The sequence below is a fragment of the Streptomyces sp. 4N124 genome (assembly GCF_052245395.1).
Classification (GTDB): domain Bacteria; phylum Actinomycetota; class Actinomycetes; order Streptomycetales; family Streptomycetaceae; genus Streptomyces.
This window is the reverse complement of sequence record NZ_JBQQBS010000047.1, coordinates 1-54,762: the sequence shown is the minus strand read 5'-3', so window position 1 is coordinate 54,762 and position 54,762 is coordinate 1. Positions and strand designations below refer to the sequence as shown.

57 protein-coding genes (1 of these 57 only partly in view) are annotated in these 54,762 nt (G+C 70.6%); 25 read left to right on the top strand and 32 right to left on the bottom strand.

Annotated features, from left to right (window positions below):
* The 4 genes in view from nadC to ACTWQO_RS35335 are tightly spaced (at most 5 nt apart) and all read right to left on the bottom strand, a layout consistent with a single transcriptional unit that may run on beyond the window.
* Nucleotides 1-953 carry the 5' portion of a carboxylating nicotinate-nucleotide diphosphorylase gene (nadC, locus tag ACTWQO_RS35350; protein ID WP_443241484.1) on the bottom strand. 25 nt of this gene lie to the left of the window's left edge, so the window shows 953 of its 978 coding nt (coding positions 1-953); it begins with the start codon at nt 951-953; its stop codon lies beyond the left edge, outside the window.
* A 5-nt stretch (nt 954-958) separates the two neighbouring features.
* Nucleotides 959-2,689, bottom strand: a complete 1,731-nt coding sequence (locus tag ACTWQO_RS35345; protein ID WP_443241465.1) for an L-aspartate oxidase — start codon at nt 2,687-2,689, stop codon at nt 959-961.
* Nucleotides 2,686-3,687 carry a pantoate--beta-alanine ligase gene (gene panC, locus ACTWQO_RS35340; RefSeq protein WP_443241464.1) on the bottom strand — a complete coding sequence of 334 codons (1,002 nt, stop codon included), beginning with the start codon at nt 3,685-3,687 and terminating at the stop codon, nt 2,686-2,688. Before panC ends, ACTWQO_RS35345 begins: the two co-directional genes overlap by 4 nt.
* A complete protein-coding gene (locus tag ACTWQO_RS35335; protein ID WP_443241463.1) occupies nt 3,684-4,613 on the bottom strand; it encodes a Rossmann-like and DUF2520 domain-containing protein in 930 nt (309 codons plus the stop codon). The genes panC and ACTWQO_RS35335 overlap by 4 nt, the downstream gene beginning before the upstream one ends.
* A 137-nt stretch (nt 4,614-4,750) precedes the next feature.
* Between ACTWQO_RS35335 and ACTWQO_RS35330 the strand changes: the two genes are divergently transcribed.
* Nucleotides 4,751-5,947 (top strand): threonine aldolase family protein, encoded by a 1,197-nt coding sequence (locus ACTWQO_RS35330; RefSeq protein ID WP_443241462.1) that lies wholly within the window; start codon nt 4,751-4,753, stop codon nt 5,945-5,947.
* Here the strand turns inward: ACTWQO_RS35330 and ACTWQO_RS35325 are convergent.
* Nucleotides 5,937-6,152, bottom strand: a complete 216-nt coding sequence (locus tag ACTWQO_RS35325) for a hypothetical protein (RefSeq protein ID WP_443241461.1) — start codon at nt 6,150-6,152, stop codon at nt 5,937-5,939. The two genes, ACTWQO_RS35330 and ACTWQO_RS35325, sit on opposite strands and share 11 nt — an antisense overlap.
* Before the next feature lie 157 nt (nt 6,153-6,309).
* Here ACTWQO_RS35325 and ACTWQO_RS35320 point away from each other — a divergent pair, with 157 nt between their 5' ends.
* Nucleotides 6,310-7,416, top strand: a complete 1,107-nt coding sequence (locus ACTWQO_RS35320; RefSeq protein WP_443241460.1) for a DUF5937 family protein — start codon at nt 6,310-6,312, stop codon at nt 7,414-7,416.
* 12 nt (nt 7,417-7,428) lie between these two features.
* Here the strand turns inward: ACTWQO_RS35320 and ACTWQO_RS35315 are convergent, their stop codons facing one another.
* The 3 genes from ACTWQO_RS35315 to ACTWQO_RS35305 form a co-directional block, all read right to left on the bottom strand.
* Nucleotides 7,429-8,061, bottom strand: coding sequence for an ATP-binding protein (locus tag ACTWQO_RS35315; RefSeq protein ID WP_443241459.1), 633 nt, complete (start codon nt 8,059-8,061; stop codon nt 7,429-7,431).
* A gap of 33 nt (nt 8,062-8,094) precedes the next feature.
* Complete coding sequence (locus ACTWQO_RS35310) at nt 8,095-8,766, bottom strand: response regulator (protein ID WP_443241458.1); 672 nt, start codon at nt 8,764-8,766, stop codon at nt 8,095-8,097.
* A 96-nt stretch (nt 8,767-8,862) separates the two neighbouring features.
* Nucleotides 8,863-10,077 carry a sensor histidine kinase gene (locus ACTWQO_RS35305; RefSeq protein WP_443241457.1) on the bottom strand — a complete coding sequence of 405 codons (1,215 nt, stop codon included), beginning with the start codon at nt 10,075-10,077 and terminating at the stop codon, nt 8,863-8,865.
* 118 nt (nt 10,078-10,195) lie between these two features.
* Between ACTWQO_RS35305 and ACTWQO_RS35300 the strand changes: the two genes are divergently transcribed.
* Nucleotides 10,196-11,221, top strand: coding sequence for an SAM-dependent methyltransferase (locus ACTWQO_RS35300; protein WP_443241456.1), 1,026 nt, complete (start codon nt 10,196-10,198; stop codon nt 11,219-11,221).
* A 40-nt stretch (nt 11,222-11,261) separates the two neighbouring features.
* Here the strand turns inward: ACTWQO_RS35300 and ACTWQO_RS35295 are convergent, their stop codons facing one another.
* Entirely contained in the window at nt 11,262-12,413 is a 1,152-nt protein-coding gene (locus ACTWQO_RS35295; protein ID WP_443241455.1) for an NADH-quinone oxidoreductase subunit D, read from the bottom strand.
* A gap of 31 nt (nt 12,414-12,444) precedes the next feature.
* On the opposite strand from ACTWQO_RS35295, the gene ACTWQO_RS35290 reads away from it, so the two are divergent.
* Both ACTWQO_RS35290 and ACTWQO_RS35285 read left to right on the top strand, forming a co-directional pair.
* Nucleotides 12,445-12,948 carry a PH domain-containing protein gene (locus tag ACTWQO_RS35290; RefSeq protein WP_443241454.1) on the top strand — a complete coding sequence of 168 codons (504 nt, stop codon included), beginning with the start codon at nt 12,445-12,447 and terminating at the stop codon, nt 12,946-12,948.
* On the top strand, nt 12,945-14,273 hold the full coding sequence (locus tag ACTWQO_RS35285) for a PH domain-containing protein (protein ID WP_443241453.1): 1,329 nt from the start codon (nt 12,945-12,947) through the stop codon (nt 14,271-14,273). Before ACTWQO_RS35290 ends, ACTWQO_RS35285 begins: the two co-directional genes overlap by 4 nt.
* Nucleotides 14,274-14,294: 21 nt before the next feature.
* On the opposite strand, the gene ACTWQO_RS35280 is transcribed toward ACTWQO_RS35285, so the two are convergent.
* On the bottom strand, nt 14,295-15,602 hold the full coding sequence (locus tag ACTWQO_RS35280; RefSeq protein WP_443241452.1) for a hypothetical protein: 1,308 nt from the start codon (nt 15,600-15,602) through the stop codon (nt 14,295-14,297).
* 97 nt (nt 15,603-15,699) lie between these two features.
* Nucleotides 15,700-16,827, bottom strand: coding sequence for an alpha/beta hydrolase (locus ACTWQO_RS35275; RefSeq protein ID WP_443241451.1), 1,128 nt, complete (start codon nt 16,825-16,827; stop codon nt 15,700-15,702).
* A 223-nt stretch (nt 16,828-17,050) separates the two neighbouring features.
* Here ACTWQO_RS35275 and ACTWQO_RS35270 point away from each other — a divergent pair, with 223 nt between their 5' ends.
* From ACTWQO_RS35270 to ACTWQO_RS35245, 6 genes are all read left to right on the top strand, one after another.
* Complete coding sequence (locus ACTWQO_RS35270; protein WP_443241450.1) at nt 17,051-18,868, top strand: phosphatidylglycerol lysyltransferase domain-containing protein; 1,818 nt, start codon at nt 17,051-17,053, stop codon at nt 18,866-18,868.
* A 92-nt stretch (nt 18,869-18,960) separates the two neighbouring features.
* Nucleotides 18,961-19,863, top strand: a complete 903-nt coding sequence (gene folP / locus ACTWQO_RS35265; RefSeq protein WP_443241449.1) for a dihydropteroate synthase — start codon at nt 18,961-18,963, stop codon at nt 19,861-19,863.
* A complete protein-coding gene (locus ACTWQO_RS35260) occupies nt 19,860-20,363 on the top strand; it encodes a nuclear transport factor 2 family protein (protein WP_443241448.1) in 504 nt (167 codons plus the stop codon). The genes folP and ACTWQO_RS35260 overlap by 4 nt, the downstream gene beginning before the upstream one ends.
* A gap of 259 nt (nt 20,364-20,622) precedes the next feature.
* On the top strand, nt 20,623-20,982 hold the full coding sequence (gene folB / locus ACTWQO_RS35255) for a dihydroneopterin aldolase (RefSeq protein ID WP_443241447.1): 360 nt from the start codon (nt 20,623-20,625) through the stop codon (nt 20,980-20,982).
* Nucleotides 20,979-21,590 (top strand): 2-amino-4-hydroxy-6-hydroxymethyldihydropteridine diphosphokinase, encoded by a 612-nt coding sequence (folK, locus tag ACTWQO_RS35250; protein ID WP_443241446.1) that lies wholly within the window; start codon nt 20,979-20,981, stop codon nt 21,588-21,590. The genes folB and folK overlap by 4 nt, the downstream gene beginning before the upstream one ends.
* Nucleotides 21,591-21,679: 89 nt before the next feature.
* Complete coding sequence (locus ACTWQO_RS35245) at nt 21,680-22,168, top strand: DUF3180 domain-containing protein (RefSeq protein WP_443241445.1); 489 nt, start codon at nt 21,680-21,682, stop codon at nt 22,166-22,168.
* Nucleotides 22,169-22,171: 3 nt separating this feature from the next.
* On the opposite strand, the gene folE is transcribed toward ACTWQO_RS35245, so the two are convergent.
* The 6 genes from folE to dacB form a co-directional block, all read right to left on the bottom strand.
* Nucleotides 22,172-22,777: a GTP cyclohydrolase I FolE gene (gene folE, locus ACTWQO_RS35240; RefSeq protein ID WP_362946678.1), complete on the bottom strand. Its 606-nt coding sequence runs from the start codon at nt 22,775-22,777 to the stop codon at nt 22,172-22,174.
* A gap of 119 nt (nt 22,778-22,896) precedes the next feature.
* On the bottom strand, nt 22,897-24,933 hold the full coding sequence (ftsH, locus tag ACTWQO_RS35235) for an ATP-dependent zinc metalloprotease FtsH (RefSeq protein WP_443241483.1): 2,037 nt from the start codon (nt 24,931-24,933) through the stop codon (nt 22,897-22,899).
* 184 nt (nt 24,934-25,117) lie between these two features.
* Nucleotides 25,118-25,678 (bottom strand): hypoxanthine phosphoribosyltransferase, encoded by a 561-nt coding sequence (gene hpt, locus ACTWQO_RS35230; protein WP_443241482.1) that lies wholly within the window; start codon nt 25,676-25,678, stop codon nt 25,118-25,120.
* Between the two features lie 51 nt (nt 25,679-25,729).
* Complete coding sequence (gene tilS / locus ACTWQO_RS35225; protein ID WP_443241444.1) at nt 25,730-26,755, bottom strand: tRNA lysidine(34) synthetase TilS; 1,026 nt, start codon at nt 26,753-26,755, stop codon at nt 25,730-25,732.
* A 211-nt stretch (nt 26,756-26,966) separates the two neighbouring features.
* Complete coding sequence (locus ACTWQO_RS35220) at nt 26,967-28,091, bottom strand: zinc-dependent metalloprotease (RefSeq protein WP_443241443.1); 1,125 nt, start codon at nt 28,089-28,091, stop codon at nt 26,967-26,969.
* 64 nt (nt 28,092-28,155) lie between these two features.
* Nucleotides 28,156-29,775 carry a D-alanyl-D-alanine carboxypeptidase/D-alanyl-D-alanine endopeptidase gene (gene dacB / locus ACTWQO_RS35215; RefSeq protein WP_443241442.1) on the bottom strand — a complete coding sequence of 540 codons (1,620 nt, stop codon included), beginning with the start codon at nt 29,773-29,775 and terminating at the stop codon, nt 28,156-28,158.
* A 79-nt stretch (nt 29,776-29,854) separates the two neighbouring features.
* Here dacB and ACTWQO_RS35210 point away from each other — a divergent pair, with 79 nt between their 5' ends.
* Together ACTWQO_RS35210 and ACTWQO_RS35205 are read left to right on the top strand one after the other, a co-directional pair.
* Complete coding sequence (locus ACTWQO_RS35210; RefSeq protein ID WP_030599677.1) at nt 29,855-30,346, top strand: inorganic diphosphatase; 492 nt, start codon at nt 29,855-29,857, stop codon at nt 30,344-30,346.
* A 100-nt stretch (nt 30,347-30,446) separates the two neighbouring features.
* On the top strand, nt 30,447-32,114 hold the full coding sequence (locus tag ACTWQO_RS35205; RefSeq protein ID WP_443241441.1) for a threonine/serine ThrE exporter family protein: 1,668 nt from the start codon (nt 30,447-30,449) through the stop codon (nt 32,112-32,114).
* Between the two features lie 106 nt (nt 32,115-32,220).
* Here the strand turns inward: ACTWQO_RS35205 and ACTWQO_RS35200 are convergent, their stop codons facing one another.
* Nucleotides 32,221-33,069: a DedA family protein gene (locus ACTWQO_RS35200; RefSeq protein ID WP_443241440.1), complete on the bottom strand. Its 849-nt coding sequence runs from the start codon at nt 33,067-33,069 to the stop codon at nt 32,221-32,223.
* 137 nt (nt 33,070-33,206) lie between these two features.
* Between ACTWQO_RS35200 and ACTWQO_RS35195 the strand changes: the two genes are divergently transcribed.
* Entirely contained in the window at nt 33,207-33,572 is a 366-nt protein-coding gene (locus tag ACTWQO_RS35195) for a YbjQ family protein (RefSeq protein ID WP_210577957.1), read from the top strand.
* Nucleotides 33,573-33,593: 21 nt separating this feature from the next.
* On the opposite strand, the gene ACTWQO_RS35190 is transcribed toward ACTWQO_RS35195, so the two are convergent.
* The 7 genes from ACTWQO_RS35190 to ACTWQO_RS35160 all read right to left on the bottom strand — a co-directional run bounded on the left by ACTWQO_RS35190 (nt 33,594) and on the right by ACTWQO_RS35160 (nt 40,089).
* Nucleotides 33,594-34,355 carry a MerR family transcriptional regulator gene (locus ACTWQO_RS35190; RefSeq protein WP_443241439.1) on the bottom strand — a complete coding sequence of 254 codons (762 nt, stop codon included), beginning with the start codon at nt 34,353-34,355 and terminating at the stop codon, nt 33,594-33,596.
* Nucleotides 34,356-34,607: 252 nt separating this feature from the next.
* On the bottom strand, nt 34,608-35,369 hold the full coding sequence (locus ACTWQO_RS35185) for an ABC transporter permease (RefSeq protein ID WP_443241438.1): 762 nt from the start codon (nt 35,367-35,369) through the stop codon (nt 34,608-34,610).
* Nucleotides 35,366-36,316, bottom strand: a complete 951-nt coding sequence (locus tag ACTWQO_RS35180; protein WP_443241437.1) for an ATP-binding cassette domain-containing protein — start codon at nt 36,314-36,316, stop codon at nt 35,366-35,368. The genes ACTWQO_RS35185 and ACTWQO_RS35180 overlap by 4 nt, the downstream gene beginning before the upstream one ends.
* Nucleotides 36,317-36,389: 73 nt before the next feature.
* A complete protein-coding gene (locus ACTWQO_RS35175) occupies nt 36,390-37,031 on the bottom strand; it encodes a PadR family transcriptional regulator (protein ID WP_443241436.1) in 642 nt (213 codons plus the stop codon).
* 25 nt (nt 37,032-37,056) lie between these two features.
* Nucleotides 37,057-37,605 carry a DinB family protein gene (locus ACTWQO_RS35170; protein ID WP_443241435.1) on the bottom strand — a complete coding sequence of 183 codons (549 nt, stop codon included), beginning with the start codon at nt 37,603-37,605 and terminating at the stop codon, nt 37,057-37,059.
* 109 nt (nt 37,606-37,714) lie between these two features.
* The gene (locus ACTWQO_RS35165; RefSeq protein ID WP_443241434.1) at nt 37,715-39,175 is read right to left on the bottom strand and encodes an aldehyde dehydrogenase family protein; all 1,461 of its coding nucleotides are present in this window, start codon (nt 39,173-39,175) and stop codon (nt 37,715-37,717) included.
* An 89-nt stretch (nt 39,176-39,264) separates the two neighbouring features.
* Entirely contained in the window at nt 39,265-40,089 is an 825-nt protein-coding gene (locus tag ACTWQO_RS35160; protein ID WP_210578028.1) for a helix-turn-helix domain-containing protein, read from the bottom strand.
* 358 nt (nt 40,090-40,447) lie between these two features.
* Between ACTWQO_RS35160 and ACTWQO_RS35155 the strand changes: the two genes are divergently transcribed.
* Nucleotides 40,448-40,930: an ATP-binding protein gene (locus tag ACTWQO_RS35155; RefSeq protein ID WP_443241433.1), complete on the top strand. Its 483-nt coding sequence runs from the start codon at nt 40,448-40,450 to the stop codon at nt 40,928-40,930.
* Between the two features lie 116 nt (nt 40,931-41,046).
* Here the strand turns inward: ACTWQO_RS35155 and ACTWQO_RS35150 are convergent, their stop codons facing one another.
* From ACTWQO_RS35150 to rpmG, 5 genes are all read right to left on the bottom strand, one after another.
* A complete protein-coding gene (locus ACTWQO_RS35150; protein WP_351059142.1) occupies nt 41,047-41,316 on the bottom strand; it encodes a DUF397 domain-containing protein in 270 nt (89 codons plus the stop codon).
* A 457-nt stretch (nt 41,317-41,773) separates the two neighbouring features.
* On the bottom strand, nt 41,774-42,007 hold the full coding sequence (gene rpsR / locus ACTWQO_RS35145) for a 30S ribosomal protein S18 (protein WP_443241432.1): 234 nt from the start codon (nt 42,005-42,007) through the stop codon (nt 41,774-41,776).
* Nucleotides 42,008-42,013: 6 nt separating this feature from the next.
* Entirely contained in the window at nt 42,014-43,222 is a 1,209-nt protein-coding gene (locus ACTWQO_RS35140) for a CobW family GTP-binding protein (protein WP_443241431.1), read from the bottom strand.
* Entirely contained in the window at nt 43,222-43,470 is a 249-nt protein-coding gene (locus tag ACTWQO_RS35135) for a type B 50S ribosomal protein L31 (protein ID WP_301982997.1), read from the bottom strand. The genes ACTWQO_RS35140 and ACTWQO_RS35135 overlap by 1 nt, the downstream gene beginning before the upstream one ends.
* A 9-nt stretch (nt 43,471-43,479) precedes the next feature.
* A complete protein-coding gene (gene rpmG, locus ACTWQO_RS35130; RefSeq protein WP_003999141.1) occupies nt 43,480-43,644 on the bottom strand; it encodes a 50S ribosomal protein L33 in 165 nt (54 codons plus the stop codon).
* Between the two features lie 62 nt (nt 43,645-43,706).
* Between rpmG and rpmB the strand changes: the two genes are divergently transcribed.
* From rpmB to ACTWQO_RS35110, 4 genes are all read left to right on the top strand, one after another.
* A complete protein-coding gene (rpmB, locus tag ACTWQO_RS35125; RefSeq protein WP_210577944.1) occupies nt 43,707-43,943 on the top strand; it encodes a 50S ribosomal protein L28 in 237 nt (78 codons plus the stop codon).
* Nucleotides 43,943-44,248 (top strand): 30S ribosomal protein S14, encoded by a 306-nt coding sequence (rpsN, locus tag ACTWQO_RS35120; RefSeq protein WP_443241430.1) that lies wholly within the window; start codon nt 43,943-43,945, stop codon nt 44,246-44,248. The genes rpmB and rpsN overlap by 1 nt, the downstream gene beginning before the upstream one ends.
* A 64-nt stretch (nt 44,249-44,312) precedes the next feature.
* Nucleotides 44,313-44,801 carry a hypothetical protein gene (locus ACTWQO_RS35115; protein WP_443241429.1) on the top strand — a complete coding sequence of 163 codons (489 nt, stop codon included), beginning with the start codon at nt 44,313-44,315 and terminating at the stop codon, nt 44,799-44,801.
* Between the two features lie 98 nt (nt 44,802-44,899).
* Nucleotides 44,900-45,439 (top strand): DUF4232 domain-containing protein, encoded by a 540-nt coding sequence (locus ACTWQO_RS35110; RefSeq protein WP_443241428.1) that lies wholly within the window; start codon nt 44,900-44,902, stop codon nt 45,437-45,439.
* 6 nt (nt 45,440-45,445) lie between these two features.
* On the opposite strand, the gene ACTWQO_RS35105 is transcribed toward ACTWQO_RS35110, so the two are convergent.
* On the bottom strand, nt 45,446-46,546 hold the full coding sequence (locus ACTWQO_RS35105; RefSeq protein WP_443241427.1) for a DUF2786 domain-containing protein: 1,101 nt from the start codon (nt 46,544-46,546) through the stop codon (nt 45,446-45,448).
* 94 nt (nt 46,547-46,640) lie between these two features.
* Here ACTWQO_RS35105 and ACTWQO_RS35100 point away from each other — a divergent pair, with 94 nt between their 5' ends.
* Both ACTWQO_RS35100 and ACTWQO_RS35095 read left to right on the top strand, forming a co-directional pair.
* A complete protein-coding gene (locus tag ACTWQO_RS35100) occupies nt 46,641-47,411 on the top strand; it encodes a Clp protease N-terminal domain-containing protein (RefSeq protein WP_443241426.1) in 771 nt (256 codons plus the stop codon).
* Nucleotides 47,412-47,499: 88 nt separating this feature from the next.
* The gene (locus tag ACTWQO_RS35095; RefSeq protein WP_443241425.1) at nt 47,500-49,194 is read left to right on the top strand and encodes a bifunctional 3'-5' exonuclease/DNA polymerase; all 1,695 of its coding nucleotides are present in this window, start codon (nt 47,500-47,502) and stop codon (nt 49,192-49,194) included.
* 20 nt (nt 49,195-49,214) lie between these two features.
* On the opposite strand, the gene ACTWQO_RS35090 is transcribed toward ACTWQO_RS35095, so the two are convergent.
* Entirely contained in the window at nt 49,215-49,631 is a 417-nt protein-coding gene (locus ACTWQO_RS35090; protein ID WP_443241424.1) for a DUF3052 domain-containing protein, read from the bottom strand.
* A gap of 70 nt (nt 49,632-49,701) precedes the next feature.
* Between ACTWQO_RS35090 and ACTWQO_RS35085 the strand changes: the two genes are divergently transcribed.
* The 4 genes from ACTWQO_RS35085 (at nt 49,702) to ACTWQO_RS35070 (ending at nt 54,526) form a co-directional block, all read left to right on the top strand.
* On the top strand, nt 49,702-51,270 hold the full coding sequence (locus ACTWQO_RS35085; RefSeq protein WP_443241423.1) for an alpha/beta hydrolase: 1,569 nt from the start codon (nt 49,702-49,704) through the stop codon (nt 51,268-51,270).
* Nucleotides 51,271-51,376: 106 nt separating this feature from the next.
* Complete coding sequence (locus ACTWQO_RS35080) at nt 51,377-53,083, top strand: sensor histidine kinase (RefSeq protein ID WP_443241481.1); 1,707 nt, start codon at nt 51,377-51,379, stop codon at nt 53,081-53,083.
* A 76-nt stretch (nt 53,084-53,159) separates the two neighbouring features.
* Nucleotides 53,160-53,819, top strand: coding sequence for a response regulator transcription factor (locus ACTWQO_RS35075; RefSeq protein ID WP_443241422.1), 660 nt, complete (start codon nt 53,160-53,162; stop codon nt 53,817-53,819).
* Between the two features lie 83 nt (nt 53,820-53,902).
* Nucleotides 53,903-54,526: a TetR/AcrR family transcriptional regulator gene (locus tag ACTWQO_RS35070; protein WP_443241421.1), complete on the top strand. Its 624-nt coding sequence runs from the start codon at nt 53,903-53,905 to the stop codon at nt 54,524-54,526.
* Nucleotides 54,527-54,762: the final 236 nt, after the last annotated feature.

The window sequence follows — 54,762 nt, the reverse complement described above, 5'->3', positions numbered from 1 at the left end:
CCGATGTCCAGGATCGGCGAGGAGTGGGTGAGGGCTCCGACTGCTAGGTAGTCCACGCCGGTGTCCGCGTAGGCCTTCGCGTTCTCCAGGGTGAGCCGCCCGGAGGCCTCCAGGGCGGCCCGGCCGTGCACGAGGGCCACCGCCTCCTCGCACTCACCCGGCGTGAAGTTGTCCAGGAGGATCAGATCGGCGCCCGCGTCCACGACGTCGCGCAGCTGGTGCAGGGTGTCGACCTCGACCTCGATCGGTACGTCGGGGAAGGCCTCCCGTACGGCCTTGAAGGCCTGCGCGACACCGCCCGCGGCGACCACGTGGTTGTCCTTGACCAGGGCCGCGTCGGACAGCGACATCCGGTGGTTCACGCCGCCGCCGCAGCGCACCGCGTACTTCTCCAGCGACCGGAGCCCCGGCGTCGTCTTCCGGGTGTCGCGGACCTTCGCCTTCGTGCCCTCCAGAACGTCCGCCCACGCGCGCGTGGCGGTCGCGATGCCCGACAGGCGGCACAGGAGGTTGAGCGCGCTGCGCTCGGCCGTCAGCAGGTCACGTGTGCGCGTGGTGACCGACAGGAGCTTCTGCCCGGCCTCCACCCGGTCGCCGTCGTCCACATGCCGCTCGACGGCGAACTCGTCCTCGCAGACCACGGAGAGCACCGCTTCGGCGACCCGGAGGCCCGCCACGACGCCCGCCTCGCGCGCGGTGAAGTCGGCGGTGGCGACGGCGTCCTCGGGGATGGTCGCGACCGTCGTCACGTCCACCCCGTGGTCGAGGTCCTCCTGGATGGCCACGTTCGCGATGTCCTCGACCTCCACGGGGTCGAGTCCGGCCTCGGCCAGCAGCTCGGCGAGCGCGGGATCGAGCCCGCACTCCAGGTACTCGTCGCCGGTGTCCGCACCGCAGGCGCAGCCGTCGCCGCAGCCGTCGTCCTGTGCGAGGGGAAGGTCGGGGGTATCCACTGCTGTCACTGCTCCTGGGGACGCTGCGCCGGATGGTGCTGCCGGGTCGGGGGGAAGTCTGCGGTATCGGTGGGGTGTACGGCGAGTGTGCGGTCCGGATTCAGCCGTACGACGATGTGGCGCCGCCATGCGGTGTCGTCGCGCTCGGCGTAGTCCTCGCGCCAGTGGCAGCCACGGGTCTCCTCGCGCTGCCGGGCGGCGGCGACCAGAACGCGGGCCACGCACAGGAGGTTGGTGGCCTCCCAGGTGTCGACGCCGGGCTCGGCCGTCTTGCCGTTCTCGTGGAGGGCGTCGCGGGCGTCGGCGTGCAGTTGCTGGAGCTGTTCGGCGGCCTTGGCGAGGGAGTCGGCGGAGCGCAGGACGCCCGCGCCCTCGGTCATGATCCGCTGGATCGCGAACCGGGTCTCGGGCTCCAGCAGGGGGTGTTCGGGTACCTCGGGGGACGGCACCGGGTGGGGCTCGCGCGCGTGGAGGCCGTTTTCGGCGTGGCTCGCCGCGATGTCCTCGGCGATGCGCTCGGCGTAGACCAGGCCCTCCAGGAGGGAGTTGGACGCGAGCCGGTTCGCGCCGTGCACGCCGGTGCAGGCGACCTCGCCGCACGCGTACAGCCCGGGGACGGTCGTACGGCCGTGGGAGTCCGTGCGGACGCCGCCGGAGGCGTAGTGGGCGGCCGGGGCGATCGGGATGGGCTGGTGGACGGGGTCGATGCCGTGGGCGCGGCAGGCGGCGAGGATCGTCGGGAAGCGGTGCTCCCACATGTCGGCGCCGAAGTGCCGGGCGTCGAGGAACATGTGCTCGGCGTCCTGCTCCTGCATGCGGCGCGTGATGCCCTTGGCGACGATGTCCCGGGGCGCCAGTTCGGCCAGCTCGTGCTGTCCGGTCATGAAGCGCACGCCGCCGGCGTCGACCAGGTGGGCGCCCTCACCGCGTACCGCCTCGGAGACGAGGGGCTGCTGGCCCTCCGCGTCCGGGCCGAGGAACAGCACGGTGGGGTGGAACTGCACGAATTCGAGGTCGGAGACCTCCGCGCCGGCGCGCAGGGCGAGCGCCACGCCGTCGCCGGTCGACACGGACGGGTTCGTCGTCGCCGAGAAGACCTGCCCCATGCCGCCGGTCGCGAGGACGACCGCGGGGGCGTGCACGGCTCCCACGCCGTCGTGCTGACCCTCGCCCATGACGTGCAGCGAGACGCCGGCGGTACGGCCGTCCGCGTCCGTCAGCAGGTCGAGCACGAGCGCGTTCTCGATCGTACGAAGCCCACGCGCGCGTACCGCCTCGACCAGCGCCCGGGAGATCTCCGCGCCGGTCGCGTCGCCCCCGGCGTGCGCGATACGGCGGCGGTGGTGGCCGCCCTCGCGGGTGAGCTCCAGCTCTCCCGCGGAGGACTCGTCGAAATGGGCGCCCGTCTCGATGAGCCGCCGCACGGCGTCCGGGCCCTCGGTGACGAGGATCCGGACGGCCTGCTCGTCGCACAGGCCCGCGCCCGCGACGAGCGTGTCGTCCTCGTGCTGTTCGGGGGTGTCGCCCTCGCCCAGGGCCGCGGCGATACCGCCCTGCGCCCAGCGGGTGGAGCCGTCGTCGAGGCGGGCCTTGGTGACGACGACCGTCGTGAGGCCGGCGGCCTCGCAGCGCAGGGCCGCGGTGAGGCCGGCGACGCCGGATCCGACGACCACCACGTCCGCGGAGATGGACCAGCCTGGGGCCGGGGCGTGCAGTCGTATGCCGGTGCTGGTCACGAGGCGGCTCCGAAGGTTCCGAACGTGAGGGGGATGTTGTCGATCAGCCGGGTCGTCCCGACCCGGGCGGCGACGGCGAGGACGGCCTCTCCGGTGAAGCCGTCCTCGATGTCGGTGAAGTCGGACGGGTCGACCAGGGCCAGATAGTCCAGTTGGAGCGGCGGGTTGAGGCGGGCCGCCTCGTCGAGGACCAGGCGGGCGGCGGCGCGAACGGCCGACGGGCCACCCGGCACCGCCTTGGCGACCGCGTGCGCGTCGGCCGCCGCGCGGGACTCCCCTATGGCGCTGAGCGCCTCGGCACGCGCGCGCGTGGCGGGCACTTCGCGAGCCCGCGCGCGTAGCGCCTCCTGCGCCGCGTGCCGGTCGAGACCCGCGAACAGCGCCTGGGACAGGGCGAGGGCCGTGCGCCGTTCCTGGGGGGACAGATAGCGGTTGCGGCTGGACAGGGCCAGGCCGTCGTCCTCGCGCACGGTCGGTACGCCGACGATCTCGACGCCGAAGTTCAGGTCCCGCACCATCCGGCGGATCAGGGCGAGTTGCTGGGCGTCCTTCTGGCCGTACAGGGCGATGTCGGGGCGGGTGAGGTGCAGCAGCTTGGCGACGACGGTGAGCATGCCGTCGAAGTGGCCGGGGCGGGAGGCGCCCTCCAGGCGTTCGCCCATGGGGCCCGCGCTGATGCGGACCTGGGGTTCGCCGCCCGGGTAGACCTCGTCCACGGACGGGGCGAACACGGCGTCCGCGCCCGACTGTTCGGCGAGCTTGAGGTCGGCGTCCAGGGTGCGCGGGTAGCGGTCGAGGTCCTCGCCCTTGCCGAACTGCAGCGGGTTGACGAAGATGGTGACGACGACCTCGCCGTCCGGGCCGGCGATCTCGCGCGCGGTGCGGATCAGGGTGGCGTGGCCCTCGTGCAGGGCGCCCATGGTCATCACGACGGCGCGACGGCCTTCACGCGCGCGTGCGTGCAGCTCACCGGAGGTGCGCAGCAGGGCGGTGGTCATCGGGCGTCCCCTTCGGTCCCGTTGGTCCCGTCGGCGAGTACCCCCAGCAGGTCCTCGGCCAGCTCCGGCTTCAGCAGACCGTGGGCAAGAGCCCGGTCGGCGGTCGCGCGGGCCATCGCCAGATAACCGGCGACGGCCTGGGGGGCGTGCCTGCGCAACTCGTTGACGTGCGCGGCGACCGTACCGGCGTCCCCGCGCGCGACGGGCCCGGTGAGGGCGGCGTCGCCGGAGCGCAGGGCGTTGTCGAGCGCAGCGCCGAGCAGCGGTCCGAGCATCCGGTCCGGGGCACCGACGCCGGCCGCGCGCAGCAGCTCCATGGACTGGGCCACCAGCGTGACCAGGTGGTTGGCGCCCAGCGCGAGGGCCGCGTGGTAGAGCGGCCGGTTCTCCTCGGCGATCCACTCGGGCTCGCCGCCCATCTCGATGACGAGGGCCTCGGCGGCCAGCCGCAGTTCGTCGGGCGCGGTCACGCCGAAGGAGCATCCGGCGAGGCGCTGGACGTCCACAGGAGTGCCGGTGAACGTCATCGCGGGGTGCAGGGCCAGCGGCAGCGCTCCGGCGCGCAGGGCGGGGTCCAGGACCTTCGCGCCATACCGTCCGGAGGTGTGCACGAGCAGCTGCCCCGGCCGTACGGCGCCGGTCTCGGCGAGGCCCTCCACCAGCGCGGGCAGGGCGTCGTCCGGAACGGTGAGCAGGACCAGGTCGGCGCGCTCGAGGACGTCGGCCGGCGGTACGAGCGGCACGTCGGGCAGCAGCAGCGCGGCCCGCTTCCTGGAGGCGTCGGAGACTCCGGAGACGGCTACCGGGCGGTGTCCGGCGAGTTGGAGGGACGCGGCCAGCGCGGGTCCCACGCGACCGGCGCCGACGACGCCGACGGTGAGCCGCGCGGGGCGGTCCTTGGGGTCTGGCTGTTGGACTGTACTCACGCGACGGAGGCCTTCCCGTTCCAGTCCGCTCTGGGTACCGGACGATTTCTCGTCATGTTAACGCGATCGGTTGCCGGGGCGTCCGGTTGTCCACAGGCTGTGGGCAGCCACACGCGCCGACCGGCATGATCCGTCGCATGAGCGATACGTCGGAACAGGGCACGAGGCAAGCCAAACCGGAGTCGGACGACGAGCGGCGCAAGCGACGCCGTGAGCGGCGCATCAGCGCGTACCGGGGCGCGGAGCGCGTGTTCGCGCGCACCAGCGTGCTCGGCACGCTCCGGGAGCGCCTGGCGGTCCTGGAGGCCGCCGAAGAGGTGTACGACCTGGATCAGACGGCGGACATGTACGGCAACGGCGTCGTCGTGGCCCTGGAGGAGAAGGTCGCCGGTCTGCTCGGCATGGAGGCCGCCGCGTTCTTCCCGACGGGCACGATGGCGCAACAGGTCGCCCTGCGCTGCTGGGCGGGCCGCACCGGCAGCCCTGTGGTCGCCCTGCACGCGCTCGCCCACCCAGAGGTCCATGAGCGCAATGCGTTCCGCGAGGTCAGCGGCCTGCGCCCGGTCCGGTTGACGAGCGAGCCCCGGCTGCCGACCGCCGCCGAGGTACGCGACTTCGAGGAACCCTTCGGGGCGCTGATGCTCGAACTCCCCCTCCGGGACGCCGGTTTCGTGCTGCCCTCCTGGGAGGAGCTCACCGAGATCGTCGAGGCGGCGCGGGAGCGCGACGCGGTGGTGCACTTCGACGGCGCGCGCCTGTGGGAAACCACCCTCCATTTCGGCCGCCCCCTGGACGAGATCGCGGACCTGGCGGACAGCGTCTACGTGTCGTTCTACAAGTCCCTGGACGCCTTCGGCGGGGCCGCCCTCGCCGGCCCCAGGACGCTGGTGGACGAGGCCAAGGCCTGGCGGCACCGGTACGGCGGCACCGTCTTCCAGCAGTTCCCGACCGTGCTGTCGGCCCTCGCCGGGCTGGAGCGCGAACTGCCCCGGCTCCCCGATTACGTACGGCACGCGCGCGTGGTCGCCGCAGCGCTGCGCGAGGGCTTCGCGGCGGCCGGGGTGCCCTGGACGCGCGTCCACCCCGAGGAGCCGCACACCAACGAGTTCCAGGTCTGGCTGCCGTACGACGCCGATGTCGTCGCCGACGTCGCGGTCCGGCAGGCCGAGGAGACCAGGACCCTGCTCTTCGCCCGGCCCTGGGAAGCCTCCGGCCCGGGGCTCGCCGTCACGGAGATCGACGTACGGGCCGCGGGCCTGGAGTGGACGGCCGAGGACGTGAAGGCGGCGGTCGCCGACTTCGCCGCCCGGCTGATCGCGCAGGTCAGCAGGTAGAGCGCGGGCGCAGACGCAGCCACCGGCTCAGGGCCTGCCGTACCCGGCCGTGGGCCGGGCGGCCCGCGAGGACCGCGCGGAAGCGCCGGTGGTCGCGCAGTTCGCGGATGACCTGCCAGTCGTGCGCGCCGGGCGCGGGCGGGTCGGGCTCGCCGAGTTGCCGGGCGCGGTAGGTGTCGAGGACGTGGTACTGGGTGATGCTCATGGCGGATCGCCTTCTCGGGTTCTCGGGACGTAGGAATCGGGCTCCGCGGCTGCCCCGGATGTCCCAGGTTGCGTCGCCGCCACCGTGACGTCGCGTCGTTTGACGGCCGCCGTCAATCGGAGACCGCGTTGTCAGTGGCGGGGTGCACCATGAGGGCATGAGCGTGAGCATCGACATCGCGGGGCTGCGGCCGGAGAGGGTCGCCGTCGTCCCCTCACCCCTGGCCGAGCTCGGCATGGCGCTGCACGCGCTGTCCGAGCCGGGGCACCATCCGGGCCTGCAGGGCTGGGTGACGAGCGTGACCGCCCGGCTCGACTCGTATCTGGCCGACCGGATGTGCGAGGCCGACTTCCTGTGGCGGACGACGTTCGCAGACCTGTTCCTGCCGTATGCGGGTATCCCGGGCGGCGCCACGCTCCCCGGCGCGACGCTCGCCGAGGAACTGGATCTGCTGGACAAGCTGACGGACGAGCAGTTCGTGGACGCGGCGCTGGAGTTCACCTGTGCGCTGCCGTACGAGGTTCCGGGCCCGCCCGTGCTCGCCGACGCCGAGTTGCGCCGCCGGGCCCTGGAGCTGGCCGCCGCGCGCGGGCCGCAGCAGTTGCAGTTCGGCCGACGGCTGTTGGACGATCCGCCGCGGATCCGGGCCTGGTTGCGGCAGTTTCTGCAGGACTGCGACGAGGCGTTCTTCGCGGACACCTGGTCGCGGCTGCGGCACCAGCTCACGGCCGACGCCCGCCACAAGACCGATCTGCTGCGGCACAAGGGGCTGGGTCAGGCGCTGGCCGCGGTGTCCCCGGCGGTGGTGCTCGACGAGGCCGCCGGACGCATCACCATCGACAAGCTCCGCCAGGGCCACAGCGTCATCTGCGACCGGAGCCTGCTGCTCGTGCCGACGAGCCTGGGCTGGCCGCATCTCCAAGTGCTGCACCGGCACGGCTGGCAGCCGGTCCTGCACTACCCGGTCGGCTCCCCGGAGCTCGCCGCGCCACCCTCGGTCGAGCAGCTGACCCTGCGAATGACCGCGCTCTCCCACCCGGTGCGCATGCAGCTGTGCCGGAATCTGGCCCGCACCACGTACACCACGAGCGAACTCGTGCAGATCCACGGCATGACGGCCCCCGAGATATCCCGGCACCTCAGCGTGCTGAAGAAGGCGGGCCTGATCACCACCCGGCGGCGTGGGCGGTATGTCCTGTACCAGCTGGACGTCACGGTGATGGCCCGGCTGGGAAGCGACTTCCTGGAGGCGCTGCTCAGGTAGCCGTCGGCCCTGTCAGTCGAACCGGATGTGCCTGATGCCGATCCGCGCCTGCCTCAGCCGCGTCCGCACCGAGCCCTCGGTGTTCGGCCTGAGCGTCAGACCAGCGAGCACGGCGATACGGTCCGCGGTCTTGGGCACGGTCGAGTGGTCCGTCCACAGATGCTCGGCGAACTCCGGCTGGTGCAGCCGCTCCAGGCAGTGGTCGAGCTGCCGTACCGCCCAACTCTCCCGGCGCAGGGGGACGTTCTTTCCGCCGACGTACGTGAGGAGGTGTCCGAAGTTGCGCTCCCGCAGCCGCTTCAGGACGGTCTCGCGCTGCGCGAGGAGGGTGAAGTGGTGTACGTCGTGGCCGAGTTCACCCAGCCGGCCGACGGTCTCCCCGAAGTAGCCGGAGTCGGTGACCGTCATGGGCGCGATCACCACGCCGTCGTGCTTGGTGAGGGCGAGATCGAGGGTCTCGACGACGCCCTGCCGCCAGGACACCAAGTCCTGGAAGTCCCCGCGCAGTTGGGGCGGCAGTGTGCGATTCAGGCCGAAGCCGACGTGCTCGGGATCGCAGACGACACTGCCGGGCAGGCGCCGCTGGATCTCGTACGCGGTCTGTGTCTTTCCGCCCCCGAAGGGGCCGTTGATCCACAGGAGCATGCGCCGACCCTACCGAGGCCCGCGCATCCGCGGTCAGCCGTGTCCGCCGGCCCGCACCAGCCCCGTCTCGTACGCCAGGACCACCACCTGGACCCGGTCCCGCAGCCCCAGCTTGGTCAGGATGCGGCCCACATGCGTCTTGACGGTGGCCTCGGACAGCACCAGCCGGGCCGCGATCTCGCCGTTGGACAGCCCTTGCGCGACCAGCACCATGACCTCCCGCTCGCGGCCGGTGAGCCGCTCCAGCGCCTTGTGCTGCGGCTCCTTGCCCGCGCTGGGCAGCATCGGCGCGAACCGGTCGAGCAGGCGCCGGGTCGTCGAGGGGGCCACGACGGCGTCGCCGCTGTGCACGGACCGGATGGCGGTCAGCAGCTCCCCGGGCGGCACGTCCTTGAGCATGAAGCCGGACGCGCCCGCCTTCAGGCCCGAGAAGGCGTACTCGTCGAGGTCGAAGGTGGTCAGGATCAGCACCTTCGGCGGATCGTCCTCGGCGCAGATGCGGCGCGTGGCCTCGACGCCGTCGAGCTTCGGCATGCGTACGTCCATCAGCACCACGTCGACGGGGGTCGAGCGCACCACCTGAAGTGCCTCGACACCGTCGCCCGCCTCCGCGACGACCTCCATGTCCGGCTGGGCGGCCAGCACCATCCGGAACCCGGTGCGCAGCAGCACCTGGTCGTCGACGAGCATCACGCGGATCGTCATCGGGGCCTCTTCCGTTCTCGTCTGTCTCGTCTGATGTCTCGTCGGGCCTGCGTCCGCCGGGGCGTGACAGGTGTCAACCCGGGGCGCGCGTCGATGTCAGTGCGCTGGTTTGAGCGGGAGCAGCACACTGATGCGGAAGCCGCCACCCGGGCGCGGGCCCGCGTCCAGGGTGCCGCCGACCATACCGACCCGCTCGCGCATCCCGATCAGGCCGTGCCCCTGGCCGTCGGCGCCGCCCTCTTCGTACAGCTCGTGCGGGGCGCCCTTGCCGTCGTCCTCGACCAGCAGGCCGAGGCCGTCGTCGAAGTAGACCAGGCGCACGCTGGCGCCCGCGTTGGGCCCGCCGTGCTTGCGCGTGTTGGTGAGCGCCTCCTGCACGATGCGGTACGCGGTGAGCTCGACGCCGCTGGGCAGTGGCCGGGGGGTGCCCTCGACCTTGAAGTCGACGGGCAGGCCGGAGGTGCGGCACTGCTCGATCAGCTCGTCGATCTGCTCGACGTCGGGCTGCGGGACGTACTCACCGCTCTCCTGGTGCTCGCCGGTGCGCAGCACGCCCAGCAGACGGCGCATCTCGGCGAGGGCCTGGCGGCCGGTGGAGGAGATCGTCTCCAGGGCCTTCTTGGCCTGGTCGGGTGCGGAGTCGAGGACGTAGGCGGCGCCGTCGGCCTGGACCACCATCACCGACACGTTGTGCGCCACGACGTCATGCAGCTCGCGCGCGATCCGGGCGCGTTCGGCGGCGACCGCGACCTTGGCCTGCGCCTCGCGCTCCTTCTCGAGCCGGGTGGCGCGCTCCTCCAGCTGCTCGTAGTAGGCGCGGCGCGTGCGGATCGAGTCGCCGAGCACCCAGGCGAGGGCGAAGGGCACCGTCATGAAGATCATCAGGGCGATACTGCCCAGGACGCTCGATTCCTTCTCCGGCCAGCGCACCTGCGCCAGCGGCGCAGCGGTCAGGCCCACGGCCAGCGCGAGCCGGGAGGCCCAGCGGGCGCCGGTCGCGGCCACTGTGTAGGTGATCACCAGGAAGGCGAAGTTGGCGGGTGTCGTCGCCACGTTCAGCGCCAGCTGCGCCACTCCCACGCCGATGGCGAGCAGCAGCATCTTCTCCGGCATACGCCGGCGCAACGCGATGACCAGGCACAACAGGAGCAGGACCGGGAGGATGGCCGCCTCGGAGTCGGTGCCCGGAGCCGACTGCCCGCCCTCCTGCCGGACGGCCTCGCTCACCACAGAGATCCCGAAGAGGAGGACGGCCCAGAAGCTGTCGACCCATGTCGGGTGCCTGCGGAGGAAGTCATAGAGGCGCTGCACGTAACCCAGCGTAGGGAAGCAAGATGCGTGCAGGGGTCAACCGGAGGGCCGATCCGCATCGGGCGCGCATACTCCGCAAGGTGGAGGCTCCGTTCCTCTGTGCGCTTAACCTGACGGCGTGACGGACGAGACAGCGGGGCACTGGCGCGGTTGGCGGGCGGCGGCCGAGGCCGCCCTGTACGGGCCGGACGGCTTCTACCGCAGGCCCGAGGGCCCGGTCGGCCACTTCCGTACGTCCGTGCACGCGTCGCCGCTCTTCGCCGGGGCCGTGGCGCGGCTGCTGTGCCTGGTCGACGAGGCGCTGGGCGGGCCCGAGGCGCTCGACTTCGTCGACATGGGGGCGGGGCGCGGGGAGCTGGTCACCGGCGTGCTGGCCGCGCTGCCCGCCGGCGTGGCCGCCCGCACGCGCGCGTACGCCGTCGAGGTCGCCGACCGCCCCGCGGGCCTCGACCACCGCATCGAGTGGCTCAGCGCACCCCCGCAGGGCGCGACCGGGCTGCTGTTCGCCAACGAGTGGCTGGACAACGTGCCCGTGGAGGTGGCCGAGGTCGACTCCTCGGGCACACCGCGGCTGGTGCTCGTCCGGGAGGACGGGACCGAGCTGCTCGGTGAGCGCGTCGTTGGTGCGGAGGCGGAGTGGCTCCGCCGGTGGTGGCCACTGTCGGCCGAGACGGGACTGCGCGCCGAGATCGGGCTGCCCCGGGACGAGGCCTGGGCGGCGGCGGTCGCGACGCTCGACCGAGGGCTCGCGGTCGCCGTGGACTACGTGCACACGGCGGACGCCCGCCCACCGTTCGGCACGCTCACCGGCTTCCGGGAAGGACGCGAGACGCGGCCCGTGCCGGACGGGTCCTGCGACATAACGGCCCACGTCGCGCTGGACGCGTGCGCGCCCCTCGACGCGCTTTCCGGCGCATCCCCGAGCACACACCCCGGCGCACTCCTCGTGCGCCAGCGCGAAGCGCTGCGCGCCCTGGGCATCGCAGGCGCACGCCCCCCACTCGCCCTGGCGACCACACACCCCACCGCCTACGTGCGCGCCCTCGCGAACGCGGGAGAGGGCGCCGAACTCACAGCGGTCGGCGGCCTCGGCGACTTCGGATGGCTGGTGCAGCCGGTTGGAATTGAGAACCCGCTCACCTAGGGACTCCTGCTTCCTAGGCGCTCCTGCTTCCTAGGGACTCCTACTTGTCGATGTCCCCGACCACGAAGAACAGCGACCCCAGGATCGCCACCATGTCCGCCACCAGCGTCCCCGGCAGCAGCTCCACCAGCGCCTGGATGTTGTTGTACGACGCCGACCGCAGCTTCATCCGGTACGGCGTCTTCTCGCCCTTGCTGACGAGGTAGTAGCCGTTGATACCGAGCGGGTTCTCGGTCCAGGCGTACGTGTGGCCCTCGGGCGCCTTGAGGACCTTGGGGAGCCGCTGGTTGATCGGGCCGGGCGGCAGCTCGGCGAGCCGGTCCAGGCAGGCGTCGGCGAGGTCCAGGGAGTTGTGGGTCTGCGCCAGGAGGCACTCGAAGCGGGCGAGGCAGTCGCCTTCCTGCCGGGTGACGACCTGGAGGGTGTCCTGGAGCTCGCCGTACGCGAGGTACGGCTCGTCGCGCCGCAGATCGAAGTCGACGCCGGAGGCGCGCGCGACCGGCCCGCTCACGCCGTAGGCGTGGACGGTCTCCGGCGCGAGGGTGCCCACCCCGCGCGTGCGCCCGCGGAAGATCTCGTTGCCGAGGACCAGGTCGTCGAAGCGGTCCATACGGGAGCGCAGGGCCGCGACGGAGGCACGCGCGCGCGTGGTCCATCCCGCGGGCAGGTCCTCCTTGAGGCCGCCGACACGGTTGAACATGTAGTGCATACGCCCGCCGGAGACCTCCTCCATGACGTGCTGGAGCTCCTCGCGCTCGGTGAAGGCGTAGAAGATCGGAGTGATCCCGCCCAGCTCCAGCGGATACGAGCCGAGGAACATCAGGTGGTTGAGCACCCGGTTCAGCTCCGCGAGCAGGGTGCGTGTCCACACCGCGCGCGGGGGGACCTCCATGCCGAGCATGCGCTCCACGGCGAGGACCACGCCCAGCTCGTTCGAGAAGGCCGACAGCCAGTCGTGGCGGTTGGCGAGCATGATGATCTGGCGGTAGTCGCGCGCCTCGAAGAGCTTCTCCGCGCCGCGGTGCATATAGCCGATCACGGGCTCCGCGCTCGTGATGCGCTCGCCGTCGAGGGTGAGCCGCAGCCGCAGCACGCCGTGCGTGGACGGGTGCTGGGGCCCGATGTTGAGCACCATGTCGGTGCTCTCCGCGGCACCGCCGATACCGACCGTGGTCTCCGTCGTGGGAGTCATGGCCCCAGTCTCCCCTACGTACGCTTGCCGTATGGAGACGGGGAGCCGGGAGAACCCGGAGGCGGCGGGGGTCGAGCCGGCATGGATCGGGCTGCCGCCCGGGCTGCTGCGGATGCGCAGGCTGTTGCTGGTGGTGTGGCTGGGGCTGCTGACGGCGGCCACGGGTCTGCTGCCCGGTCTGTTCGCGGGTCCCGCGTGGGCCGCGTTCGCGCTGCTGCCGCTGGCCCTGCTGATATGGGGCTGGGTGATGGTCGAGCGCAACTGGCGCTCCTGGCGGTACGCCGAGCGCGCCGACGACCTGCTGATCAGCAGGGGTGTGCTGTGGCGTGAGCTGACCGTCGTCCCGTACGGGCGGATGCAGCTGGTCGAGGTCACCTCCGGGCCCGTCGAACGGCACTTCGGGCTGGCCAGCGTGCAGCTGCGCACCGCGGCCGCCGCGACCGACGCGACGATTCCGGGACTCGATCCGGTCGAGGCGGAACGGCTGCGCGACCGGCTCACCGAGCTGGGCGAGGCACGATCGGCGGGGCTGTGACGGCGCCGGGCGTCGACGGCGCCGTACGCGAGAAGCAACCCGTCACCGAGCGGCGGCTGCATCCCGTGACACCGCTCCGGCGGGCGTGGGCGCCGGTCGCCGTGATCATCGGGTGGGCGTTGCACGACCCCGACCAGACGCAGCGCCAGCTGACCAGGCTGACGACGACCACACTGCTGATCGCGCTCGCCGTGATCGTCCCGGCCGCCGCCCTGTACGGCTTTCTGACCTGGTGGTTCACGCACTTCGCGGTGACCGACACCGAACTGCGCATCCGTACCGGCCTGTTGTTCCGGCGCGCCGCGCACATCCGGCTCGAACGCATCCAGGCCGTCGACGTCACCCAGCCGCTGCTCGCGCGCGTCGCCGGCGTCGCCAAGCTCAAACTCGACGTCGTCGGCACGGACAAGAAGGACGAGCTGGCCTTCCTGGGTGCGGACGAGGCGCGCACGCTGCGCGCCGAACTGCTCGCGCGCGCGGCGGGTTTCGCGCCCGAGACAGCGCACGAAGTCGGAGAAGCACCGGCGCAGGAGCTGCTGCGCACACCCCCCGGCGTACTCGCCGTCTCCCTCGTCCTGACCGGCGCGACCTGGGGCACCCTCGCCGCCGCGCTCGTCGTACCGCCGCTGATATGGCTCGCCACCCACAGCGTGTGGACGGTCCTCGCGGTCGCCCTGCCGCTGCTGGGCGGGGCGGGCGCGAGCAGCGTGGGACGGTTCGTCGCGGAGTACGACTGGACGGTCGCCGAGTCCCCGGACGGGCTGCGCATCGACCGCGGCCTGCTGGACCGCGTCCACGAGACAGTGCCGCCGGGGCGGGTGCAGACCGTACGGATCGTGGAGCCGCTGCTGTGGCGGAGGCGCGGCTGGGTGCGGGTCGAGCTGGATGTCGCCGGCTCCTCGAACTCCCTGCTGCTGCCGGTCGCGCCGCGCGAGATCGCCGAGGCCGTCATCGCGCGCGTGCTGCCCGGGGTGACGGTGCCGCCGTCCCTGTCCCGGCCGCCGCGCCGGGCCGGCCGGTGCCTGCCCCTGTGGTGGCGCGGCTACGGCATCGCGGTCACCGACACCGTGTTCGCCTCCCGGCACGGCCTGCTGCGCCGGAGCCTGGCCCTCGTACCGCACGCGAAGGTGCAGAGCGTACGGCTGGCTCAGGGGCCCTGGAAGCGCGCCTGGCGGCTTGCGGACGTGCACGTGGACACGGGGGCCAACAAGACCGTCACAGCGCGGCTGCGGGACGCCGAGGAGGCGGCGGAGCTGCTGCGCGGGCAGGCTGAGCGGTCACGGACGGGACGCAGGGACGCGCGGCCGGACCGGTGGATGGCATGAGCCGCCCGGCTGCGGGCGGCTTCAGGAAACCGCGCTCCGCAGCCCCTGCACGTCGATCTGCTCCGTCTCGTCGTGCGCCGTCAGGTCGATGACCTGCCCGACACCGCGCGACTCCGCGTCCGCCGGCTTGAACTCCGCCTCGGCCTCCGCCTTGTGGAGCGCGAGCGCCTCTTGGCCCACGACGTCGGCGAGATCCTCGTTCTGCACGGCTTCCAGCGCGGCCGACTCGGACTCCGACTCCGTCTTCGTACCGAAGAAGTCGAAACCGCCCTCAATCGACGGACGCCGCACGGGCGACGCCGGTACGACGGCCACCGCGGTCGGCACGGTGTAGTGCCCGGAGGGCTGTTGCGCGGACGGGGCCGACTTGCCCATGGAGGTGGCGGCCGCGCGCTCGTGCCCGTCGACCGCCTCGGGCTTCCCCTGCGCTTCGTCCTCCTGCGCGGCCTCCCCGGCCCCGGCCTTCACCGGTTCCTGCCCGCCCGGAGCGCCGCCCTTGGGCGAACCGTCGTCGTCGGGGGAACCCTTGGGAGCATCGTCGCCGCCCTTGGGGGCACTGTCGGCGTCACCCTTCGACGCGGCCTCGGCGCCCCCCTTGGGCGCGCTGTCCGCGTCATCCTTGGGCGCACTGTCCGCGTCGAACTTCGCCAACGCCACCTTGGCGCGCAGGAAGAGCTTGGACCCCTCGGGAGAGAACACCGCGGGAGCCGCAGGCTCGACCTGCTCTGCTTCCTCTGCCTCCTCTGCCTGTCCCACCTGTTCGTCCTCGGCCGCCTCCACCGGCTCGGCGGATTCACCCGAGGCAGCCACCGCGTCGGTCTCCTCCTCGGGAGCGGACGCCTGCGACGGCACGGGCGGAAGCGCACGGGCCGGCGCGGCCTCTATCTCCAGCAGGCGGCGGCCCTCCAGGGCGGTCGCGCGCTCGGTCTCCGCGGTGGCGTACCGGCGCAGGAGCGCGGCGTGCTCGTTGCGCAGTCCGGCCAGCTCCGCACGCTTCGCGCGCAGCCGCTGCTCCAGCTTGACGCGCAGTTCGCGGGACTCCTCGAGATCCGTCTCGAGTTCGGCGACGCGCTCCTCGTGCCGCCACTCGTCGCTCGCACGCGCGCGCGTGAGGTCGGCGACCTGCTTGCCGGCCTGTGTGTCCCAACGACGCAGCACGACCGCGCCGATGACCGCCGTCGCCGCGGCGGCCGCGGCAAGACCGCGGAGCACCGTCGTTTCCGAGAACACCCAGGGGCCCAGCGCGCAGACGACCGAGACGCCTGCGATCGCCGACGGAGGCAGGATCCTGTGCAAGGGCGGGGAATGGCGGTGACGTCCACGTGGCATGGCCAGAAACTTACCGCGCGTAGGGGAATCTTGGTGGCCCGCCCCGCAAAAACACAGCCATCCCGTGTCATTCATACGGCTCAAGAGGGTTTCGGGTTCACCGGTCGCCCAATCGCCCGCTGATCCACTCCAGTGTCGCCGGAATCTCCCGCCGCCAGGTGTTGAAGTTGTGCCCGCCGCTTTCCAGGATGATCGACGAGATCCGCGTCCGATTCGTCGCCTTGACACCCTCTATGAACTTCAGCGTGTCCTTGTAGTTGGATTCACCGACCTTGCTGCTGCTGACGAGCAGTGAAGTGTCGGGCGCGGGCATGTTCTTGAGGTACCAGAACAGGTCGGCGCGGCTGTGCAGCGTCTTGTCGCCGTGGAAGAGATCGCCCGTGGTGGGGTCGATCGGCGCCCTGTAGTACGCGGACAGGCCCGCCCCGGCGGCGTAGACCCGGGGGTGGTGCATGGCGAGCTTGAGTGCGCAGTAACCGCCCGTCGAGTCGCCGATGATGCCCCAACTCCCCGCTTTTCCACCCACCCTGTAGTGCCCGCCCACGGCGTCCGGCAGATCTTTGGCGAAAAACGACTCCGTCTGCGGTCCTCCGGGGATGTCCACGCACTCGGTGTCCCGCGGCGGTGCGACGGTCGGCCGCAGCATCACCAGGATCATCGGCTGCATACGGCCTTCCTTGGCGAGTCCACGGGCGGTGTGCGGATAGTCGAGCTTGTCCACGAGCGCCTTGGCGGTGCCCGGATAGCCGGTGAGGACGACGGCCGCGGGGAATGTGCGCGTGCGGTATCGCGCCTGGAAGTACTCCGGCGGCAAGTACACGTACGCGCGCGTGGCGATGTGTGTCGTACGACCGAGGATCTCGACCTCGTGGATCCGGCCCCCGGCGCGCGCGCCGGGGCTGCCCGCCCCCGGAACGCTCCCCGTGTCGACGACTCGCAGCGGGTCGCCCTCGGGGCCGCCGGGCGTGTGGTCGACGACCACACCCTCGTCGGTCTCCTGTCCCAGCAGGTCCGCCCAGCTGGCGTAGAACCCGAAGGCCTGGTTGGCGGCGAGGCCGACCGAGGCGAAGAGCGTCAGCTGGACGGCGAGGAGCAGGGCGACCCGGCCGCTGACGGCCCGCCAGGTCCGCCGGGCCAGCCGCGGCCACAGCCACACCGTGCCGGCGAACAGCAGGACGGCGGTGCAGACCGCCAGCGCCAGCACCTTGTTGCTCGTGAGACCCATGAACCGTTCCCTGCCTGCGCTCTCCAGTTCGCCCCGCACGTCTTCGCAAGGGCTTGTCCGGGGCTTTCCCCGGCCTTTTCAACAGCTTTGAGGAGACGAGTGAACCTCTCCCTCCGAGACACCGTCCTAGAGGGCGCAATGTCGCCGGATGCCCGAATCGGTACCGGATCCAAGGTCTCTCGCAGAACTACGGGATGCGATGTCTGTCAGGACAGATGTGGAAATGTCGGGTGGAGTTCCGCAGCGAACACACCGGGTACGGCACGTGCTGCGCGGCCCGCGCCCCGAAGCCGTTCCCGTCCTCGTCGCCAGAGCGTGCGCCCTCGTGGGCCTGCTGGACATCGCCGCGGGCGTCTTCCCACGGTTCAGGCACAGCCGTATGCACACGCTCGCCGAGGTGCTGCCCGGCTCGTTCGGCCCGTTCGCGGCAGCGCTCTCGCTCAGCGCCGGCGTGCTGTTGCTGCTGCTCGCCCACGGTCTGAGGCGTTGCAAGCGCCGGGCCTGGCGGGCCGCCGTCGCTCTGCTGCCGTTCGGCGCGCTGGCGCAGTTCACGTACCGCCACTCCGTGGTCGGCGTGGTGATCTCGCTGGCGCTACTGGCGCCGCTGGTGCGCCACCGCGACCAGTTCAGGGCCCTGCCCGACCCGCGCAGCCGATGGCGCGCGCTCGCCAACTTCGTCCTCATGGGCGCCGGTTCGCTCCTCCTCGGGCTGCTCATCGTCAACGCCCACCCCAAGACCCTGGTCGGCGACCCGAGCCTGGCCGACCGCCTCACGCACGTCCTCTACGGCCTGTTCGGCTTCGAAGGCCCGGTCGACTACCGGGGCACCACGTCGTGGACCGTCGCCATGTGCCTGGGCGCCCTCGGCCTGCTGACCGCCGTCACGACCATCTACCTCGCCTTCCGCCCCGAACACCCGGCCGCACGCCTCACCGACGAGGACGAGGCCCGTCTGCGCGCCCTCCTGGAGAAGCACGGCGGCCGCGACTCCCTCGGCCACTTCGCCCTGCGCCGCGACAAGGCGGTGGTGTTCTCCCCCAGCGGCAAGGCGGCGGTGACGTACCGCGTGGTGTCCGGGGTGATGCTGGCCAGCGGCGATCCGATCGGCGACGTGGAGGCCTGGCCGGGCGCCATCGAACGGTTCATGGACGAGGCCAAGGCGCACTCCTGGACGCCCGCCGTCATGGGCTGCTCCGAGACCGGCGGCGAGGTCTGGACCCGCGAGACCGGCCTCGACGCCCTCGAACTGGGCGACGAGGCGGTGGTGGACGTCCCGGATTTCTCCCTCACCGGCCGCGCGATGCGCAATGTGCGTCAGATGGTCAAGCGCATCGAGCGCGCCGGTTACGAGACCCGGGTACGACGCGTGCGTGACCTCGGCGAGACCGAGCTGGACCGCATCCGCCGCGCCGCCGACGACTGGCGCGGCACCGACACCGAACGCGGCTTCTCCATGGCCCTCGGCCGCATCGGCGACGCGGCCGACGGCGACTGCCTCATCGCCACCGCCCACAAGGCGGACGACGAGCCCGGTGAGTACGGCGACCTGAAGGCGATCCTGCACTTCGTGCCCTGGGGCACCGACGGGGTGTCCCTGGACCTGATGCGGCGCGACCGCTCCGCCGACCCCGGCATGAACGAACTGCTGATCGTGGCGGCCCTCCAGGCGGCCCCGAAGTTCGGCATCGCGCGCGTGTCGCTCAACTTCGCCATGTTCCGCTCGGCGCTGGCACGCGGCGAGAAGATCGGCGCGGGACCGGTGCTGCGCGCCTGGCGCGGCCTGCTGGTCTTCCTCTCCCGCTGGTTCCAGATCGAGTCCCTGTACAAGTTCAACGCGAAGTTCCGGCCCCGCTGGGAGCCCCGCTTCGTGGTCTACCGCGCCTCCGCCGACCTCCCGCGCATCGGCTTCGCCGCCATGCAGGCGGAAGGTTTCGTCAACCTGGCCCTCCCCCTCCCCCTCCCCCGCTTCCTGCGCCGCCGCACGATCACCGCGCGCCCGTGCGCCCACGCGGTCGGGGAGGGAGACGTCCGCGCGGCATAGACGGGCCCGAGCGGAAGCCCCGCCCGCCAAGCCCGGGGCTTCCGCTCGGGCCGCCGGACCTCGGCGGCCCCACCGGGGCCTACGCTGAACGTATGAGCAAGCAGAGCGGACGCGGGCACGTCGCCGGTCTTCCCGAGTGGGACCGCTGCGCGGTCATGGGAGTCGTGAACGTCACCCCCGATTCCTTCTCCGACGGCGGCCGCTGGTTCGACACGACGGCCGCCGTGAAGCACGGCCTCGCCCTGGTCACCGAGGGAGCGGACCTCATCGACGTCGGCGGCGAGTCCACCCGCCCCGGCGCGACCCGTGTCGACGAGGCGGAGGAACTCAGGCGGGTCATCCCCGTCGTACGCGAGCTCGCCTCCGAGGGCGTCACCGTCTCCGTGGACACCATGCGCGCCTCCGTCGCCCAGCAGTCCCTCGCGGCCGGCGCCGCCCTCGTCAACGACGTCAGCGGCGGCCTCGCCGACCCCGCGATGATCCCCGTCGTCGCGGAAGCGGGCGCCCCCTTCATCGTCATGCACTGGCGCGGCTTCCTGGAGGGCAGCACCGTCAAGGGCGTCTACGCCGACGTCGTCACCGAAGTCATCGACGAACTCCACGCGCGCGTGGACGCCGTCCTGGCGGGCGGCATCGCCCCCGACCGCATCGTCGTCGACCCCGGCCTCGGCTTCTCCAAGGAGGCCGAACACGATCTGGTCCTCCTCGCCCACCTCGACCGCCTGCACGCCCTCGGCCATCCCCTCCTCGTCGCCGCCTCCCGCAAGCGCTTCCTCGGCCGCGTCCTGGCCGGCCCGGAGGGCGCACCCCCGCCCGCACGCGAGCGTGACGCCGCCACGGCAGCCGTCTCCGCACTCGCGGCGCACGCCGGCGCATGGGCGGTCCGCGTACACGAGGTGCGCGCCACGGCGGACGCCGTACGAGTCGCGCGCGCCGTGGAGGGAGCGCGCACCCCCGGCGCAGAAGGAGCGCGCGGCACCGAAGGAGCCCGGTGAGCGCCCCCCACACCGACGTCGAGCAGGTCGAGCTCGCCAACACCGCCTTCTACGAAGCGATGGAACGCGGCGATTTCGAAGTGCTGTCCTCGCTCTGGCTCACCCCGTCCGACCTCGGCGTCGACGAGACCTACCACGACCCGGCGGACTCCGGCGTGATCGCCTGCGTGCACCCCGGCTGGCCGGTACTGACCGGCCGCGGCGAGGTCCTGCGCTCGTACGCGCTGATCATGGCGAACACCGACTACATCCAGTTCTTCCTGACCGATGTGCATGTCTCCGTCACCGGCGACACCGCCCTGGTGACCTGCACCGAGAACATCCTCAGCGGCGGCCCCGCCCCCGAGGGGGACGAGGAACTCGGCCCCCTGGTCGGACAGCTCGTCGTCGCCACGAACGTGTTCCGCCGCACCCCCGCCGGCTGGAAGCTCTGGTCGCACCACGCCTCCCCGGTTCTGGCCGAAACCGACGAGGAGGAAGGCGACGACACACCCGCCTGAGTGGGTAGGCGCACCTTTGGGGACCAAGGGGATGCGAGAAGTGGTTGGAATCACTGAGCCCCGGGTATGGGCGGCTACCAACCCGTGAGCCGCCGGGTTCCCCCGGGGAAACACGCGATGAAAGCTGCGAGGCCCGACTCGGGCACGGACCCCCATGGCCCGGCCCTGTCAGTGTCCGCAGGTAGATTCGTTTGAGGCCGGTGCGCCGCCCGCACCCGGTGCACATCGGCCGTTACCGACGATTGCAGGAGTGATTCGCGTGGATCGTGTCGCGCTGCGCGGCCTCAAGGCCCGCGGGCACCACGGTGTGTTCCCCAGGGAGCGCGAAGAGGGCCAGACGTTCATCGTGGACCTCGTCCTGGGCCTGGACACCCGGCCGGCCGCCGCCGACGACGACCTGGCGAAGACCGTGCACTACGGCATCGTGGCGGAGGAGGTCGTGGCCGTCGTCGAGGGCGAGCCCGTCGACCTCATCGAAACCCTCGCCGAGCGCATCGCCCAGGTCTGTCTGAAGCACGAAGGGGTCCAGGAGATCGAGGTCTGCGTCCACAAACCGGACGCGCCGATCACGGTCCCCTTCGACGACGTGACCGTCACCATCACCCGGAGCCGAGTATGACCGCATCGTTCACCGAGGGTCACAGCGACCCGACCGTACAGCCGGTACCCGCCTCCGTCGTCGAGAAGGTCGACGCCGCCGACACCACCCTGCAGAATCCCAAACGGGCCGTGATCTCCCTCGGCGCCAACCTCGGCAACCGCCTGGAGACCCTCCAGGGCGCCATCGACGCCCTCGAGGACACCCCCGGCGTCCGCATCAAGGCGGTCTCGCCGGTGTACGAGACGGAGCCATGGGGCGTGGAGCCCGGCAGCCAGCCCTCGTACTTCAACGCGGTCGTGGTCCTGAAGACCACCCTCCCCCCGTCCTCCCTTCTGGAGCGGGCGCACGCGGTCGAGGAGGCCTTCCACCGCGTCCGGGACGAGCACTGGGGCGCACGCACTCTCGACGTCGACATCGTCGCGTACGCCGAAGTCGTCTCCGACGACCCCCAGCTCACCCTCCCCCACCCCCGCGCCCATGAACGCGCCTTCGTCCTGGCCCCCTGGTACGACCTGGAGCCGGGCGCCCAGCTCCCCGGCCGCGGCGCGGTCGCCGACCTCCTCGACAACGTCACCCGAGAAGGCGTCGCCGCCCGCAAGGACCTGGAACTCCGGCTGCCTGAATAGTCGTTAAGGTCGACACGACTACAAGCGCGGACCGGCCGGGTCACCTCAACCGCGGGACCGGCACCGATCCGGGGAGCTGAAGGGACACCGTGAGAGAGCTGCGCATCAGGGTGCTGGCCGGCGTTTTCGTCGTCGCCGGCATCCTGTCCTGGGCGGGCGCCCGCCTCTGGAACTCGATCGGGACGCTCCCCAGCGTCCCGCTGGCCGCGCCCATCGTGCTGGCCGTGATCGCCGCGGTCCTCCTCGCCACGGCGCTCTCGCTGCGCGCCCGCCTCAAGGCCCAGCGCGAGCGCCGCCCCGAGGCCAAGGGCGTCGACCCCCTCATGGCGGCCCGAGCGGTCGTCTTCGGCCAGGCCAGCGCCCTGGTCGCCGCCCTCGTCGCCGGCATGTACGGCGGCACCGGCGTCTTCCTCCTCGAATCCCTCGACATCCCCGCCCGCCGCGACCAGGCGATCTACGCCGGCTTCTCCGTCGTGGCCGGAATCGCCGTCATAGCGGCAGCCATCTTCCTGGAGCGGGTCTGCAAACTCCCGGAGGACGACGACGACCACACCCCAGGGGCAGCCTCGGCTGCGTGACGGTCAGCGCGCCAGTATCAGGCTCATTGCCTCGGCACGGGTCGTGGCATCCCGAAGCTGCCCACGCACCGCCGATGTGGTCGTCTTGGCACCCGGCTTGCGAATGCCGCGCACCGACATGCACATGTGCTCGGCCTCGATGACGACGATCGCACCCCGCGCCTCAAGAATCCGCATGAGCGAGTCGGCGATCTGCGTGGTGAGTCGTTCCTGCACCTGAGGCCGGCGGGCGAACACCTCAACGAGGCGCGCGAGCTTCGACAGGCCGGTGATCTTGCCCGTTTCGGCCGGAATGTAGCCGACGTGAGCTACGCCGTGGAAGGGCAGCAAATGATGTTCGCAGAGGCTGACGATCTCAATGTCCTTCACCAGGACCATCTCATCGTGGCCCAGATCGAACGTCGTCGTCAGAACATCCTCGGGCTCCTGCCGCAGCCCGGCCAGAAGCTCGTGATACGCCCGAGCCACCCGCCCCGGCGTCTCCCTGAGCCCTTCCCGGTCCGGGTCCTCGCCGACCGCGATCAGCAGTTCGCGCACCGCGTTCTCGGCGCGCTTCTCGTCGAACTCGCCGATGGAGCCCTCGCCGTCCAGCGTCACGGGGTCGGTCATGTCGTGCCTCGTTCCTAGATGTCGTGCATAGGCATACGAAGATGCCGCGCCCCCCAGGCTAAAACCAGGGGGGCGCGGCAATCATTCCGGGCCTGGTGAGACCACCGAGGCCGGGAGGGTCAGCCTTCCGGACGCTCCTCGGGGGCCGGTTCCGGGACGGGCTCCGCCGAGGTGGTGGCCTTGGCGGTGGTGATCGCCGGGGTCGCGCCGTTGGCTCCGTTCGTCAGTGCCAGCTCCTTGGGGGAGAGCACCGGCGGGCGGGTGGACGGGGTGCGACGGGACGAGCCGGTCCAGGCTGGGCGCGGCGGACGCTTGACGATGGGGGCGAAGATCTCGGCGATCTGCTCCTTGTTCAGCGTCTCCTTCTCGAGCAGCGCGAGGACCAGGTTGTCCAGGACGTCGCGGTTCTCGACCAGGATCTCCCAGGCCTCGTTGTGCGCGGTCTCGATGAGCTTCTTGACCTCTTCGTCGACCAGCGCGGCGACCTCTTCCGAGTAGTCGCGCTGGTGAGCCATCTCACGTCCGAGGAACGGCTCGGTGTTGTCGCCGCCGAACTTGATGGCGCCGAGACGCTCGGTCATGCCGTACTGCGTGACCATCGCGCGGGCCGTTGCGGTGGCCTTCTCGATGTCGTTCGCAGCGCCCGTCGTCGGGTCGTGGAAGACCAGTTCCTCCGCCGCCCGGCCGCCCAGCATGTAGGCCAGCTGGTCCAGCATCTCGTTGCGGGTGGTGGAGTACTTGTCCTCGTCCGGCAGGACCATCGTGTAGCCGAGGGCGCGGCCTCTCGACAGGATCGTGATCTTGTGGACCGGATCGGAGTTCGGGGAAGCCGCCGCGACCAGGGCGTGGCCGCCCTCGTGGTACGCGGTGATCTTCTTTTCCTTGTCCGACATGATCCGGGTCCGCTTCTGCGGGCCCGCCACGACGCGGTCGATGGCCTCGTCCAGGAAGTGGTTGTCGATCAGCTTCTTGTCGCTGCGCGCGGTGAGGAGCGCGGCTTCGTTCAGCACGTTCGACAGATCCGCACCCGTGAAGCCCGGCGTACGGCGCGCGACCGCCGACAGGTCCACGTCCGGAGCGACCGGCTTGCCCTTCTGGTGAACCTTGAGGATCTCCAGACGGCCCTGCATGTCCGGGCGGTCGACCGCGATCTGGCGGTCGAAGCGGCCGGGGCGCAGAAGGGCCGGGTCGAGGATGTCGGGCCGGTTCGTCGCGGCGATGAGGATCACGCCGCCCTTGACGTCGAAGCCGTCCATCTCGACGAGCAGCTGGTTCAGCGTCTGCTCACGCTCGTCGTGACCGCCGCCGAGGCCGGCGCCGCGATGGCGGCCGACCGCGTCGATCTCGTCGACGAAGACGATCGCCGGGGCGTTCGCCTTGGCCTGCTCGAACAGGTCACGGACTCGGGAGGCACCGACACCGACGAACATCTCGACAAAGTCGGAACCGGAGATCGAGTAGAAGGGCACGCCTGCCTCACCCGCGACAGCGCGCGCGAGCAGCGTCTTGCCGGTGCCAGGAGGCCCGTAGAGCAGTACGCCCTTCGGGATCTTGGCGCCCACGGCCTGGAACTTCGCCGGCTCCTGGAGGAATTCCTTGATCTCGTGGAGCTCCTCGACGGCCTCGTCCGAGCCTGCGACGTCCGAGAACGTCGTCTTCGGGGTGTCCTTGGTGATGAGCTTCGCCTTGGACTTCCCGAAGTTCATCACTCGGGAGCCGCCGCCCTGCATCTGATTCATCAGGAACAGGAAAACGACCACGATGAGGACGAAGGGGAGCAGGGAGAGCAGGATCCCGACGAACGGGTTCTGCTTGGACGGCGAGACTGTGTAGCCGTCCGTGATCTGCTTGTCCTGGTACTTCTGCTGCAGCGTGCCGGCGATGGTCACGCCCTGGTCGCCGATATAGCTCGCCTGGATCTTCGAGCTGCCCTCGATCTTTTGGCCGTCCTTGAGCGTGACCTTGATGGTCTGCTCGTCGCCGGTGGTCAGCTTGGCCGCTTCGACCTTGTTCTCATTGATCGCCTGGACGACCTGGCCGGTGTCCACCGTCTTGTAGCCGCCGGACGAGCCGACGACCTGCATCAACACGACCACGGCAAGGACGGCCAGCACGATCCACATGACCGGCCCACGGAAGTATCGCTTCACGTCCATCCATACGGAGCGGTGCCGCCCCGTCCCTCCTGCCATAGTGAGTTTGATAAGACAGTTCTTCTGACGGTACCCCAGCATTGTGGGCCGAAGCCGCACAGGGCCGCAGGCAATCCCGTCTGCATGCTCCAACGCCGCTGAACCCGCTGGGGTTCCCGATCGTCTTACAGGGCTTGGCCCGAGTGGCTCAGCCGCCGTAGACGTGAGGCGCGAGCGTACCGACGAACGGGAGGTTGCGGTACTTCTCGGCGTAGTCGAGGCCGTAGCCGACGACGAATTCGTTGGGGATGTCGAAGCCGACCCACTCGACGTCGATGGCGACCTTGGCGGCTTCGGGCTTGCGGAGCAGGGTGCAGATCTTCAGGGACTCGGGCTCGCGGGAGCCGAGGTTGGAGATCAGCCAGGACAGGGTCAGGCCGGAGTCGATGATGTCCTCGACGATGAGGACGTGCTTGCCCTTGATGTCGGTGTCGAGGTCCTTGAGGATCCGTACGACACCGGAGGACTGGGTGCCCGCGCCGTACGAGGAGACGGCCATCCAGTCCATCGTGAGCGGGGTGGACAGCGCACGCGCCAGGTCCGCCATGACCATCACCGCGCCCTTGAGGACGCCGACGATCAGCAGGTCCTTGCCCGCGTACTCCGCGTCGATCTTCGCGGCCAGCTCGGCCAGCTTCGCGTCGATCTCTTCCTTGGTGATGAGTACCGACTTGAGGTCGGCACCCATGTCTTTCGCGTCCACCCGCATCACTTTCGGTCGTCCCACCGGCCGCCCACCCCCCGGAAGGGGGGCAAGGATTCAGCCTTGCCGAATCACCAGTCTGCCACCCTGCCGCTGGGCGACGACTTTGCCGGGGAGATTGATGGCCCCCTGACCGCGCCAGCCGGTGATCAGCCGGTCGACTTCCTCGATGTGGCGCGCGAAGAGCGAACCGGCGGGGGCGCCTGCCTCGATGGCGGCGCGGCGCAGGATCCGGCGGCGTACGGCGGGCGGCAGGGCGTAGAGCTTCGCGCACTCCAGGCGGCCCGCGGTGTCCCGGACGGCGGCCTCGGCCTGGCTGGCCCAGGCGTCGAGGGCGTCGGCGTCGTCGCGGGAGAGCTGGGCGGTACGGGCGAGGGCTTCGACGACGCCTTTGCCGAGCGCTTTCTCCAGGGCGGGCAGGCCCTCGTGGCGCAGCCGGGAGCGGGTGTAGGCCGGGTCGGCGTTGTGGGGGTCGTCCCAGACGGGCAGGGACTGCACCATGCAGGCCTTGCGGGCGGTCTGCCGGTCGAGGTGGAGGAAGGGCCGCCGGTAACGGCCGCCGGCCCCCGAGACCGCGGCCATTCCGGACAGGGAGCGGATGCCGGAGCCGCGGGCGAGGCCGAGGAGGACGGTTTCGGCCTGGTCGTCGCGGGTGTGGCCGAGCAGGACGGCGACGGCGCCGTGGCGGACGGCGACGGCGTCGAGGGCGGCGTACCGGGCGTCGCGGGCGGCGGCTTCGGGCCCGCCCTCGCGGCCGACGCGCACCGCGACGGACTCGACCGGGTCCAGGCCGAGTTCGGTGAGGCGCAGGACGACTTCTGCGGCGCGCGCCTCGGAGCCGGGCTGCAGGCCGTGGTCGACGGTGACGCCGCCCGCGCGGATGCCGAGTTTGGGGGCCTCGAAGGCGAGGGCGGAGGCGAGGGCCATGGAGTCGGCGCCGCCGGAGCACGCCACGAGCACGAGCGGCGAGGACGGGCGCTCGTCCGCGGTCTCGGTGGTGGGGTGGCTGTGTTCGTTGAGGATGTCGTGGAGGACGCGGCGAACCGCCAGGCGTATCGCCGCGACCGCAGGATGGGGACCCATGTCCGGTTCCCTTCATGAAGTTTTCGGGGGGTGAGCCCTGCTCGGTCACTCAGAGTGTGTAGATGGTGACAGAGACGGGCCGTTCCCCGAGCATTGCACGCCTACCCAGGGCTCACGGTCCCTCGGACGGGTGATTGGAGGAGCGTTCACCCGTCGTCGGCCGAATTCCTTTCACCACGCACGGCTTCCTTTCACCACGTACGGCGGTGATTCACGACTCGGCCTTGCGATGCACCCGCGCGATCCAGTCCGCCGGTTTGGCGATCTCCACCTTGGTCGGCAGGGTGTTCGGGGAGGTCCACACGCGGTTGAAGCCGTCCATGCCGACCTCGTCGACGACGGCGCGTACGAAGCGTTCGCCGTCCCGGTACTGCCTGAGTTTGGCGTCCAGGCCCAGCAGCTTGCGCAGGGCCAGGTCCAGTCGGGAGGCGCCCTTGGCGCGGCGCTGCTGGAATTTCTCGCGGATCTCGGCGACGGACGGCACGACGGCCGGGCCGACGCCGTCCATGACGAAGTCGGCGTGCCCCTCCAGCAGGGACATCACGGCGGTGAGGCGGCCGAGGATCTCCCGCTGGGCCGGGGTCTGCACGATCTCCACGAGGGAGCGGCCGCCGTCGTCCTCCTCGCCCTCGGGGCGTCCGCCCGCGAGGGACTGTGCGGCTTCCCGGATGCGCTCCAGGACGGTCATGGGGTCGACGTCGGTCTCGCCCAAGAACGACTGGATTTCGCCCTCCAGGTGGTCCCGCAGCCAGGGCACGGCCGTGAACTGCGTGCGGTGCGTCTCCTCGTGCAGGCACACCCAGAGCCGGAAGTCGTGCGGCTGTACGTCGAGTTCGCGTTCCACGTGCACGATGTTCGGCGCGACGAGCAGCAGCCTGCCGCCGCCGTTCTCCCCCGCCGGGAGTTCGCGGGTGGCCGGGGCGAAGGTCTCGTACTGGCCGAGGACGCGGGAGGCCAGGAAGGACAGCAGCATGCCCAGTTCGACGCCGGTGACCTTGCCGCCGACGGCGCCGAGGACCGCTCCGCCGGGGGTGCTGCTGCGCCGCTCCTGCATCTTGTCGAGCAGCGGCTTGAGGATTTCCCGGAACCCGGCGACGTTCGCCCGGACCCAGCCGGGGCGGTCGACGACGAGTACGGGGGTGTCATGGGCGTCGTCCGTGCCCATTCGGGTGAAGCCCCGGACGTGTTGCTCGGAGGCTTTGGCATGCCGGCGCAGCTCTGCGACGACGGCCCTGGCCTCGTCGCGGCTCACCTCGGGGCCCGGCCTTACGAGCCGGGTCGCGGTCGCCACCGCGAGATTCCAGTCGACCATCTCGGCACCACCGATGCTCGTCATGCGTCAACGGTACGTGAGCGTTCCCACTTGGGGCAGGCCGACGGAGGTCGGACGGGCCGCCAGGTCAGCGGCAACCACAACTCGCCAGCGCCGTCGCCGCTGTGTCCAGTGCCTTCTGCGCCGCCCCAGGATCGGTCGTGTCCGATGCCAGGAACGCGAACGCCAACAGGTGTCCGTCCTGGTCCACCACCGTTCCCGCCAGGGCGTTGACGCCGGTCAAGGTGCCGGTTTTGGCTCGTACGATGCCTGCCGCGCCGTCGGTGTAGCGGCTGGTCAGGGTGCCGGTGAAGCCTGCCACGGGGAGGCCGGTGAGGGCGGGGCGGAGTTCGGGGTGGGCCGGGTCGGCGGACTTCGCCAGGAGGCCGGTGAGGAGGCCTGCGGTGAGGCGGTCGTCGCGGCTCAGGCCACTGCCGTCCTTGAAGTGCGCACCCGCCACGGGAAGTCCGAGCTTCTTCAGCCGGGCCTGGATCGCCCTGCCCGCGCCGTCGAAGCTCGCTTCCTCGCCCGTGGCGACGGCGGTCTGGCGGGCCAGGGCCTCGGCGATGTCGTTGTCGCTGTTGGTCAGCATGCGTTCGACCAGGGCGGACAGCGGGGGCGACTGCACCGTGGCGAGGGTGTCGGCACGGCCCGTGGCCTTGGAGGGGCCGGGCGCGGTCGTCTTGATGCCACGGTCCTTCAGGAAGTCCGCGAACGTGCGGGTCGCGTCCGCCGCCGGGTCCGGCACCCGCTTGACCTGGCCGCTCGTCGAGTCGTCCGTGCGGGCCTCGTCGGCCATCAGGGCGCTGACGAGGGCGAGGTTGGGGTTCTCGCCGATGGAGTGGAGTTCGGGACCGGCGTACAGCGTGGTGTCGTAGGAGAGCGTCACCTCGCGCAGCCCGCGCTTCTTCAGGGCCGCGGCCGTCTTGTCGGCCAGGGTGCGCAGGCTGGCCCAGCCCTCGGCGTCCTCGCGGGCTGTGAGGGTGGGGTCGCCGCCGCCGACGAGGACGAGTTCCTTGGTGTCGGGTTCGAGGGCGGCGCGGGTGGTGAGGCGGTGGTCGGCGCCCATCGCGGAGAGGGCGGCGACCGCGGTGGCGATCTTCGTGGTGGAGGCGGGGGTCAGCGCTTCGCCGGCGCCGGAGGCGTAGAGCTGCTTGCCGGTGGCAAGGTCGACGACCGCGGCGCTGTGCCGGGAGCCGAGGGCGGCGTCGTTCAGGAGGGGGTCAAGGACGGCGGCGAGAGCTTTGCCGTTCGGCGCGGACTTCACCGTGTTGGCGGTACCGCCGAGGCCGGTGAGCACGGACGCGGCGCTGGGGGCGGGCCGGGGTGCCGTGGCTGTCGTACCGGAATTACGACCGTGATCTGCGCCACCCGTGGGCTCCTGGGCGGCTGCCCGGTCCCGCTCGGCCGTACGCTGACCGGTGGAGTCCCAGGGGCCGGCCGCGGTCACCACAGAGGCGGCCAGGGCCAGTCCGGCGATGGCGGCACCGGTGGTGTACTGCCAGGTCTTCAGCCCCGTACCCCGCGCGACCTGCGGTTTCGCGGCCCGGGCCAGCCGCGTGACCCGCGGCCGAACGGCTGCCGTGGCCCGTGCGACGCGCGGTCGTACGGCGTCCGCTGCTCGTGCGAGACGCGGTCGTACGGCGTTCGCGATCCGCACCACATGCGGTTTCGCGACCCGCCACGGCCTCTGCTCTGGCACGACCACCAGCCCCTTTCGCGATCACACACCTGCGTGAGGGACACTTAACCACCAGAACTATGTGCTGATCATGGAGGAGCCACCGGTGGAGTTCGACGTCACGATCGAGATTCCGAAGGGTTCGCGGAACAAGTACGAGGTGGACCACGAGACCGGTCGGATCCGCCTGGACCGTCGACTCTTCACTTCGACCAGCTACCCGGCCGACTACGGCTTCGTCGAGAACACCCTCGGCGAGGACGGCGACCCGCTGGACGCGCTGGTCATCCTGGACGAGCCGACCTTCCCCGGCTGCCTGATCCAGTGCCGCGCGATCGGCATGTTCCGGATGACCGACGAGGCCGGCGGCGACGACAAGCTGCTGTGCGTGCCCGCGCACGACCCGCGGGTTGAGCACCTGCGTGACATCCACCACGTGTCGGAGTTCGACCGCCTGGAGATCCAGCACTTCTTCGAGGTCTACAAGGACCTGGAGCCCGGCAAGTCCGTCGAGGGCGCCGACTGGGTGGGCCGCACCGAGGCCGAGGCCGAGATCGAGCGGTCCTACAAGCGCTTCAAGGACCAGGGCGGTCACTGATCCTGCCGTCGCTGAAGGGGCCGCACGCGCGTGCGGCCCCTTCGCGTATCTGTGCGCATACTGAGGGCTGCGATACGGGTCGTACAGGGAGCGCTACGCAGTGACGGACGCGGAGGACCGCAAGCCGCGGTCGGACGAAGCGAGGACTGTCTACGACTCCGAGGTCACGTCGGAGTTCGCGATCCCTCAGGGGCTGGCCACGCCCAAGACCGGCGGTGAGTCGGAGACGACGTCCGAGTTCGCGGTGCCGGACGGGCTGGAGGTGCCGCCGCCGGCGCTCGACGAGCCGGAGGGGTCGGCGTTCAGTACGCCGAAGATGTACCGCGCGCGGCAGGCGCCGCCCGCGTTCACACCGCCGAGCGGTATCCCTGCCGTCAGCCTGACGAAGGACCTGCCCTGGCAGGACCGGATGCGCACGATGCTGCGTCTGCCGGTGGCCGAGCGGCCCGCGCCGGAGGCGGTGCACAAGTCGGAGGACGAGGGCCCGGCCGTCCCGCGCGTGCTCGACCTGACCTTGCGTATCGGCGAGTTGCTGCTGGCGGGCGGTGAGGGCGCGGAGGACGTGGAGACGGCGATGTTCGCGGTCTGCCGGTCGTACGGGCTCGACCGCTGTGAGCCGAACGTCACCTTCACGCTGCTGGCGATCTCCTACCAGCCGTCCCTGGTCGACGATCCGGTGACGGCGTCCCGGACCGTGCGGCGCCGGGCCCCTGACTACACGCGGCTCGCGGCCGTGTTCCAGCTCGTGGACGACCTCAGCGATCCGGAGATCGCGATCTCCCTGGAGGAGGCGTACCGACGGCTCGCCGAGATCCGCCGCAACCGGCACCCGTATCCGACCTGGGTGCTGACCCTGGCCAGCGGGCTGCTCGCGGGGGCCGCCTCCGTGCTCGTCGGCGGTGACCTGATCGTGTTCGTCGCGGCCATGCTCGGCGCGATGCTCGGCGACCGGCTGGCGTGGCTGTGCGCGGGGCGTGGGCTGCCGGAGTTCTATCAGTTCACCGTCGCCGCGATGCCTCCGGCGGCGATCGGGGTCGCGCTGACCGTCGCCCACGTGGACGTGAAGGCGTCCGCCGTCATCACCGGTGGGCTGTTCGCGCTGCTGCCCGGGCGGGCGCTGGTGGCGGGCGTGCAGGACGGGCTGACCGGGTTCTACATCACCGCGGCGGCGCGGCTGCTGGAGGTCATGTACTTCTTCGTGGGCATCGTGGTCGGGGTGCTCCTGGTCCTGTACTTCGGTGTGAAGCTGGGTGCGGAGCTGAATCCGGACGCGGCGCTGGGGGACACGAATCGGCCGCTGTGGCAGATCGGTGCGTCGATGCTGTTGTCGCTGACGTTCGCGGTGCTGTTGCAGCAGGAACGATCCACCGTGCTGTGGGTGACCCTCAATGGGGGTGTCGCCTGGATCGTGTACGGCGCGATGCACTACCCGGGTGATCTGTCGCCGGTCGCTTCCACGGCCGTGGCGGCGGGGTTGGTGGGGCTGTTCGGGCAGTTGTTGTCGCGGTATCGGTTCGCTTCCGCGTTGCCCTTTACGACCGCGGCGATCGGGCCCCTGTTGCCGGGGTCGGCCACGTATTTCGGGTTGTTGTCGATTGCGCAGAACCAGATTGACGAGGGGTTGGTTTCGTTGGCCAAGGCCGCGTCGTTGGCGATGGCCATCGCCATTGGGGTCAATCTGGGGTCGGAGATCTCGCGGTTGTTCCTGCGGATTCCCGGCGGGGCTGGGGCGGGGCGCCGGGCGGCCAAGAGGACGCGGGGGTTCTGAGCGCCGGGCGTCTGCGAGCTCGGGGCTTCTGTCCGTGGGCGACTGCGGGCTCGTTGTGGCTTGTCGCGCAGTTCCCCGCGCCCCTATCGGGGCGCTGCACGCACCCTCAGCTCTGCGGGTAGCCGTTGTCGTTGTACGGGTACTGCTGCTGGTAACCCTGGCCCTGGGGGTACTGCTGCGGGGCGTACGACTGCTGGGGCTGGGGCTGGGGCTGGTTGTAGTAGTCGCCGTACTGCTGCTGGCCCTGGTCCGTGGGGGAGATGCGGCGGAGTTGGGTCGTGGCGTCGTCCATGACCTGGGGCTGAGGGGGCTGCGGCTGCTGGGGCGGGGTCTTCTTGTTCTTCGAGCGGGCCCGGAGGAACTCGATGATGATCGGGACCACCGAGATGAAGACGATCAGGATGAGGATCGCTTCGATGTTCTTCTTGACGAAGTCGATGTCGCCGAGCCAGGCGCCGAGCGCGGTCACGCCGGCGCCCCACAGGATGCCGCCGACGACGTTGAAGATCAGGAACGAGCGGTACCGCATGCCGCTGACGCCGGCGATGATCGGCGTGAAGGTGCGCACGATGGGCACGAAGCGGGCCAGGACCAGGGACTTGGGGCCGTACTTCTCGAAGAACTCGTGGGCCTTGGTGACGTTCTCCTGCTTGAAGAAGCGGGAGTCCGGGCGCTTGAACAGCGACGGGCCGACCTTCTTGCCGAACATGTAGCCCGCCTGGTCGCCGAGGATCGCGGCGACGCAGATCAGGGCGATGGCGCCCCACAGGGGGAAGTCCAGCTGCTTCGAGGTGATCAGCAGACCGGCCGTGAACAGCAGGGAGTCACCCGGCAGGAAGAAGCCGATGAGCAGACCCGACTCCGCGAAGACGATGAGGAGCAGGCCCCAGATCCCGAAGTTGTCCAGCAGCGTGTTCGGGTCCAGCCAGCTCGGTCCGAGGGCAAGCGTCGTCACGGTTCCGGGCTCCTGAGGGGTTGGGAAGTGCGGTGGCCGGTGCGGCCGGACAAAGCTATCAACGCACGGTGTCCGTCCCAGGTTCCACCCGTGTCTCCAGGATGCACTGTGCGGCGACTGAGGCGAAGCTGTGGGCCATGGGCATCGAAGACTACGGCGGCGGCCAAGGGCCCCAGCCGGACGTATTGGTCGTGACGACGAACGACATCCCCGGATATCGCGTCCAGGAGGTTCTGGGCGAGGTCTTCGGGCTGACCGTGCGGTCGCGGCACCTGGGCAGTCAGATCGGCGCCGGGCTGAAGTCGATGATCGGCGGCGAGCTCCGAGGGCTGACGAAGACGCTGGTGCAGACCCGCAACCAGGCCATGGAGCGGCTCGTCGAGCAGGCACGCGCGCGTGGAGCCAACGGAGTGCTGGCGTTCCGCTTCGATGTGACGGAGGCCGCGGACGTCGGCACGGAGGTGTGCGCGTACGGGACGGCGGTGGTCCTGGCCCGGGAGTAGGGCAACGCCCGGACCAGGGGGTTACGAGGTGTGCCGGGCCGCGTTGGCGAGGATCGCCGCGCGCTGGTAGGCCGCGAGGCCCGGCTTGGCCTGGTCGATGTTCCGCGTGAACCGCTCGTCCGAGACGTACATCTCGCCGAGGCAGGTGTGCATCTCGTATCCGCAGTCGTAGTGGTTGCGGGAGATCCACTGGCGGTGCTCCTCGGCGGCGTCCATCGCCGCCTCGGACTCCGCGGACTCGCCCGCCTCCATCAGCGCGACGAAGCGCCGCGTGATCTCGTCGCCCTCGCGCTGGATCCGCAGCCAGTCCTCCTTGGTGTAGGACGCCGAGCGCTGCCGGGACTGCCGGTAGGCGTCGGTGTCGCCCCAGCGTTCCTGCACCTCGTCCTCGTACTGGTCCGGGTCGAAGTCCCCGAACACCTCGAACTTCTCCTCGGGCGTGAGGTTGATGCCCATCTTGCGTGCCTCCATGGCGTGTTCCACGGCCGCCGCCATCTTCTGCAGCTTCTCGATCCGGGCGGTCAGCAGTTCGTGCTGGCGGCGCAGGTGTGCGCGCGGGTCCGTCTCCGGGTCGTCGAGCAGGGCGGCGACCTCGTCGAGCGGGAAGCCGAGTTCGCGGTAGAACAGGATCTGCTGCAGCCGGTCGAGGTCGGCGTCGCTGTAACGCCGGTGCCCCGCGTGGCTGCGCTCGCTCGGGACGAGCAGACCGATGTCGTCGTAGTGGTGCAGCGTGCGCACGGTCACGCCGGCGAATCCGGCCACCTGGCCCACCGAGTAGCTCACGGTTTCCACTCCCTTCTGGGTACGCGCTCCAGGCTGGGGCCTCACGTTGCGTGAGGTGCAAGTCCGATTCCCGCCCGCACCCACGACAACCGCTGTTCATCGAGGACCTGAGCCGCCTGCTGCCGGAGCTGCGCCGGCAGCCGCACCCCCTGACACACGACAGGGAGACAGCCACCGGCTTCCACCACTGAGCGCTCCGCTGGAGTGCGGTTCGCTTGCCGCGGCCGGTGGGGGCTGGTCGCGCCCACGCGGTCAGCGACTGAGCCGCCCGAACCGCCGTACCGCCAGCGGGAAGAACACCGCGAGCAGGGCCAGTGGCCATACGATCGCTGCCCAGACGTGGCCCGGTTCGCCGCCCGGGCTGCCGAAGAGGTCCCGTACCGCGGTCGCGGTCTGGGACATCGGGTTCCACTCGACGACCGTGCCCAGCCAGTCGGGCATGGAGTCGGGGGTGGCGAAGGCGTTGGAGAGGAAGCCGACCGGCCAGACGAGGATCTGGACGGCCATCACCATCTCCGGTTTCCCCGCCACCATCGCCAGGTGGATGCCGATCCACAGCATCGCGAACCGGAACAGCAGCAACAGGCCGACCGCGCCCAGGAAGCCTCCCACCGAGCCGTTCGCCCGCCAGCCGAGCGCGTGGCCGACGCCGATCATCACGGCAAGGCCGACCGCCGACTGGAACATGTCGGCGGTCGAACGGCCCACCAGGACCGCCCCGTTGGCCATCGGCATCGAACGGAAGCGGTCGATGACCCCCTTGTTGAGGTCCTGGGTGACGGCGAGCATCGTGCTCTCCAGGCCGAAGGCCATGGTGAGCGCGAGCATGCCGGGCATCAGGTAGTCGATGTAGTCGCCGCGCACGCCCCGGCCGCCACCGACGAGGTAGCCGAACATCACCAGAAGCATCACGGGGAAGACGAGCCCGACGATCATCTGGACCGGTTGCCGCGCCCAGTGGGCGAGTTCACGGCGGGTCATGGTCCAGGAGTCGGTCAGTGCGTATGTGGTCATACGGCCTCCTTCGCTCGGTCCGCCGTCAGATGCAGGAACACTTCGTCCAGCGTCGGGCGACGCAGCGCGACGTCCTCAGCCTCGATCCCGGCCGACTCCAGGGCCCGTACGACCCCGGAGAGCGCCGCCATCCGGTCGGTGACCGGGGCGCTGAGCAGCCGGCGGTCGGGGTCGACGGAGATGTCGTCCTTGGGTACGGGCAGCAGGGCCACGGCGGCTCCCAGCTGTCCCGCCTCGCGCAGGACGACGTCGATGCGGTCGCCGCCGATGAGCCGCTTCAGCTCGTCCGCCGTGCCGTCGGCGATGACCCGGCCGGAGTCGACGACCGAGATGCGGTCGGCCAGTTGATCGGCCTCCTCCAGGTACTGGGTGGTGAGCAGGACCGTCGTACCGCCGCCGACCAGCGAGCGGACCGCGGTCCACACCTCGGCTCGGCCGCGCGGGTCGAGGCCGGTCGTGGGTTCGTCCAGGAAGAGCACCTCCGGGTCGGTGATCAGGGAGGCGGCCAGGTCCAGCCGGCGCCGCATGCCGCCGCTGTACTGCTTGACCGCCTTGCGTCCGGTGTCCGCGAGGCCGAAGCGCTCCAGGAGCTCGTCGGCCCGCACGCGCGCGTGGCGGGCGCCCAGGTGGTAGAGGCGGCCGAACATCTCCAGGTTCTGGTGGCCGCCGAGTTCCTCGTCGAGCGCCGCGTGCTGGCCGAGCAGGCCGATGCGGAAGCGGACCGCCTGGGCCTCGGTGAGCACGTCGTGTCCCGCCACCTCGATGCGGCCGCTGTCGGGGCGCAGCAGGGTGGACAGGATGCGGACCAGGGTCGTCTTGCCGGCGCCGTTCGGACCGAGCACTCCGTGCACCGTGCCGCGCCCGACCGTCAGGTCGAGCCCGTCCAGTGCCTTCTTGTCGCCGTACTTCTTGTGTGCGCCTTCGACGGTGATCGCCGTGTCGGCCACTGGGACTCCCTCGCTAGTCAAACTTGACTACAAGCTCGAAGGTAGTACCCCGAACTCGGTTAGTCAAACTTGATTAACGGTTGTCCTCAGGATGCGGCTGCTTCGTCGCGTACGGGTTCTCCTGGCCCTCGGCGAGGACACCGACGAACGGCTCGCCCTCCCCGGCGAAGGTGTAGGCGCCGCCCTCGATCCGGGCGATCAGCCCTTGGGTCCACTCGGCCTCGGCGTCGGCGGTGTGGATCCAGAGGTTCATGATCTCGCCGATGTGGCCGAGTTGCTCCGGGCCGTCCTCGGGGACGTAGTGCTCGGTGACGGAGGAGCGCCACTGTTCGATCCCCCGGATCCGCTCCTTCAGAAGTGCCACCGCCTCGGCGCGCGGCAGCTCGACGATGAAGCCGATGGCCGCGGACTTCATGTCCATCTTCTGGTCGTACGAGGTCAGCGCCTCGCGCACCAGCCGGAAACACTCCTCTTCGCCGGCCTCGGTGATCTCGTACTCCGTGCGCGGCGGCCCGCCCGCCGTGGACGGGGCGATCTCGTGCGCGATCAGCAGGCCTTGCTTCGCCATCTGCTTCAGGGCGTGGTAGATCGAGCCGGGCTTGGCGTTGGACCACTCGTGCGCGCCCCAGTACTCCAGGTCGTTGCGCACCTGGTACCCATGGGCCCGCCCGTGCTGACGGACCGCACCGAGCACGAGGAGACGGATCGCTGACATGCGGTCCAGGTTAGGCCGATGAGGGTCAGCCCCAGGAGGTGCCCTGCTCCTTGGCGACCAGTTCGAAGGCGGTGGCACCGTCCAGGGACTCGCGGATGATGTCGGCGTGCCCCGCGTGCCGGGCCGTCTCGCGGATCAGATGGAGGGCCAGCCAGCGCATGGAGACACGCTCGTCGGGCGGGAACCAGGGGTCGTTCGGGAGCGGGAAGGTGTCGTCGAGGCTGGGTACCGAGCGAACGAACGCCTCCGTCTCGGCGGCGACCTTCTCCCAGTACGCGAGCTGCGACTCCACGGTCTCGCCGGCCACGAGCTGAAAACACTCGTGCCAGTTCGACTCGTCCCGCTTCACCGCCGGCGGCTCGCCCTTGGCCCGCGCGATCCAGCCCTGCTCCACCTCGGCGACATGCTTGAGCAGCCCGGCCAGGGACAGCTCGCTCGCGCTGGGCCTGCTCGACGCCTGCTCGTCGCTCAGCCCCAGCACCGCCCGCCGGATGCCGCCGCGCTGCTCCTCCAGGAAAGAGAGCAGGGCTCCGCGCTCGTCGCCGTGCGCCTCGGCCGAAACGTGAGTGACCATGACCGTCGCCTTTCATCGGGACCCGGGGGCTCTTCCCCCTGACACCGATGAAGCTACGGGCCCTTGCGGTCAGCTTCTGTCCGCAAGGGCCCGCCTCAGTCCGGGAAACCTAGAACGGGAACCCGCTCCGCCCGTGCTGCACCGAGATCCACTTCATGGTGGTGAACGAGTCCAGCATGGTCTCGCCGTTGAGGCGGCCGAGGCCGGAGTTCTTCTCACCGCCGAAGGGGACGATCGGCTCGTCGTGGACGGTGCCGTCGTTCACGTGGAACATGCCGGTGTCGATCTGCTTGGCGAAGTTCACGCCGCGCTCGATGTTGCCGGTGTGCACGGCGCCGCTGAGGCCGTACGGCGTGTCGTTGACGAGGCGTACGGCCTCGGCCTCGCCGTCGAAGGTGGCGAGGAAGGCGACCGGGCCGAAGACCTCCTGCTTGAGGAGGGCCGAGTCGGCGGGGAGGCCGGTCAGGACGGACGGCTCGACCAGGTTGTCCGTGGTCGTGCCGTGCACCAGGGCCGTCGCACCCTCGGCGATCGCCTGCTCGACGGTGGCCGAAAGGACGTCCGCCTGCGAGGAGTTGATGACCGGGCCGATGACGGTCTGCGGGTCGCTCGGGTCGCCGACCTTGAGGGTCCGGACCTTGGCGACGAACTTCTCGGTGAACTCGTCGGCGACCGAGCGGTCCACCAGCACACGGTTCGCGGCCATGCAGACCTGGCCCTGATGGACGTACCGGCTGAAAACCGCCGCGTCGACCGCGTAGTCGATGTCGGCGTCGTCGAGCACCACCAGCGCGCTGTTGCCGCCCAGTTCGAGGACCGAGCGCTTGAAGTTCGCGGCGCAGACGGTGGCGACGTGGCGGCCGACCTTGTCGGAGCCGGTGAAGGAGATGACCTTCGGGATCGGGTGCTCGATGAAGGCGTCGCCGATCTCCGCGATGTCCGTGATGACGACGTTCAGCAGACCGGCCGGCAGGCCCGACTCCTCGAGGATCTTCGCGACCAGGGAGCCACCGCAGATCGGGGTGTTCTGGTGCGGCTTGAGGACGACGGCGTTGCCCAGCGCGAGGGCGGGGGCGACGGACTTCAGGGACAGCAGGAACGGGAAGTTGAAGGGGCTGATCACGCCCACGACGCCGACGGGCACGCGGTAGACGCGGTTCTCCTTGCCGTCCACCGGAGAGGGGATGATCTTGCCCTCGGGGCGCAGCGCCAGGTGGATCGCCTCGCGCAGGAACTCCTTGGCGAGGTGGAGTTCGAAGCCGGCCTTCAGATGGGTGCCGCCGAGCTCGGCGATGATCACCTCGGTGATCTCCTGCTCGCGCTCCTCGATCACGCGAAGGGCCTTCTCGAAGACCGCGCGGCGCGCGTACGGATTGGTCGCGGCCCACTGCTTCTGGGCGCGGGCCGCCGCCTGGTACGCGTCGTCGACCTCGTCGACCGTGGCTATGGTGATCGACGCCAGCTTCTCGCCGTCGTACGGGTTGAAGTCGATGATGTCCCAGGAGCCGGTGCCCGGGCGCCACTCACCGTCGATGTACTGCTGAGCCAGGTCGGTGAAGTAGGACGACATGTGATCCCTCAATCCCTAGCAGACACCGATCGACTGCCATCACCGTCGATCGACTTCACGGTCTGATCACAAGTCATCGTACTTGCGTTTCAAGAGAGTTGAAGGAGACCCCGGAGAAGATCGCGGCTCTCGCCGGGCCCCGGGCTGTCCTGCTGAAGTTCCTTCAGCGCCTTCTCGTACTGGGCCACGTCCTCGTGCTTGTCGAGGTACAGCGCGCTGGTGAGCTGCTCCAGGTAGACCACGTCCGACAAGTCGGACTCCGGGAAGGAGAGGATCGTGAACGCGCCGGACTCACCGGAGTGACCGCCGAAGCTGAACGGCATGATCTGCAGTCGTACGTTGGGCCGCTCGGAGACCTCGATGAGGTGCTGGAGCTGACCGCGCATCACCTCGCGGTCGCCGTACGGACGGCGCAGGGCGGCCTCGTCGAGGACGATGTGGAACTCGGGGCCGCTCTCGTCGACGAGATACTTCTGCCGCTCCAGGCGCAGCGCCACCCGCCGCTCCACGTCCGCCTCGCTCGCGCCCTTCATACCGCGCCGGACGACCGCGCGGGCGTATGCCTCGGTCTGCAGCAGTCCGTGCACGAACTGCACCTCGTAGGCGCGGATGAGGGAACACGCGCCCTCCAGGCCCACATAGGTGGGGAACCAGCTCGGCAGGACGTCCGAGTAACTGTGCCACCAGCCCGCCACGTTGGCCTCCCTGGCGAGTGAGAGCAGCGAGGTGCGCTCCGACTCGTCCGTGATGCCGTACAGCGTCAGCAGATCCTCGACGTCCCGCGTCTTGAAGCTCACCCGGCCCAGCTCCATCCGGCTGATCTTCGACTCGGAGGCACGGATGGAGTACCCCGCGGCCTCGCGCGTGATGCCACGCGTCTCACGCAGTCGCCTGAGTTGCGAGCCGAGCAGCATCCGCCGCACCACCGATCCGGGCTCTCCCGCGCTCACGTTCGCCAGCCTCCCCAACCGTCTTCAGGGCCCGAAGTCTGCCACTAAAACACTCCGAGCAGTACTCGTCCGATTACAGAGATGGAAAGAAGCCAAAGATTCCACTCGGATTCAAGGGAGGAGGGGCTACCAACAGGAGGGAAGTGGGCAGAAAAAATGACCAAGAAGCGGTACGGGAGGGTCCAATTCGGTCGCGTGCACGTGCATCTGCCCTTGCATCTGGTTGGCGCATCCGAAACCATGGTCCCGCGTCACCGCTGCATCTGCATCGCAACGACCGCGATTCCCGGGAGTGCCTCGCATGGGGACGAATGGATCGACCATGCTCGAGCCGTTACGGCAGGGCCTTCCGCCGCTGGATCCCGCGGCCGTGTCCAACGCCGCCTCCTGTGCCCTGCCCGCCCGCTACGAAGCGGTGCGCGAGGCGCGGCAGTTCACCCGCAGAACGCTCGACCAGTGGGAACTGGGCGACCGCTTCGACGACGTGTGCCTGGTCGTCTCCGAACTGGTCACCAACTCCCTGCGTCATGCGCTGCCGGCTCCTGCTCGCGTCACGGAGCAGATACCGCCCGTGCGGCTGCATCTGATGCGCTGGACCGAGCGGCTGGTGTGCGCGGTGCGTGATCCCAGTGACGACAGCCCGGTCGCGCGCGATTCGGACGACTTCTCGGCGGAATCCGGGCGCGGCCTGTTCCTGGTGGACTCGTTCAGCGACAGCTGGGGCTGGCATCCGCTGGCCGGCACCATGGGCGGCAAGGTCGTCTGGGCGCTGTTCCTGCTGTCGGCGCCGAGCGCGGCCGAGTGATCGACCGCGGCCCTCTCTGGGGCCGCGGTTCTACGCGCGTTACGCAAGGCCAGGGGACAACCACCCTGAGTTGTCGCCTGGTCGGCCGGATCCCGGTCCGCTGCCCGGACCGGGTCTCAGCCCGCTATCAAGTGGTCGAACTCGCCGTCCTTGATGCCCAGGAGCATCGCCTCGATCTCCGCACGCGTGTAGACGAGCGCGGGACCGTCCGGGAAGCGCGAGTTGCGCACCGCGACGTCGCCGCCGGGCAGCCGCGCGAACTCCACGCATGAGCCCTGCGAGTTGCTGTGCCTGCTCTTCTGCCAGGCCACCCCGTGCAGTTGGGTGGCGGCCATGCCGTTGTACACGCCGGACGCGTCGGCAACGTCGTACACGTCGTGGTCCACAGGTCGCTCCCCGGTGGTGCACTGGCTGGTGAGGCCATTGATGCAGTGGTCAACTTGACCCGGATCATAACCGTGTTCCTGTGCAGATGCATGGGCAGATGCACGTGCACGCGCGGTGGTCCTGCGGTTACAGCTTTGGCGGCCCCTTTACCGAAGCTCTCCAGCGTCTGCCCCGGGGATCGCATGACATGCGACCGCCATCCCCCGTCCATGATCCTCCGCACCATCAGCCGCGTCGGATCGTCCGGATCGGATTACTCGTGTCCTAGGAACAGACGCGTTCCGCGCCTTTCCTGTTCCATCGCCTGGGGGATCGTGCCACTGCACGAGCAGATCGGGGTCCTGCACCGCACCGCCGGGGGCTCAGAAACGAGGCAGGGGCCTGCTGGGGAGAGCAGGCCCCGCGTCGACGCCGAGTGTCTCCAGAGCCGGCGGTGTCTTGAGGGAGCGCGAAGCCTCAGCGGCTCGCGTACGGGAGCAGTGCCATCTCGCGTGCGTTCTTGATCGCGCGGGCCAGCAGGCGCTGCTGCTGGGCGGAGACGCGGGTGACGCGACGGCTGCGGATCTTGCCGCGGTCGGAGATGAACTTCCGCAGCAGGTCGGTGTCCTTGTAGTCGATGTACTCGACCTTGGCCTGGTCCAGGGGGTTGGGGCGGCTCTTGGCGGGCTTGCGTTCGGGCTTGCGGGCCATGGGGGTTCAGACCTCCAGGAGGGTGTCGAAGGCGGGCGGCAGCCGCTTCCAGGCGTCGCGCCCGGCGGCGTACTCGGCGTCGGTGAGCAGGCAGGACTCCAGCAGTTCCTGAAGTCCGTCCCGGTCGAGGCCGGGGGACGTGAAGACCAGGTGCTGGCAGCAGTCGCCGTGCTCCGGGTGCCAGTCCAGCGCGGCGGCGGCGCGACGCACCGGCGGCACCATCTCCCAGGCCGCGTCCGGCAGCGCGGCGAGCCAGGGGCCCGCGCTCTCCACGCACAGCGCACCGCCCGCGGCGTCCCAGTGCAGCAGCGTGTCCGGCTTGTCGGCGAGCCAGAACCGGCCCCGGCTGCGGGCCGCAGCGCAGGTCAGGTCCTCCAGCGCCGCATACAGCCGCTCGGGGTGGAAGGGCCGGCGGCGGTGCCAGACGAGCGTGGAGACTCCGTGCGCGTCCGCGTCGGCGGGCAGCAGCGCGCACGCCGGGTGCTGGGCGGCGGCGGCCGACTCGACGTCGAAGCCCGCCAGGGCCGCCTGCGCGAGGGGCGTCAGGCGACGGCGCGGGGCGGGCACCGTCAGGCCGTCGTCGGCAGCGTCCGGCGTGCGATCGCCCTGAGCGCCCGCCAGGTCACCGTGGCCGATCGGGACCTGGCGGGCCGTCGGGTGCAGCTGGGCGAGCAGCTCGCGGTCCTCGTCGTCGGCCTCCGGGGAGTCGACGAGGGCGAGGACGGGGGCGTACTCCAGCTGTCGCGCGAAGGTGTCCGCGACCGTGCGCTGATCGGTGGCCGCGGCAGCGAGGCCGCGCTCCGCCAGGTCGTCGCCGTTGCCGAGGTACGGCAGCACGAGCGCCGGGTCGACCGCGGTGATCACGCCGGTGACGGTGAGCCCGCCGCCGGTGACCACCTCGGCCATGGCCTTGGGCTCCACGGATTCCCACAGCTCGACGATGGCGAGCCGGACCGTTCCGGCGTCGCGCAGGCGCAGCAGTTCGGGCACGAGGTCTTCCCGCAGCGCGCAGCACGCGCAGTCGTTGACCAGCGGGGCCTCACCGGCGGACAGGATGCCGGTGGCGTCGCGCACGGTCCGTACGACCGTGCCGGCGACGGCCGTCGCCAGGTCGTGATGGAGTACGACGCTGCCGGGCACGTCGGTGAGCAACCGCTCCACGGTCGCCTTGCGGGCGTCGGCATGCAGCCCGCCGACGATGACGACGGAGAGCATCAGCCCTGCTTTCCGTACCGGCGCTCGAAGCGCTCGACGCGACCTGCGGTGTCCAGGACGCGGGCGGTGCCGGTGTAGAAGGGGTGGCTGACGTTCGAGATCTCGACGTCGACGACCGGGTAGGTGTTGCCGTCCTCCCACTCGATGGTCTTCTCGCTGGTCATCGTGGAGCGGGTGAGGAAGGCGTAGTCCGCGGCACGGTCACGGAAGACCACAGGGCCGTACTCGGGGTGGATTTCCTTGCGCATGGGGGTGGTTCAGCGCTCCTCTCGGAAGTCGACGTGACGGCCGACGACCGGGTCGTACTTGCGCAGGGTCATACGGTCCGGGTCGTTGCGGCGGTTCTTGCGGGTCACGTACGTGTAGCCGGTCCCCGCCGTGGACCGGAGCTTGATGACCGGTCGGAGTTCGTTGCGTGCCATGCTGCTATCTTACTGAAAATGAATTCCATTTACGCAAGCCCGTCGAGAGAGGTGCGTCACCCTTGTCCGCCCACTGCATGCTGACCGGCGCCCAGCCCGGCTTCGGCAACACGATCTCCCACTCGCACCGGCGGACCTCCCGCCGCTTCGACCCGAACATCCAGTCCAAGCGCTACTGGCTGCCGAGCGAGGGCCGTTACGTCCGGCTGAAGCTGAGCACGAAGGGCATCAAGACCATCGACACGATCGGCATCGAGGCCGCCGTGGCCCGGATCCGCGCCCGGGGAGTGAAGGTCTGATGGCGAAGAAGAGCAAGATCGCGAAGAACGACAAGCGGCAGGAGATCGTCGCGCGGTACGCCGAGCGCCGGGCCGAGCTGAAGGAGATCATCCGCCGGCCGTCCTCGACGGAGGCCGAACGCCTCGCCGCCCAGCAGGAGTTGCGCCGGCAGCCGCGCGACGCCAGCGCCACCCGCGTACGCAACCGCGACAGCGTCGACGGGCGGCCCCGCGGCTACTTCCGTACCTTCGGGCTGTCCCGGGTGAACCTGCGTGGACAGGCGCACGCGGGGTACCTGCCGGGGGTCCGGAAGTCCTCCTGGTAAGTCCCCTACTGGTAAGTACTGGTAGCTTGCTGCGGACCTTCCGGCCAGAGCTTGGGAGCCAGCAGTGACTTCGGTGACGAACGTGCGACTCGCGGTCGCCTGCGTGGTGGGCGCGCTGGTGCTGACCGCCTGCGGTGGCGGCGGCTCGGACGACGACTCCGCGCCCAGCCCCAGCGCCTCCGCCTCCTCGACCGAGACGGCGGACACGGGCGGCGGCACCGGCGGGTCGGCGTCCGCGTCCGGCGATCTGACGGGCAGCTGGCTCGCCACGACCGACGGCAAGGCCGTCGCGCTGGTCATCACCGGCACGGAGGCCGGGCTCTTCGCGACCGGCGGGACCGTGTGCAGCGGGACCGCGGGCGAGGAGTCCGGCATGCGGATGATCCACCTCAAGTGCACCGACGGCAGCAAGGACCGGGCGACGGGGATGGTCGACTCCGTCGACGGGAAGACGCTCAAGGTGACATGGGAGGACGGGCTCGGCGCGGAGACGTACACCAAGGCGGAGGGCGGGCAGCTGCCTACGGGGCTGCCGACGGCGAGCCTGGGCTGATCACCGACGGCTCCTCTGTGAGCGGGGGCCGGCAACCGCGCGACGCCTCCATGCGTGATGATCCATGCACGCGACCGCCCACGCCCCCGAGGAAGACCATGCGCGCCACACCTCTCGCCGTCACCGCCCTCGCCGCGGCCCTGCTGCTGACCGCCTGCGACGACGGCGGCAGCAGTAGTAGCGCCGAGGAGCGAGAAGTCACGGAGAGCACGAAACCCGGTGAGCCCTGCAAGATGCACAACGTCGCCATGAATATGGGGCCCGCCAACAGCGCACCCGCCGTCGGAGACACGGGCAACATCGCCGTCACGATCATCAACCGCGACGCCGAGTGCACCGTGGACGGCCTGCCTGCCGCCGGCCTGGACACCGGTGACTCCGTCGGCAAGGTCCCCGTGGACAAGGCCGCGAAGCCCCAGAAGCTCACGCTCGCCAAGGATGCCGAGGTGTCCTTCACGCTCACCTATGTGCGGGGCGAGGAAGGCGGGGAAAAGAGCCTCGCCGCGAAGACGCTGAAGATCTACCTCCCCGGCGACACCAGCCCTCGTGACTTCCCTTGGGAGTACGGCGATGTCGCCCTCAAGAGCGGTGCCGTGCCGGACGCCGCGCTCAGCGGGTTCCAGCAGACGGGCGACTGACGAGGCTCAGCGCAGCGGCTTCCGGCGGCCGACCTGCGCCCGGTCCGCCGCCTGAGCCCCTTCCGTCCAGCCCGCCGCGTCCGTGACCCCGCGCAGCCGCGTCGTGGTCGTCTCCGGGAACATGCGGTCCAGGCGGCCGGTGACGGCGAGTTCACGCGAGGCGAGGACCGGGAGCAGGTCGCCGGTCACCTGGGTCTCGGCGGCGGCTGCGAGGCGGGCGCCGACGCGGTGGGCGTAGGCCGCGAGGAAGGACTGCCGGAAGGTTTTGGTCCGCCTGCGTCCGCCGGCGCGCTGGGCGGCCTCCGCCTTCGTCATCGCGGTCTGTGCCTGCACCAGCAGTGAGGTGTAGAGGAGTTCGACGGCCTCCAGGTCGGGTTCGAAGCCGACGACGGTGGAGAAGCCGAGAGGTTCGTTCCACACGGCCCGGCAGTGGTTGGCGGTGGCGACCGCGTCCAGCAGCACCGCCTTGGCCTGCTCGTACGGCGGCTCGACCCCGATCCGGCAGGCGCCGGGCACGTCCGCGGTGGGTGTCTGGCCCGCCAGCAGCGCCTCGTCGATGCTGTGCCGCGCCATCAGCTCCTGCGCCTTGGCGCTGAGCGCCTCCGCCTCCTCCGGGAAACCGGTCGCCTCCGCCTTCGCCAGCAGGGCGCGGATGCGGGTGAGCATGCGGGACTCGGTCTTGGGGTGCCCGGTGGAGGGCTCGTCCAGGGGCTCCAGCGTGGGCAGGCGCAGCAGCAGCCGGTACAGCTCAAGGACGGCTGTCGCGTGCGAGAAGCGGTCGGTGGAGGGCGGGGCTTCGGCGGTCAGTTCGTCGAGCTGTGTGGTCCAGCGGGAGCCGCGCGGTCGGTCGTACGACACCTGCGCGCGGATGAGGGCCGATACGAGGCGTACGTGTACGTCGTCCAGCTCGCGCCGCACGATCCGTACGACGTCGGCGGGTTGCCAGCCGCGTCGCCAGGCCGTCGCCACGAACTCCTGGCCGCGGCGGGCGAGTTCGGCGTCCGCGCTCGGGTCGGCGGCGAGGAGGGACGCGCCGGTGTCGAGGGCGGTGTCGGTGTCGCCGTACAGGGCTGCCTGGAAGGCGCGTTCGACGGTGCTGCTGCTCACCCGGCGATCGTGCCATGGGGGCACGCGCGCGTGGACCGCGACTAGTGTCAACCCGGGGTTGACGCTCCTTGAGGGTGCAACCTACGGTTGACACATGTCGACGAACCCGACCACGTCATCCGTACGTCTCGACGAACTCATCGAAGCCATCAAGAAGGTCCACGACGAGCCCCTCGACCAGCTCCAGGACGCGGTGATCGCCGGCGATCACCTCGGGGAGGTGGCCGACCATCTGATCGGCCACTTCGTGGATCAGGCCCGGCGATCGGGCGCCTCCTGGACCGACATCGGCAAGAGCATGGGCGTCACCCGGCAGGCCGCACAGAAGCGCTTCGTGCCGAAGGAGTCGGCCGACCTCGACCCGCAGTCGGGCTTCGGCCGCTACACGGGGCGTGCCCGCAACGCGGTGATGGCCGCACACAACGAGGCCATCGCGGCCGGCAACCCCGAGGGACGCCCCGCGCACCTGGTCCTCGGTCTGCTGGCCGACCCGGACGGCCTGGCCGCGAAGGCGATCACGGCGCACGGCATCCCCCTGGACTCCGTACGCCAGGCAGCCACCGCAGCGCTGCCGCCCGCCGCAGACAAGGTCCCCGACCTGGTCCCCTACGGCTCCGACGCCAAGAAGGTCCTGGAGCTCACCTTCCGCGAGGCCCTGCGCCTCGGCCACAACTACATCGGCACCGAGCACATCCTGCTGGCCCTGCTGGAGTTTGAGAACGGCACGGGCGTCCTGTCCGGCCTCGGACTCACCAAGCAGGCGGTGGAGGAGTACATCGTCGGGCTGCTCTCCCAGTTCCTGAAGAGTGGCGAGGAGACCACCAAGAAGGCCGCCGAGGAGTCCTCCGAGAAGGGCTCGGAGTAGGGCTCCGGGGAGGGCTCGGAGTAGGGCTCCGAGTAGGGCGAAACGCAAGGCTGAGGCCGTTGTCAGACCCTGGTGCCACACTCGCAGCATGACCGATCGGTGGGCACTCGCTCCGGCCGAGGACGGTGGCGCCGAGCTCGCCCCCCTCGGCTCGGACGGGCTGCCCGCCGGACCGGTCGTGCGGGAGCCGGACCTGGCCGCGGCGGTGCGCGGCCGGCCGGAGGTCACGCGCTGGGTCTGGCGTTCCACCGCCGAGGTCTATCCGCGCCTGCTCGCCACGGGGGTGCGAGTGGAGCGGTGCTACGACATCGAGGACGCCGAGACCCTCCTGCTCGGCCACGAGGGGCGGTCCGGCGAACCCCGCTCGGCGGCCGCCGCCCTGGCCCGGCTGCGCCGCGGGCCCGTACCGCCGGATCCACCCCAGCGCTCGGCCGAACCCGGCGCCCAGTCACCCCTCTTCGAACCGCAGTCCGTGCACGTACCGCTGGCCGACCTCGTCGAGGTCTACGCCGAGCAGCAGCGCCGGCACGACCGGGCGGCACACCCGCAGCGGATGCGGCTGCTGACGGCCGCCGAGTCGGCGGGGATGCTGGTCGCCGCCGAGATGAACCGGGCAGGGCTGCCGTGGAGCGCCGACGTCCACCGCCGGGTACTGCACGAACTGCTCGGCGAGCGGTACGCGGGCGGCGGGGAGCCGCGGCGGCTGGCGGAGCTGGCGGACGAGGTGTCGGCCGCGTTCGGGCGCCGGGTGCGGCCCGATCTGCCGGCCGATGTGATCAAGGCCTTCGCGCAGGCCGGGATCAAGGTCAGATCGACCCGCCGCTGGGAGATCGAGTCCGTCGACCACCCGGCCGTGAAGCCGCTGATCGAGTACAAGAAGCTGTACCGCATCTGGGTCGCCCACGGCTGGTCCTGGCTGCAGGACTGGGTCCGGGACGGCCGGTTCCGGCCCGAGTTCCTCGCGGGCGGGACCGTCACCGGCCGCTGGGTGACCAATGGCGGGGGCGCGTTGCAGATCCCCAAGGTCATCCGGCGCGCGGTGGTCGCCGACCCCGGCTGGCGGCTGGTCGTCGCCGACGCCGACCAGATGGAGCCGCGCGTCCTCGCCGCCATCTCCCGCGACCCCGGTCTGATGGAGGTGGCCGGCCGGGAGACCGACCTGTACCAGTCGGTGTCCGACCGCGCCTTCTCCGGAGACCGCGCCCAGGCCAAGCTCGCCGTCCTCGGAGCGGTGTACGGGCAGACGTCCGGCGACGGCCTGAAGAACCTCGCCGCCCTCAGACGCCGCTTCCCCAAGGCGGTGGCGTATGTCGACGACGCGGCGCGGGAGGGCGAGGAGGGGCGGCTCGTCCGGACCTGGCTCGGGCGTACGTGTCCCCCGGCGGCCGGAGCGACCGACGCCGGCACGGAGGAGGCGGGGATTCCGCAGGACGATCCGGCCGACGCACCGTCCGGCGACGACGCCTGGGTGCCGGGCTACGCCTCCACCAACGCCCGCGCCCGTGGCCGCTTCGCCCGGAACTTCGTCGTCCAGGGCAGTGCCGCCGACTGGACCCTGCTGCTGCTCGCCGCGCTGCGGCAGGCCTGTGCGGACATGGCGGCGGAGCTGGTCTTCTTCCAGCACGACGAGGTGATCGTGCACTGTCCCGAGGAGGAGGCCGAGACGGTCGTGGCGGCGATCCGGGAGGCGTCGGACCTCGCGGGCCGGCTGACGTTCGGGGAGACGCCGGTGCGGTTTCCGTTCACGACGGCGGTCGTGGAGTGTTATGCGGACGCGAAATGACCAGCCCGTCGCGAGGGCCCTCACGCACGCCGATTCTCCATGCGGCGCACGAACTTCAGCCCCGACCAGTCGTCCCCGAGCGCGGCGACCTTCACATCGACGACGCCGAGCGGGAGGAAGACGTCCCGCAACGCGTTCTCGGTGATGTCACTGACGTGCCCGGCGGCCTTGCGCGGCCAGGCGATCCACAGCATGGCGTCGTCGGCGAGGTCGCCGACCAGCGCGGCCCCCTCCGCCAGCAGCGTGGCGTGCTCGCGGTAGAAGGCGACGGTGACATGGGCTCCGCGCGGGCCACCGGCGATGAGCTCGCAGTCGTCCGGCAGCCCCGGGATCGCGAAACCGTCCGGTGCGCGCCGCAGCCCGACCCGCCGGCCCGCCTTGATCCCGAGCTTCCTCACCAGCGGCGTACCGGAATACGCGCCACCATCGCTACTCATCCGCCACCTCCGACCGCAAGCCGGTACGCACCATTGTTCCCCCGGGCACGCCGAACCTAGCTTCACCGGCATGACGACGAAAACATGCAAAACACGCACACGCGCACTGACTCGGGGCGTCCTGGCGAAGCGCCTGGGCGCAGCCGTCGGCGTCCTGGCGCTCGCCGCCTCGGGCACCGCGGCGCACGCCGCCGAGGACCCCGCCACTGGACTGGCCGCCTACCACCGCCAGCACATCACCTGGACCGATTGCCGGCAGGGACCGGACGACGAGGAGGGGACCGCCCTGGACCGTGCCGGAGCCCGGTGCGCCCGGGTCACCGTGCCGCTCGACTACACCCGCCCGACGGACCGGACGATGGAGATCGCCCTGTCCCGGTTACCCGCGGCCGACCGGAAGCACCGGATCGGCACCCTGATGCTCAACAGCGGCGGTCCCGCCGAGCCGACGCTCGGCATGCCGCTGAGGACCCGCACGCACCTCGGCAAGACGGCCGCACGGTACGACGTGATCGGTATGGACCCGAGGTTCGTGGGCCGCAGTGAGGCACTCGACTGCGGCTGGCCCGCCGGCATCTGGATCCGCTCGGCCGGGCACAGCCGGGCCGCGTTCGACCGCCAGGTCGCCTTCCAGAAGGACCTCGCCGAGCGGTGCGCCGCCCGGCACGGCGATGTGCTGCCGTACGTCACCACCCGCAACACCGCCCGCGACATGGACATCGTCCGCTCGGTGCTGGGCGAGCGCCGGATCTCCTTCCTCGGCTACTCCTACGGCGCCTATCTGGGCGCCGTGTACACGCAGATGTTCCCCGGCCGCACCGACCGGGTGGTCCTCGACAGCGCCGGCGATCCACGCACGTACGGCCCCCGCCTGTTGCAGGGCAGGGAGATCCCCGCGGAACGGGCGCTGCGCGCCTGGGCGTCCTGGACCGCGGCGCGGCACGGGACCTACGGCCTGGGCGCGAGCCGGTCCGCCGTGCTCGCCACCGTGCAGCGGATCGTCGACGCGGCGACGGAACGGCCGCTGCGCGTCGGCGCGTACGACATCGACGAGCACGTGCTGCCGTATCTGATCTCGAACAGCAGCGGCAGCGACCAGGAGGAGCAGCGCTCCGCGTTCGCACGCGCCGTGGGCGTGCTGGACGAGGCGGCCAAGGGGGGCACCGTCGAACCGACCCCGGAGTTGGCGGGTCTCCTGCGGTTCGCGCTCGACGCCTCGAGCTCGTCTCTCGCCAGCCCCGCGGCAGCGATCATCTGCGGCGACGTGGCCGCGCCCGGGGATCCCGAGGTCTACTGGCGCGACGTCGAACGCAGCCGGGCCCGCCACCCCCTCTTCGGACCGATGACCAACAACATCGCTCCATGCGCCTTCTGGCCCGGGCCGCCCCGCGAGCAGCCGACCACGATCGCCAACGACACCCCCGCCCTGATCGTCTCCGCCACCGGCGACACCGCCACCACCTACCGGGGCAGCAGGGCGATGCACAGCCTGCTGACCGGCTCCCGCCTGCTGACCCTGCGAGGAGCCATCGTGCACGGTGTGTTCGGCGAGTACGGCAACGCCTGCGTCGACGCGAAGGTGAACGCCTACCTGGAGTCCGGGCGGCTGCCCACCGGAAATCCGACCTGCCGGAAGTGAGCGCCGTCCGGGCGCACGGTGCGACTTTCGTCGGACGCGGGTGCGACGAACGGATGCTGTGGGCAAGGTCGTCCGCGCCTACCTTGGGCGTGTGAATCTGACGACGATGGCCCGCGACGCCTGGAAACGACTGGTCGTGGCGGGGATGTGGTCCCGACGGCGGATCGTCGGCGAGACGGTCCTCGCCCTGGTGGTGGCCCTGTCGGCGACGCTGGGCGTGCTGGACAACGGCCCGGTGGCGACGGTCGCCGTGGCGCTGGCCGCCGCGGCGATGTCCCTGCTGCGGCGGGTGTTCCCGGCGAGCGTGCTCGTCCTGACGGGCGCGATCGCCGCCGAACTCCCCGGTTTCTGGCTCCTGTTGATGGTCGCGGGCTGGTCGGCGGGCCCGAGGATCAAGGCACCGCGGTGGGCACTGGCGGCGTTCACCCTCTCGTACGTCCTCAATGCGGCGCTGTCCGTCCTCCAGACGGAGTCCAGCCTCCCCGCGGCCCAGACGCTGCTGTTCATCACGCTCACGTTCGTGGCGACGACCGTCGTGCCCGGCCTCGCCGCCCGCTACCGCACCCAACGCCGCACCCTCATGCACGCGTTGCACGAGCACAACGCCCAACTGCTGCGTGAGCGCGAGATCATCGCCTCTCATGCGCGCCTGCGGGAGCGCCAGCGGATAGCCCAGGACATGCACGACAGCCTCGGCCACCAGCTGGCGCTGATCGCCGTGCACACCGGCGCGCTGGAGGTCGACCGCAAGCTGACGGACGGGCAGCGCGAGGCCGTCGGGGTGCTGCGCGACGCGTCCGTGGCCGCGATGCACGAGCTGCGCGAGGCCGTCGGCATCCTGCGCGACGGTACGCACGCGCAGGAGCACGAGAGCGAGGCGGCGCCCACGGCCCGGGGCGTGGCGGGGATCGACGGCCTGGTGGAGGCGTCGCGGGGCGCGGGGGCGGACGTAGAGCTGCGGCGGGCGGGCGAGGCGCGGTCGCTGGCACCCGCCGCGGACCATGCGGCGTTCCGGATCGTGCAGGAGGCGCTGACCAACGCGCTGAAGCACGCGCCGGGCGCCCCGATCGTCGTAGAGCTGCGGTATGAGCCGGACTCGCTGGTGGTCGAGGTCGCCAACGGGCCGGTGCCCGCGACGGCCGATGGCGGGCGGCGGCTCGTGGTGAGCGGCGGGCAAGGGCTGACCGGGCTGCAGGAACGGGCCCGGCTGGTCGGCGGCATGGTGCATGCCGGGCCGGCGGCGGGCGGAGGGTTCCGGGTCGCGGGCGTCCTGCCGTACGGGAGCCCGGAGCCGACGGGTGCGGCGCCGCAGGCGACGACGTTCGTCGAAGCGACGAACGACTTCCGGGGGCAGAGCGAGGGGGCGCGGCCCGGCAACGGTGGAGCGGTCATCGACTGGTCCGGTCCGCCGGAGAAGCAGAAGGAGCTCGACCTCGCCATGGGAAGCAAGAAGAAGAGCATCGCCATCGGGTGCGGCGCCGCACTCGTGATCATCGTCGGTCTCGGAGCGCTGGCCGTCTGGGGCGTCGCCAAACTGTGGAACGAGAGCGACAGGGCCATGATCGAACCATCCGTCTACAAGTCCGTGAAGGTCGGCGACACCGAGACGGCCGTACGAGACAAACTGCCGGACGGCAAGTCGTTCCTGACCGACGGCCTGCGCGACAAGGGGCCCGCGAAGCCGAAGGACGCCGACTGCCTGGTCCTGATGTCGACGGAGATACCGGACAACCTGGACGACGAGCCCATGTTCCGGTTCTGCTTCAAGGACGGAAAGCTGATCGAGAAGCAGTCGTACACGGTCAAGTCGTAGCCATACGGCGTCTCTTGTGGCGTGAGTAAGGTAGGGGCGTCCTACGCGTCCCTACCGGAAGCCTTGCGGGAGAGTTGTGATCAGGGTCCTCGTCGCGGATGACGAACCGCTCATCCGGGCGGGCATCAGGATGATCCTCACCTCCGCCGACGACATCGACGTCGTCGCAGAGGCCGGCAACGGCCGCGAGGCGGTCGACCTGGTCCGAGCGCACGCCGTCGACGTGGCTCTGCTCGACATCCAGATGCCGTTGCTGGACGGGCTGAGTGCCCTGGCCGAGCTGCGGCGGGCCGCGCCGTCCGTACGCCCGCTGATCCTCACGACGTTCGGCGAACGCGAGAACGTACTGCGCGCACTGAGCCACGGCGGCGCGGGATTCCTCTTGAAGGACTCGGCACCGGGCGAGCTGATCCAAGCGGTACGGGCTGCGGCGGCCGGGGACGCGTACCTCTCCCCCGGCGCCACCCGCCACGTCGTCGACTCGCTCGCCTCGGGCCGGACGGCGGCCCGCGCGGAGGAGGCGCGGCGACGCCTGGAGTCGCTCAGCGAACGGGAGTTGGAGGTCCTCGCGCTCCTCGGGGAGGGACTCTCGAACGCCGACGCCGGCGAGCGGATCCATGTCAGCGAGGCGACGGTGAAGACGTACGTCAGCCGGATCCTGACGAAGCTGCAGTGCGAGAACCGGGTGCAGGCGGCGCTGCTGGCGCGGGATGCGGGGTTGGGGGCGGCGTCCTGATGTCCCAGCCTCCTTTGCACCGCCGCTGCACCGCCGCCTGATCGAACGACTTGCTCACTAGACTAAGTCAGTATGATGTTTCCATGGCTCATGTTTCTGCGGCAGAGCGCCGCCCTCAGCTGATCAAGGCCGCCATCGACCTCATGACGAGGGAGGGCGTGGCTGCCGGAAGCACTCGTGCCATCGCGGCCGAGCTGGGCGTGGCCCAGGCAACGGTCCACTACACCTTCGGCACGAAGGAAGATCTGTACCGGGCCGTCATGGAACAGCTCACCCAGGATCTGATCGCACAGGTCGAACGGGCGGCGCAAGCGGACGCCGGCTTCGAGGAGACAGTCGCGGCATTCGCCGCCGCCCTGTGGCGGACCGTGCGCGAGCAGCCGACCACCCACCAGCTGCTCACCGAACTGTCCATGTTCGCGCTCCGGACACCACGGCTGCAGGAGACCCTTGAGAGCCACAACCGCGAGGTGACGGCCGTGACGACGAAGCTGGTGACCGAGGCGGCCGAGCGCACCGGCCACCAGCTCGCCCAGCCGGCGGAGACCCTCGCCCGGTTCTTCCTGGCCGGCTTCGACGGCCTCTCGGTGCAGCACCTCTCACTGCCCGACGAGGAGGCCGAACTCACCTGTCTACAGGCCCTGGTCTCCGCTGTCGTCGCTCTCGCGGGAGGCCGCATGGAGCTTGTGAACCTGCCGACGAGCTGACGGCAGGACGCAACGCCGATGAGCCGTTCCACACGTGGAGATGATTGCGGCCCCCGCGTCCACTGAACGCAAAAGCCCAGCTCAGACGATGTCTGGGCTGGGCTTCGAAAGAGCCGCCTTCGGGATTCGAACCCGAGACCTACGCATTACGAGTTGTCCGATCTTGGTCCGGGAGTGTCCACGGATGTCCGCCGTGGGACTCACACCCCTGGTCAGATGGGTTGCCAGACTTCCGT

Bases quoted from the DNA above. Each gene is read 5' to 3' on its own strand.
- ACTWQO_RS35185 (WP_443241438.1), bottom strand. From the start codon at position 35,369: ATGACCACATACGCACTGACCGACTCCTGGACCATGACCCGCCGTGAA.
- ACTWQO_RS35330 (WP_443241462.1), top strand. From the start codon at position 4,751: ATGAGCGATACGTCGGAACAGGGCACGAGGCAAGCCAAACCGGAGTCG.
- ACTWQO_RS35160 (WP_210578028.1), bottom strand. From the start codon at position 40,089: ATGCTGCTCGGCTCGCAACTCAGGCGACTGCGTGAGACGCGTGGCATC.
- rpsR (WP_443241432.1), bottom strand. From the start codon at position 42,007: ATGGCCCGCAAGCCCGAACGCAAGCCCGCCAAGAGCCGCCCCAACCCC.
- rpmG (WP_003999141.1), bottom strand. From the start codon at position 43,644: ATGGCACGCAACGAACTCCGACCGGTCATCAAGCTCCGGTCCACGGCG.
- ACTWQO_RS35295 (WP_443241455.1), bottom strand. From the start codon at position 12,413: ATGACTCCCACGACGGAGACCACGGTCGGTATCGGCGGTGCCGCGGAG.
- ACTWQO_RS35325 (WP_443241461.1), bottom strand. From the start codon at position 6,152: ATGAGCATCACCCAGTACCACGTCCTCGACACCTACCGCGCCCGGCAA.
- ACTWQO_RS35270 (WP_443241450.1), top strand. From the start codon at position 17,051: ATGTCGGGTGGAGTTCCGCAGCGAACACACCGGGTACGGCACGTGCTG.
- ACTWQO_RS35175 (WP_443241436.1), bottom strand. From the start codon at position 37,031: ATGTCAGCGATCCGTCTCCTCGTGCTCGGTGCGGTCCGTCAGCACGGG.
- ACTWQO_RS35275 (WP_443241451.1), bottom strand. From the start codon at position 16,827: ATGGGTCTCACGAGCAACAAGGTGCTGGCGCTGGCGGTCTGCACCGCC.
- ACTWQO_RS35280 (WP_443241452.1), bottom strand. From the start codon at position 15,602: ATGCCACGTGGACGTCACCGCCATTCCCCGCCCTTGCACAGGATCCTG.
- folE (WP_362946678.1), bottom strand. From the start codon at position 22,777: ATGACCGACCCCGTGACGCTGGACGGCGAGGGCTCCATCGGCGAGTTC.
- ACTWQO_RS35220 (WP_443241443.1), bottom strand. From the start codon at position 28,091: ATGACGAGCATCGGTGGTGCCGAGATGGTCGACTGGAATCTCGCGGTG.
- ACTWQO_RS35290 (WP_443241454.1), top strand. From the start codon at position 12,445: ATGGAGACGGGGAGCCGGGAGAACCCGGAGGCGGCGGGGGTCGAGCCG.
- tilS (WP_443241444.1), bottom strand. From the start codon at position 26,755: ATGGGTCCCCATCCTGCGGTCGCGGCGATACGCCTGGCGGTTCGCCGC.
- ACTWQO_RS35080 (WP_443241481.1), top strand. From the start codon at position 51,377: ATGGCCCGCGACGCCTGGAAACGACTGGTCGTGGCGGGGATGTGGTCC.
- hpt (WP_443241482.1), bottom strand. From the start codon at position 25,678: ATGCGGGTGGACGCGAAAGACATGGGTGCCGACCTCAAGTCGGTACTC.
- ACTWQO_RS35110 (WP_443241428.1), top strand. From the start codon at position 44,900: ATGCGCGCCACACCTCTCGCCGTCACCGCCCTCGCCGCGGCCCTGCTG.
- ACTWQO_RS35310 (WP_443241458.1), bottom strand. From the start codon at position 8,766: ATGACGATCCGCGTGATGCTCGTCGACGACCAGGTGCTGCTGCGCACC.
- ACTWQO_RS35170 (WP_443241435.1), bottom strand. From the start codon at position 37,605: ATGGTCACTCACGTTTCGGCCGAGGCGCACGGCGACGAGCGCGGAGCC.
- folK (WP_443241446.1), top strand. From the start codon at position 20,979: ATGACCGCATCGTTCACCGAGGGTCACAGCGACCCGACCGTACAGCCG.
- rpsN (WP_443241430.1), top strand. From the start codon at position 43,943: ATGGCGAAGAAGAGCAAGATCGCGAAGAACGACAAGCGGCAGGAGATC.
- folP (WP_443241449.1), top strand. From the start codon at position 18,961: ATGAGCAAGCAGAGCGGACGCGGGCACGTCGCCGGTCTTCCCGAGTGG.
- panC (WP_443241464.1), bottom strand. From the start codon at position 3,687: ATGACCACCGCCCTGCTGCGCACCTCCGGTGAGCTGCACGCACGCGCG.
- ACTWQO_RS35100 (WP_443241426.1), top strand. From the start codon at position 46,641: ATGTCGACGAACCCGACCACGTCATCCGTACGTCTCGACGAACTCATC.
- ACTWQO_RS35320 (WP_443241460.1), top strand. From the start codon at position 6,310: ATGAGCGTGAGCATCGACATCGCGGGGCTGCGGCCGGAGAGGGTCGCC.
- ACTWQO_RS35135 (WP_301982997.1), bottom strand. From the start codon at position 43,470: ATGCGCAAGGAAATCCACCCCGAGTACGGCCCTGTGGTCTTCCGTGAC.
- ACTWQO_RS35070 (WP_443241421.1), top strand. From the start codon at position 53,903: ATGGCTCATGTTTCTGCGGCAGAGCGCCGCCCTCAGCTGATCAAGGCC.
- ACTWQO_RS35090 (WP_443241424.1), bottom strand. From the start codon at position 49,631: ATGAGTAGCGATGGTGGCGCGTATTCCGGTACGCCGCTGGTGAGGAAG.
- ACTWQO_RS35155 (WP_443241433.1), top strand. From the start codon at position 40,448: ATGCTCGAGCCGTTACGGCAGGGCCTTCCGCCGCTGGATCCCGCGGCC.
- ACTWQO_RS35315 (WP_443241459.1), bottom strand. From the start codon at position 8,061: ATGCTCCTGTGGATCAACGGCCCCTTCGGGGGCGGAAAGACACAGACC.
- ACTWQO_RS35165 (WP_443241434.1), bottom strand. From the start codon at position 39,175: ATGTCGTCCTACTTCACCGACCTGGCTCAGCAGTACATCGACGGTGAG.
- ACTWQO_RS35085 (WP_443241423.1), top strand. From the start codon at position 49,702: ATGACGACGAAAACATGCAAAACACGCACACGCGCACTGACTCGGGGC.
- ACTWQO_RS35195 (WP_210577957.1), top strand. From the start codon at position 33,207: ATGGGCATCGAAGACTACGGCGGCGGCCAAGGGCCCCAGCCGGACGTA.
- ACTWQO_RS35095 (WP_443241425.1), top strand. From the start codon at position 47,500: ATGACCGATCGGTGGGCACTCGCTCCGGCCGAGGACGGTGGCGCCGAG.
- ACTWQO_RS35140 (WP_443241431.1), bottom strand. From the start codon at position 43,222: ATGCTCTCCGTCGTCATCGTCGGCGGGCTGCATGCCGACGCCCGCAAG.
- ftsH (WP_443241483.1), bottom strand. From the start codon at position 24,933: ATGGACGTGAAGCGATACTTCCGTGGGCCGGTCATGTGGATCGTGCTG.